This is a genomic window from Lacinutrix gracilariae (assembly GCF_042684485.1).
Classification (GTDB): Bacteria; Bacteroidota; Bacteroidia; order Flavobacteriales; family Flavobacteriaceae; genus Oceanihabitans; species Oceanihabitans gracilariae.
Genome location: NZ_JBHULM010000009.1, coordinates 173,015 through 220,610, shown reverse-complemented (window position 1 = coordinate 220,610; position 47,596 = coordinate 173,015). Strand labels below are relative to the sequence as shown.

Annotated in this window: 48 protein-coding genes and 3 tRNA genes (1 of these 51 only partly in view); 19 read left to right on the top strand and 32 right to left on the bottom strand. The window is 31.0% G+C overall.

Annotated features, from left to right (window positions below; translation table 11 throughout):
- Window positions 1–332 precede the first annotated feature (332 nt).
- From thrS to ACFSSB_RS07190, 5 genes are all read left to right on the top strand, one after another.
- On the top strand, window positions 333–2,267 hold the full coding sequence (gene thrS, locus ACFSSB_RS07210) for a threonine--tRNA ligase (protein WP_379902546.1): 1,935 nt from the start codon (window positions 333–335) through the stop codon (window positions 2,265–2,267).
- Between the two features lie 69 nt (window positions 2,268–2,336).
- Window positions 2,337–2,852, top strand: coding sequence for a translation initiation factor IF-3 (gene infC / locus ACFSSB_RS07205; RefSeq protein ID WP_379902559.1), 516 nt, complete (start codon window positions 2,337–2,339; stop codon window positions 2,850–2,852).
- A gap of 58 nt (window positions 2,853–2,910) precedes the next feature.
- On the top strand, window positions 2,911–3,108 hold the full coding sequence (rpmI, locus tag ACFSSB_RS07200) for a 50S ribosomal protein L35 (RefSeq protein WP_379902543.1): 198 nt from the start codon (window positions 2,911–2,913) through the stop codon (window positions 3,106–3,108).
- Window positions 3,109–3,205: 97 nt separating this feature from the next.
- Window positions 3,206–3,550: a 50S ribosomal protein L20 gene (gene rplT / locus ACFSSB_RS07195; RefSeq protein WP_215965991.1), complete on the top strand. Its 345-nt coding sequence runs from the start codon at window positions 3,206–3,208 to the stop codon at window positions 3,548–3,550.
- A 100-nt stretch (window positions 3,551–3,650) separates the two neighbouring features.
- A complete protein-coding gene (locus ACFSSB_RS07190; protein WP_379902540.1) occupies window positions 3,651–4,454 on the top strand; it encodes an HAD family hydrolase in 804 nt (267 codons plus the stop codon).
- Here ACFSSB_RS07190 and ACFSSB_RS07185 read toward each other — a convergent pair.
- The 13 genes from ACFSSB_RS07185 to tgt all read right to left on the bottom strand — a co-directional run bounded on the left by ACFSSB_RS07185 (window position 4,428) and on the right by tgt (window position 17,725).
- On the bottom strand, window positions 4,428–4,850 hold the full coding sequence (locus ACFSSB_RS07185; protein WP_379902538.1) for a secondary thiamine-phosphate synthase enzyme YjbQ: 423 nt from the start codon (window positions 4,848–4,850) through the stop codon (window positions 4,428–4,430). The two genes, ACFSSB_RS07190 and ACFSSB_RS07185, sit on opposite strands and share 27 nt — an antisense overlap.
- Window positions 4,851–5,132, bottom strand: coding sequence for an EF-hand domain-containing protein (locus ACFSSB_RS07180; RefSeq protein WP_379902536.1), 282 nt, complete (start codon window positions 5,130–5,132; stop codon window positions 4,851–4,853).
- A 258-nt stretch (window positions 5,133–5,390) separates the two neighbouring features.
- The gene (locus tag ACFSSB_RS07175) at window positions 5,391–6,059 is read right to left on the bottom strand and encodes a LytR/AlgR family response regulator transcription factor (protein WP_379902533.1); all 669 of its coding nucleotides are present in this window, start codon (window positions 6,057–6,059) and stop codon (window positions 5,391–5,393) included.
- Window positions 6,052–7,752: a tetratricopeptide repeat-containing sensor histidine kinase gene (locus ACFSSB_RS07170; RefSeq protein WP_379902530.1), complete on the bottom strand. Its 1,701-nt coding sequence runs from the start codon at window positions 7,750–7,752 to the stop codon at window positions 6,052–6,054. Before ACFSSB_RS07170 ends, ACFSSB_RS07175 begins: the two co-directional genes overlap by 8 nt.
- A gap of 2 nt (window positions 7,753–7,754) precedes the next feature.
- Window positions 7,755–9,011 carry an asparagine synthetase B gene (locus tag ACFSSB_RS07165; RefSeq protein WP_379902527.1) on the bottom strand — a complete coding sequence of 419 codons (1,257 nt, stop codon included), beginning with the start codon at window positions 9,009–9,011 and terminating at the stop codon, window positions 7,755–7,757.
- Window positions 9,012–9,063: 52 nt separating this feature from the next.
- Window positions 9,064–9,789 (bottom strand): sulfotransferase-like domain-containing protein, encoded by a 726-nt coding sequence (locus tag ACFSSB_RS07160; RefSeq protein ID WP_379902525.1) that lies wholly within the window; start codon window positions 9,787–9,789, stop codon window positions 9,064–9,066.
- Window positions 9,782–10,699 carry an aminotransferase class IV gene (locus ACFSSB_RS07155; protein ID WP_379902522.1) on the bottom strand — a complete coding sequence of 306 codons (918 nt, stop codon included), beginning with the start codon at window positions 10,697–10,699 and terminating at the stop codon, window positions 9,782–9,784. The genes ACFSSB_RS07160 and ACFSSB_RS07155 overlap by 8 nt, the downstream gene beginning before the upstream one ends.
- A 55-nt stretch (window positions 10,700–10,754) precedes the next feature.
- Window positions 10,755–11,768, bottom strand: a complete 1,014-nt coding sequence (locus ACFSSB_RS07150; RefSeq protein WP_379902519.1) for an AI-2E family transporter — start codon at window positions 11,766–11,768, stop codon at window positions 10,755–10,757.
- Window positions 11,769–11,814: 46 nt separating this feature from the next.
- Window positions 11,815–13,350 (bottom strand): replicative DNA helicase, encoded by a 1,536-nt coding sequence (gene dnaB / locus ACFSSB_RS07145; protein WP_379902516.1) that lies wholly within the window; start codon window positions 13,348–13,350, stop codon window positions 11,815–11,817.
- Between the two features lie 252 nt (window positions 13,351–13,602).
- Window positions 13,603–14,556 carry an acetyl-CoA carboxylase carboxyltransferase subunit alpha gene (locus ACFSSB_RS07140; RefSeq protein WP_379902514.1) on the bottom strand — a complete coding sequence of 318 codons (954 nt, stop codon included), beginning with the start codon at window positions 14,554–14,556 and terminating at the stop codon, window positions 13,603–13,605.
- 54 nt (window positions 14,557–14,610) lie between these two features.
- On the bottom strand, window positions 14,611–15,513 hold the full coding sequence (locus ACFSSB_RS07135; RefSeq protein ID WP_379902512.1) for a DMT family transporter: 903 nt from the start codon (window positions 15,511–15,513) through the stop codon (window positions 14,611–14,613).
- On the bottom strand, window positions 15,500–16,576 hold the full coding sequence (locus ACFSSB_RS07130) for an LptF/LptG family permease (protein ID WP_379902510.1): 1,077 nt from the start codon (window positions 16,574–16,576) through the stop codon (window positions 15,500–15,502). The genes ACFSSB_RS07135 and ACFSSB_RS07130 overlap by 14 nt, the downstream gene beginning before the upstream one ends.
- 18 nt (window positions 16,577–16,594) lie before the next feature.
- Complete coding sequence (tgt, locus tag ACFSSB_RS07125; protein WP_379902507.1) at window positions 16,595–17,725, bottom strand: tRNA guanosine(34) transglycosylase Tgt; 1,131 nt, start codon at window positions 17,723–17,725, stop codon at window positions 16,595–16,597.
- A gap of 190 nt (window positions 17,726–17,915) precedes the next feature.
- Between tgt and ACFSSB_RS07120 the strand changes: the two genes are divergently transcribed.
- Complete coding sequence (locus tag ACFSSB_RS07120) at window positions 17,916–18,500, top strand: outer membrane beta-barrel protein (protein WP_379902505.1); 585 nt, start codon at window positions 17,916–17,918, stop codon at window positions 18,498–18,500.
- A gap of 73 nt (window positions 18,501–18,573) precedes the next feature.
- On the opposite strand, the gene ACFSSB_RS07115 is transcribed toward ACFSSB_RS07120, so the two are convergent.
- On the bottom strand, window positions 18,574–19,629 hold the full coding sequence (locus tag ACFSSB_RS07115) for an FKBP-type peptidyl-prolyl cis-trans isomerase (protein ID WP_379902503.1): 1,056 nt from the start codon (window positions 19,627–19,629) through the stop codon (window positions 18,574–18,576).
- Between the two features lie 168 nt (window positions 19,630–19,797).
- On the opposite strand from ACFSSB_RS07115, the gene ACFSSB_RS07110 reads away from it, so the two are divergent.
- Window positions 19,798–20,172 carry an RNA-binding S4 domain-containing protein gene (locus tag ACFSSB_RS07110; RefSeq protein WP_379902501.1) on the top strand — a complete coding sequence of 125 codons (375 nt, stop codon included), beginning with the start codon at window positions 19,798–19,800 and terminating at the stop codon, window positions 20,170–20,172.
- A 53-nt stretch (window positions 20,173–20,225) separates the two neighbouring features.
- A complete protein-coding gene (locus ACFSSB_RS07105) occupies window positions 20,226–20,729 on the top strand; it encodes a phosphoribosyltransferase family protein (protein ID WP_379902499.1) in 504 nt (167 codons plus the stop codon).
- Here ACFSSB_RS07105 and ACFSSB_RS07100 read toward each other — a convergent pair.
- Window positions 20,721–21,239 (bottom strand): shikimate kinase, encoded by a 519-nt coding sequence (locus ACFSSB_RS07100; RefSeq protein WP_379902497.1) that lies wholly within the window; start codon window positions 21,237–21,239, stop codon window positions 20,721–20,723. The genes ACFSSB_RS07105 and ACFSSB_RS07100 overlap by 9 nt on opposite strands.
- Window positions 21,240–21,380: 141 nt before the next feature.
- Here ACFSSB_RS07100 and ACFSSB_RS07095 point away from each other — a divergent pair.
- From ACFSSB_RS07095 to ACFSSB_RS07085, 3 genes are all read left to right on the top strand, one after another.
- Window positions 21,381–21,453, top strand: a tRNA-Lys gene (locus tag ACFSSB_RS07095).
- A gap of 148 nt (window positions 21,454–21,601) precedes the next feature.
- Window positions 21,602–21,674: transfer RNA gene (locus ACFSSB_RS07090), tRNA-Lys, on the top strand.
- Window positions 21,675–21,731: 57 nt separating this feature from the next.
- A tRNA-Leu gene (locus tag ACFSSB_RS07085) sits at window positions 21,732–21,815 on the top strand.
- 147 nt (window positions 21,816–21,962) lie between these two features.
- On the opposite strand, the gene ACFSSB_RS07080 is transcribed toward ACFSSB_RS07085, so the two are convergent.
- From ACFSSB_RS07080 to ACFSSB_RS07040, 9 genes are all read right to left on the bottom strand, one after another.
- Window positions 21,963–22,523 (bottom strand): TlpA family protein disulfide reductase, encoded by a 561-nt coding sequence (locus ACFSSB_RS07080; protein WP_379902495.1) that lies wholly within the window; start codon window positions 22,521–22,523, stop codon window positions 21,963–21,965.
- A 103-nt stretch (window positions 22,524–22,626) separates the two neighbouring features.
- The gene (locus ACFSSB_RS07075) at window positions 22,627–23,985 is read right to left on the bottom strand and encodes a spondin domain-containing protein (protein ID WP_379902492.1); all 1,359 of its coding nucleotides are present in this window, start codon (window positions 23,983–23,985) and stop codon (window positions 22,627–22,629) included.
- 101 nt (window positions 23,986–24,086) lie between these two features.
- The gene (locus ACFSSB_RS07070; protein ID WP_379902489.1) at window positions 24,087–24,758 is read right to left on the bottom strand and encodes a Crp/Fnr family transcriptional regulator; all 672 of its coding nucleotides are present in this window, start codon (window positions 24,756–24,758) and stop codon (window positions 24,087–24,089) included.
- Window positions 24,759–24,877: 119 nt separating this feature from the next.
- Window positions 24,878–27,148: an aconitate hydratase gene (locus ACFSSB_RS07065; protein WP_379902486.1), complete on the bottom strand. Its 2,271-nt coding sequence runs from the start codon at window positions 27,146–27,148 to the stop codon at window positions 24,878–24,880.
- A 218-nt stretch (window positions 27,149–27,366) separates the two neighbouring features.
- Complete coding sequence (locus ACFSSB_RS07060) at window positions 27,367–30,144, bottom strand: bifunctional aconitate hydratase 2/2-methylisocitrate dehydratase (protein ID WP_379902483.1); 2,778 nt, start codon at window positions 30,142–30,144, stop codon at window positions 27,367–27,369.
- A 421-nt stretch (window positions 30,145–30,565) separates the two neighbouring features.
- Entirely contained in the window at window positions 30,566–31,519 is a 954-nt protein-coding gene (locus ACFSSB_RS07055; RefSeq protein WP_379902480.1) for an AAA family ATPase, read from the bottom strand.
- Between the two features lies 1 nt (window position 31,520).
- Window positions 31,521–32,975, bottom strand: a complete 1,455-nt coding sequence (locus tag ACFSSB_RS07050) for a peptidylprolyl isomerase (RefSeq protein ID WP_379902478.1) — start codon at window positions 32,973–32,975, stop codon at window positions 31,521–31,523.
- A complete protein-coding gene (locus ACFSSB_RS07045) occupies window positions 32,941–33,801 on the bottom strand; it encodes a peptidyl-prolyl cis-trans isomerase (RefSeq protein ID WP_379902476.1) in 861 nt (286 codons plus the stop codon). Before ACFSSB_RS07045 ends, ACFSSB_RS07050 begins: the two co-directional genes overlap by 35 nt.
- Window positions 33,802–35,733, bottom strand: coding sequence for a peptidylprolyl isomerase (locus ACFSSB_RS07040; protein WP_379902473.1), 1,932 nt, complete (start codon window positions 35,731–35,733; stop codon window positions 33,802–33,804). It lies immediately after the preceding gene.
- Between the two features lie 260 nt (window positions 35,734–35,993).
- Here ACFSSB_RS07040 and ACFSSB_RS07035 point away from each other — a divergent pair, with 260 nt between their 5' ends.
- Both ACFSSB_RS07035 and ACFSSB_RS07030 read left to right on the top strand, forming a co-directional pair.
- Window positions 35,994–36,449: an SRPBCC family protein gene (locus tag ACFSSB_RS07035; RefSeq protein ID WP_379902470.1), complete on the top strand. Its 456-nt coding sequence runs from the start codon at window positions 35,994–35,996 to the stop codon at window positions 36,447–36,449.
- Window positions 36,442–36,678: a hypothetical protein gene (locus ACFSSB_RS07030; protein ID WP_379902468.1), complete on the top strand. Its 237-nt coding sequence runs from the start codon at window positions 36,442–36,444 to the stop codon at window positions 36,676–36,678. The genes ACFSSB_RS07035 and ACFSSB_RS07030 overlap by 8 nt, the downstream gene beginning before the upstream one ends.
- Before the next feature lie 54 nt (window positions 36,679–36,732).
- On the opposite strand, the gene ACFSSB_RS07025 is transcribed toward ACFSSB_RS07030, so the two are convergent.
- Complete coding sequence (locus tag ACFSSB_RS07025; RefSeq protein WP_379902466.1) at window positions 36,733–38,010, bottom strand: NAD(P)/FAD-dependent oxidoreductase; 1,278 nt, start codon at window positions 38,008–38,010, stop codon at window positions 36,733–36,735.
- A gap of 131 nt (window positions 38,011–38,141) precedes the next feature.
- Between ACFSSB_RS07025 and ACFSSB_RS07020 the strand changes: the two genes are divergently transcribed.
- Both ACFSSB_RS07020 and ACFSSB_RS07015 read left to right on the top strand, forming a co-directional pair.
- Complete coding sequence (locus ACFSSB_RS07020; RefSeq protein WP_379902463.1) at window positions 38,142–38,636, top strand: RNA polymerase sigma factor; 495 nt, start codon at window positions 38,142–38,144, stop codon at window positions 38,634–38,636.
- A 4-nt stretch (window positions 38,637–38,640) separates the two neighbouring features.
- Window positions 38,641–39,285, top strand: a complete 645-nt coding sequence (locus tag ACFSSB_RS07015; protein ID WP_379902461.1) for a hypothetical protein — start codon at window positions 38,641–38,643, stop codon at window positions 39,283–39,285.
- Between the two features lie 6 nt (window positions 39,286–39,291).
- Here the strand turns inward: ACFSSB_RS07015 and ACFSSB_RS07010 are convergent, their stop codons facing one another.
- Together ACFSSB_RS07010 and ACFSSB_RS07005 are read right to left on the bottom strand one after the other, a co-directional pair.
- Window positions 39,292–40,095 carry a lysophospholipid acyltransferase family protein gene (locus ACFSSB_RS07010; RefSeq protein ID WP_379902457.1) on the bottom strand — a complete coding sequence of 268 codons (804 nt, stop codon included), beginning with the start codon at window positions 40,093–40,095 and terminating at the stop codon, window positions 39,292–39,294.
- Window positions 40,096–40,143: 48 nt separating this feature from the next.
- The gene (locus ACFSSB_RS07005) at window positions 40,144–40,785 is read right to left on the bottom strand and encodes an NUDIX hydrolase (protein WP_348304651.1); all 642 of its coding nucleotides are present in this window, start codon (window positions 40,783–40,785) and stop codon (window positions 40,144–40,146) included.
- Between the two features lie 2 nt (window positions 40,786–40,787).
- Between ACFSSB_RS07005 and ACFSSB_RS07000 the strand changes: the two genes are divergently transcribed.
- The gene (locus tag ACFSSB_RS07000) at window positions 40,788–41,495 is read left to right on the top strand and encodes a peptidylprolyl isomerase (protein ID WP_379902454.1); all 708 of its coding nucleotides are present in this window, start codon (window positions 40,788–40,790) and stop codon (window positions 41,493–41,495) included.
- 140 nt (window positions 41,496–41,635) lie between these two features.
- On the opposite strand, the gene ACFSSB_RS06995 is transcribed toward ACFSSB_RS07000, so the two are convergent.
- Window positions 41,636–42,238 carry a trimeric intracellular cation channel family protein gene (locus ACFSSB_RS06995; RefSeq protein ID WP_379902451.1) on the bottom strand — a complete coding sequence of 201 codons (603 nt, stop codon included), beginning with the start codon at window positions 42,236–42,238 and terminating at the stop codon, window positions 41,636–41,638.
- A 160-nt stretch (window positions 42,239–42,398) separates the two neighbouring features.
- Here ACFSSB_RS06995 and ACFSSB_RS06990 point away from each other — a divergent pair, with 160 nt between their 5' ends.
- Window positions 42,399–42,875, top strand: coding sequence for a DUF2141 domain-containing protein (locus ACFSSB_RS06990; RefSeq protein WP_348304646.1), 477 nt, complete (start codon window positions 42,399–42,401; stop codon window positions 42,873–42,875).
- 100 nt (window positions 42,876–42,975) lie between these two features.
- On the opposite strand, the gene ACFSSB_RS06985 is transcribed toward ACFSSB_RS06990, so the two are convergent.
- The gene (locus tag ACFSSB_RS06985) at window positions 42,976–43,455 is read right to left on the bottom strand and encodes a Dps family protein (RefSeq protein WP_348304644.1); all 480 of its coding nucleotides are present in this window, start codon (window positions 43,453–43,455) and stop codon (window positions 42,976–42,978) included.
- Between the two features lie 103 nt (window positions 43,456–43,558).
- On the opposite strand from ACFSSB_RS06985, the gene ACFSSB_RS06980 reads away from it, so the two are divergent.
- Together ACFSSB_RS06980 and ACFSSB_RS06975 are read left to right on the top strand one after the other, a co-directional pair.
- Complete coding sequence (locus ACFSSB_RS06980) at window positions 43,559–44,518, top strand: hydrogen peroxide-inducible genes activator (RefSeq protein ID WP_348304642.1); 960 nt, start codon at window positions 43,559–43,561, stop codon at window positions 44,516–44,518.
- A 276-nt stretch (window positions 44,519–44,794) separates the two neighbouring features.
- Entirely contained in the window at window positions 44,795–45,394 is a 600-nt protein-coding gene (locus ACFSSB_RS06975) for a cupin domain-containing protein (RefSeq protein ID WP_379902447.1), read from the top strand.
- A 37-nt stretch (window positions 45,395–45,431) separates the two neighbouring features.
- On the opposite strand, the gene ACFSSB_RS06970 is transcribed toward ACFSSB_RS06975, so the two are convergent.
- The 3 genes from ACFSSB_RS06970 to ACFSSB_RS06960 form a co-directional block, all read right to left on the bottom strand.
- Entirely contained in the window at window positions 45,432–45,974 is a 543-nt protein-coding gene (locus ACFSSB_RS06970; protein WP_379902444.1) for a YfiT family bacillithiol transferase, read from the bottom strand.
- Window positions 45,975–46,115: 141 nt separating this feature from the next.
- Complete coding sequence (locus tag ACFSSB_RS06965; protein WP_379902555.1) at window positions 46,116–47,048, bottom strand: peptidylprolyl isomerase; 933 nt, start codon at window positions 47,046–47,048, stop codon at window positions 46,116–46,118.
- Between the two features lie 146 nt (window positions 47,049–47,194).
- Window positions 47,195–47,596: the final stretch of a RecQ family ATP-dependent DNA helicase gene (locus tag ACFSSB_RS06960; RefSeq protein WP_379902442.1), read on the bottom strand. The gene runs 1,800 nt beyond the window's last position; the window shows 402 of its 2,202 coding nt (coding positions 1,801–2,202); the start codon falls outside the window, past its right edge; its stop codon occupies window positions 47,195–47,197.

The following is a 47,596-nucleotide window of genomic DNA, read 5'->3' as shown; positions in this document are numbered from 1 at the left end:
AGCCGTTTAACTTAAAAATGACTACAAAAAGATATAGCGGATAGCCTGACCTTACTTTACCCTTTTGTAAAGTAAGGTAACGCCATTAGTTTTATAAAAAGAAGTTCCAAACTACTCCAAAGCGAACAATCTGGTTTATATATAGTCTTATTATATAGGTATACTTTTAAAATATTAGCATCTCCCCTATTATCTTATTATACTAAATGCTAATTGACATTATACTTATATAGAATCTGTTTGTTTATTTTATTTATGAATTTATACCTATATATATATTGTGAGTGAATTTTTATACTATTATATTTGTCCCTTATAATTAATATTAAAGAATGATACAGATTACTTTGCCAGATGGGAGTGTAAAAGCGTTTGAAGAAAACACTACTCCAATGGATGTTGCTAAAAGTATTAGCGAAGGTTTAGCTAGAAATGTTATTTCGGCTAGTTTTAACGGAACAACTATTGAAACTTCAACGAAGTTAACCACGGATGGGTCTTTAATTTTATATACCTGGAATAACGATGAAGGTAAAACCGCATTTTGGCATTCTAGTGCGCATGTATTAGCACAAGCTTTAGAAGCGCTTTACCCTGGAATTAAACTTACCATTGGTCCTGCTATTGAAAACGGGTATTATTATGATGTAGATTTTGGTGAACATACTGTTTCTGACAAAGATTTTAAATCTATTGAAAATAAAATGATAGAAATTGCTCGTGGTAAACATGAGTTTAAAATGCGCAGCGCAACAAAAGCAGAAGCACTATCTTTATATAAGGACAATGAATACAAAACAGAATTAATAGAAAATCTAGAAGATGGTACTATTACTTTTTGTGATCATGACACCTTTACCGATTTATGTCGTGGAGGACATATACCTAACACAGGTATTATAAAAGCTGTAAAAATATTATCTGTTGCAGGAGCATATTGGAGAGGAGATGAAAAGAACAAACAACTTACACGTATATATGGTACTTCTTTTCCTAAACAAAAAGAGCTTACTGCATATTTAGAGTTATTAGAAGAAGCTAAAAAAAGAGACCATAGAAAACTAGGTAAAGAATTAGAATTATTTACTTTTTCTCAAAGAGTTGGTCAAGGTTTACCTTTATGGTTGCCAAAAGGAGCAGCACTAAGAGAACGTTTAGAAAATTTCTTGAAAAAAGCGCAAAAGAAAGCTGGTTATGAAATGGTGGTTACACCACATATTGGACAGAAAGAACTTTACATGACTTCTGGTCATTATGCTAAATATGGAGAAGACAGTTTTCAGCCAATAACTACACCTAAAGAAGGTGAAGAATTTTTATTAAAACCAATGAACTGTCCTCATCACTGTGAGATTTATAACAGTGGTCAATGGTCTTATAAAGATTTACCGAAACGTTTTGCAGAATTTGGCACCGTATATAGATATGAGCAAAGTGGTGAATTGCATGGTTTAACAAGAGTAAGAGGATTTACTCAAGATGATGCACATATATTTTGTACACCAGATCAATTAGATAAAGAATTTAAAGATGTAATAGATTTAGTATTATATGTCTTTGGATCTTTAGGTTTTGAAGATTTTACAGCACAGGTATCTTTAAGAGATCCTGAGAATCCTGAAAAATATATAGGAAGTGATGAAAACTGGGAGAAAGCAGAAAAGGCTATATTAAACGCAGCCATAGATAAAGGTTTAAACTATGTTGTAGAAACTGGTGAAGCTGCTTTTTATGGTCCTAAGTTAGACTTTATGGTAAAAGATGCTCTTGGTAGACAATGGCAACTAGGTACTATTCAAGTAGATTATAACTTACCAGAGCGTTTTGAATTATCTTATAAAGGTAGTGACAATGAGCTTCATAAACCAGTAATGATTCACAGAGCTCCTTTTGGAAGTATGGAACGTTTTATTGCTATTTTATTAGAGCATACAGCTGGAAATTTCCCGCTTTGGTTGATGCCAGATCAAGTTATTGTGCTATCAATTAGTGAGAAATATGAAAAATACGCGAAAAAAGTTTTAAATTTGCTAGAAAATAACGAAATTCGCGCTTTAGTTGACAATAGAAATGAAACGATGGGGAAGAAAATAAGGGATGCAGAGATGAAAAAAATTCCTTATATGATTATTGTTGGTGAAAATGAAGAGCAAGAAGGTAAAGTTTCTGTAAGAAAACATGGAGGAGAAGACTTAGGCATGATTAGTGTAGAAGCATTCTCAGAAATTGTTGAAACAGAAGTAAACAAGACATTAAAACAATTTTAAAATAATAAGTTTAACTAAAATACAGAAGTCATAGCAATACGTAGAAGAAGATCATCCTCGCCTAGAGTAATAAAAGAGGACCAACACAGAATTAACTCTAAAATTAGAGTCGAAGAAGTTCGACTAGTAGGAGATAATATTGAAGTAGGTGTATATAAAACAAAGCAAGCTTTAGCAATAGCAGACGAACAAGGTTTAGATCTTGTTGAAATCTCACCTAAGGCCATACCACCTGTGTGTAAAGTTATGGACTATAAAAAGTTTCTTTATGAACAAAAGAAACGAGACAAAGCATTAAAATCTAAGGCTACTAAAGTTATTATTAAAGAAATAAGATTTGGTCCACAAACAGATGACCATGATTATGAATTTAAGAAGAAGCATGCCGAAAAGTTTTTAAAAGAAGGAGCTAAGTTAAAAGCATTTGTATTCTTTAAAGGACGTTCTATCATCTTTAAAGAGCAAGGTCAAATATTACTATTAAAACTTGCTCAAGATTTAGAAGAGTTTGGTAAAGTAGAACAAATGCCAAGATTAGAGGGTAAACGTATGACCATGTTTATTGCTCCTAAAAAAGGAAAATAAATGCTAAAACGAGTTTAGCATAAAAATAATAAGCGAAATAATTAAACCTAGGAATAAGATGCCTAAAATGAAAACAAAATCAAGTGCCAAAAAGCGTTTCAAGCTTACAGGTACTGGTAAAATTAAAAGAAAGCACGCGTTTAAAAGTCATATCTTAACAAAGAAAACTAAAAAGCGTAAGCTAGCGTTAACCCATGATACATTAGTACATAAGGCTGACGAGAACAATGTTAAAGTAATGTTACGTTTAAAGTAATATTGTTTTAATAGGTTAAAACAAATTAATAACCCTGGAGTTAGGCTTTATAAAAGTACTTTTAAATAAGTCGCCTACTACAAAAAACAATTAAATTATGCCAAGATCAGTAAATTCAGTAGCGAAAAGAGCCAGAAGAAAAAAGGTTCTTAAGCAAGCAAAAGGTTACTTCGGACGTCGTAAAAACGTTTGGACAGTAGCAAAAAATGCGGTTGACAAAGCGATGCAATACTCGTACAGAGACCGTAGAAATAAAAAGAGAACATTTCGTGCCTTATGGATCACGCGTATTAACGCAGGAGCTAGAGAACACGGATTATCTTATTCTCAATTTATGGGAAAAGTAAAAGCTAATAATATCGAATTAAACCGTAAGGTTTTAGCTGATTTAGCAATGAACAACCCAGATGCTTTTAAAGCAATTGTAGATAAAGTAAAATAAGGCTTTTGCCTAATTAATAACATATTTCGCTTATAAAAAATCCGATTCTTAATTGAATCGGATTTTTTTTTGTTTAATATTGAAACAAATAAAACTACCTATGAAAAACGTAAAAATGGTAATTACAGATATGGATGGTACTTTACTAAACTCTAACCACGAAGTAAGCAACCGATTTTTTGAAATATTTAAAAAACTAAAACAACAAAATATTCAATTTGTAGCAGCAAGTGGTAGACCTTATTATAGCATTACAGAAAAGCTAAAAACCATAAAAGATGAAATTACAATTGTTGCAGAAAATGGTGGTTTAGTGATTAAAAATGAAGAATTACTTCTGTCTAATACTATTAGCACTACCAACCTTTTGCGTTTAATTAAAACAGTAGACACTTTAAAAAATACGTATCCTCTATATTGTACAAAACACAAGGTATATATTAAAAGAGCTTCTGATGAAATGATAAGCATATTTTCTGAATATTATACCAATTACACCATTATAGATGCTATAGAAGAAATTAAAGATGAAGTGATTAAAATTGCTCTTTACCATCCTATAAATTCAGAAGCAAACATCTACCCTTTTGTAAAACATTTAAGCCCTGAATTTAATGTTGTAGTTTCTGGAAATCACTGGGTAGATATATCTGATGCTATTACAAACAAAGGACATGCTATAAAATTTCTTCAAAAATATTATAATGTACGTCCAGAAGAAACCATGGCTTTTGGTGATTACAATAATGATTTTGAAATGTTACAATGTGCTAGCTATAGTTATGCCATGAAAAATGCACATGATGATATTAAGGCCATTGCAAATTACCAGACTAGTACTAATGATAATTTTGGTGTGGAGCGCATTTTAGAACAATTAGTTTCCAAAAGCAGTGAGTATTAAACGTCTTGCTGAAGCATGATTTCTATGTTCGCAAAGATAAATACCTTGCCAAATTCCTATATTTAAGTTTCCGTTAGTAATAGGTATTTGTATAGAAGATCCCATTAATGAAGCTTTAATATGCGCAGGCATATCATCTGGTCCTTCATAAGTATGCTTATAATAAGATTGATTTTCTGGAACCATTGTATTGATATGACTTTCAAAATCTAAACGTACTGTAGGATCTGCATTTTCATTAATAGTTAAACTAGCCGAAGTATGTTTAATAAAAACTTGTAACTGCCCTATTTTTATTGTTGAAATTTCTGGAAATGCATTTAAAACATCAGCTGTTATTATATGAAAACCTCTTGAATAAGGTTTTAACTGTATTTCTTTTTGAAAAAAATTCATTTACTTGTTAGCGTCTGTTGTAATTTCATCTATTGCAAACTTAAATTCTTCCCAATCAATTAAGGAATCTCCATCTTTATCATAGCCTTCAATTAACTTTGAAGCAACAATACCTCTAAGAAATCCACTAATTTCTGCTTGCTTTAACAACGAAACAATTTCTTTTTTTGCTAGTTTACCATTACTATCTTTATCAAAAAAAGCAAAAGCTGCTTCAGGAGATTTAAAATTATTAGTAATAAGTATTTGTATTTTATTTAAAATAATTTCTTTGGTAGCCATAATTCTTGTTTTAGTTAAAAGTAATCATTGCTTAAAAAAAAGACAAATAAAAAAGGCTGCAAAACTGCAACCTTTTAAAAATAAAGTAATCCCCTTAATTATTACTATACTTAAATAAAAACAAAATGTTTACTATTAACCGATTGCTCTTTATCTTATTTCATATAGATGAACAATAGCTTATTTCTATAAAAATAATTATTCTATAAGTATAGTATAGTAATAAGGTTTGAAATGCATTAATAAGTATGTGAATGACTATTTAAAGTGTTTTGAAAAAGATCTTGATAACGGAATTTCAACATCGTTAACAAAAACAGATGTTGCTGTAATACGCTGTATTTTAGACCTATTAACCAGGTAAGACCTATGTGTTTGCACAAAAGACTCGATAGGAAGCTTTTCTGCAATGGTTGTTAATGACTGCCTAATGGTGTATTTTTTTGGAGTAGTTATTATGTTTACATAGTTACCATCTGCAATAATATACTTAATGTTTTTATACTCTAAATTAATAGTATCATAACCATCTTTAAACTGCAATACTTGTTGTTGCTTTTTTTGTATTGCTAGATTTACAGAAGCTATTAAATCTACTTTATTAATTGGTTTGGTTAAATAAGCATCTGGATTTGTTTTTAAGGCTTCACTCATTAAAGCAACATCATGTTGTCCTGTAATAAAAATAACGGTTGCATTTTTATTTTTTAAGGTAGACAATTCAATACCTGCATTTCGCTCATTTATATTAATATCCATTAAAATGATATCTGGTAAAAACGAAGCCATTTCTTTTAAAGCAGTTTCTTTATTCTTTGCAATTTTAATTTTAGAAAAATGTGCTTCTTGAAGTAAATCTGAAAAATACTCTGCAATAATTAGTTCGTCTTCAACAATAAGAATTTTTGTGTTTTGTCTACTACTCATTATTAATTTCTTTTACTAATGAAAATTTAAATCCGTTTGCTGTATTTAATGTATACTGCAAATCCATTTGCCTACAAATTTTATCTACCAGTTTTAGTTTTATTGTTTTATTTACTGCTGCTGTACCATTGTCTGAATATTCAAAAAGGAGCAAATTATCCTTTTGTTTTAATGTAAAACTAATGGTTTTATTTTCTTCAGCATTAAAAGCGTGCTTAATAGAATTAATACACAATTCTGTTAGCAACAATCCTAAGTACATAGCATCATCTGAAGGAATTTTTATAGAAGCAATAGTAAAGTTTGTTTCAATATTATTTTCTTTAAATACTTCAAAAAAACTATTTTTTACATCGCTTAAATAATTATGAGTATCTACTTTTCTTTTATCTTCATTTTTATATAAATGCTTATGTAATGTAGAAATTGCTTCTACCTTTGTTAGTATATTTCTTAAAGGAAAAAGCGCTTGTGAGGTTTCTTTTTTTAATTGATCTGCAATAAGTATGACTACTAATTGTAAATTATTATTAATTCTATGGTTAGCCTCACTCAATAAAAACTCATTTTCTTGTGATAAAGATTGCAGCTGTTTATTGTTTTTTTTAGATTTTTTTAAAAAATAACCAATCAAAACAATCCATGTTATAGCAAATACAAATAAAGCTATAGTAATTGTTAGTTTTGTTTTATTTGCTGAAAGCTCTTTGGTTTTGTTTGCAAGCTCTAGGTTATTAATTTTTATCTGATTCTCTTTTTCGGTAAGCTTGTATTTTTCTTCAAGTTCAAACAAAAATTTATTGTGTTCTTTTTCATAATAAGAATCGGTAAGCTCAAGCCTTGTTTCTAAATATTCAAAAGCTTTATCTATGTTTCCTAGTTTTTTATAGCAATTACGAATATTATCTATAAATAAAATTTCATTAAAAAGGAGTTGGTTTTTATTTGCAAATTCTAATGCATGCACAGATTCACTTAAAGCTTTTTTATACTGTTTATCTTTTATTAATATTCTAGTATAATTTGTATAGGCATCTGCTTGATGCTGTAACATATTATTAAGTTTTGAAAAGTTTATTAACTCTTGAAGTTTTTTTATAGCAAGATGATAGTGATTTTTTTCTTCATAAACACCTGCTATTTCTAGCGAAGAATAAAACACACCATCTTTATCTTTTACTTTTTTTGCTAGTACCAGTGCTTTTTGAGCATAGTACAAGGTAGAATCTGGTATAAAAAAATGTTCTGTAAATAGTGCTGCTTTTCTGCTATAATATTTAGATAAAATGGCATCATCCATTTTATGCTTTTCTATAATTAATTTTGCTTTATCCAGTTGAGCAACAGATTGCTTGAATAAAGTTCGCTTTCTGTAGAACTCAGCCATTTTAACATGGTAAAAAAAATGCAATTTTTTATTGCTTACATTTTTAATAACATCATAGGCTTTTACATAAAAAATATTGGCCTGCTCATAATCTAATTTTAATTTATAGATTTCTGCCAAACCCATTAGAGAGTATACTTCTTGCTCTGTAGTATTAGCGCTTAGTAATTGTTTTTCATAAAATGTTTTGGCTTCTTTTAATTTATTTTCATTAATTAAATTTTCGCCATAGCTTAAAACGCTATCGGTTTGTGAAAAGGATATTTGTGTACAAAAGCATAAAATAAAGTATACAAAATATTTCATCTTTAGGTTTTTTGCTTCTTCTTTTTAGCTGCAGGAAAGAGTACGTTGTTTAAAATAAGTCGGTATCCTGGTGAAGTTGGATGCAAATCTAATTCGGTTTTTGGGTCTCCTACTCTATGCGTATAATCTTCTGGATCATGTCCTCCATAAAAAGTAAAAAAGCCTTTTCCTTTTATACCATGAATATATTTTGCTTCGCCATTGGTTTTATTTTCGCCCATTACTAACACATTACTTTTAATTTCTTCGCGTGTAAAAGATGTGGTTTGTCCCATAAACCCCTTAACTAAAGCAGTATGATTTTGACATAACATGGTTGGTATAGGATCCCATTTTGCAGAATAATCCATAAGTGTAAAATAATCTACAGTTTTCGATATTTTTCTTTTTTGGGTCATATCTATACTAGAAAACTCATATACATTAGGACTTTGTTCTAGAATAAAATCTTTAAAAGCAAAGGTTTTACTATAATCTATTTTGTTTTGATAGTTAGCGTCACTACCATCACCATCAAACATAGGCTCACATATATCTACTCCTTGTGCAGAAAGTGCAATATCAAAACTATCTGTTGCGCTACACATGGCAAACATAAATCCGCCTCCAACTACATAATCTCTAATTTTTAAGGAAACTGCTAACTTTTCTTCAGAAACCTTATCATAACCAAGTTTGGTTGCTAATGCTTCGGCTTCCTTTTTTTCTTCAATATACCAAGCGGCAGTTCTATATGCTCTATAAAACTTACCATATTGACCTGTAAAATCTTCATGGTGTAAATGCAACCAATCATATAATAAAAGTGCATCGTTTAATACTTCTTCATCATAAATGGTTTCATAAGGTATTTCGGCATAACTTAAAACCATAGTTACTGCATCATCCCAAGGTAATTTTCCTTTTGGTGTGTATACTGCAATTTTAGGAGCTTTCTCTAAAACTACTGCATCCATATTTTTACTAGGACTACTTATTTCTTCTAGAATACTTTCGGTTTTAGCATTGGATAAAATTTCAAAAGAAACACCTCTAATCTGGCATTCTTTTTGAATTTCAATAGAATCTGGCAACAAAAAAGATCCTCCTCTATAATTGAGTAGCCATTTTACTTTTAGTTGTTTTTCTAGTGTCCAATACGTAATTCCGTAAGCTTTTAAATGGTTTTTCTGTGTTTCTGCATCCATAGGAATAAGGATGTAGGAAGCAAAGGTTTGCGTTACAAAAAGTATTAGTAAAAGTGTTATTATTTTTTTCATTTGTAGAAAGGTACTCAAAAATTATTCTGTTATAAACGCAATTAGTACAATTTTAACCAATTGCATATTTAAGTAATGCGTTATAATGCGGTATACATTGGTTTAATAATGGTTTTAAATGTTCTGGAAAAGGAGCTGTTTTAGGTTTATAAGTTAAATAACCTGTAGATTTATGAATATTGGCATACCAATATTTTGCCCAAACGCCATCTTCTGGCCTAGCTCCTGCTTGCCAATGTAACATATTATCATCAAAAGGAATACCTATAAAACTACAGAGCTCTGTTAAAACTTTTTTAGGATTTAAAAGCACGCGTTTAGAATCTAAAACGATTGGTTTTATATTATTGGCCTCAAAATATGCTAATAGTTCTGTGTGTTTAGCGTAACCAACATCTTTTAAACTTGGGTTTTCTATAACCTTATCAAAAGACGGAAGCATTTCTACAGGATCACGAGTTAGTATCACGTTATACACATCTTTCATAAAATCTTTATTTAAATGCAATACATGATGGGTCATGTTTTTAAAAAACAAAACTGGCTTTTCTGTATTTGTCATCATGTTTTGTATCACCTTAGTACCATCCTGCTCTAAAGTATTTAAAATATCTTGTGTTCCTGGATGGTATTCTTTTGCATCTGTATTGCTTAGGTAATGTGCATATAAAGGTTCATCAAACACTTTAGTGTCTTGTCTTTGTGCAAAGCTATACATTAAAGTGGTAGATATATTTCTTGGCCCAGACCACAAACAAATACGTTTACTATTAGCCATTTAAAACTGCTTTATCTATTAAATCATGGTATAGGCCACTTAATTTTCTTGTAAAATCTCCAAACGGTTTATCTCCTATTTGTCTTCCATCAATTTTAGTTACAGGAGTTAAACCACCAAAGGTTCCGGTTACAAAAGCTTCGTCTGCACCATAAACATCAAACAATGAAAAGTCTTTTTGATGACAAGGAATATTATTTATTTTACAAGCTTCAATTACTTTTGCACGTGTAATACCATTCATACAATATTGCCCAGTAGAAGTAAATACTTCTTCATCTTTAACAATAAAAAAATTAGTTGCATTACAAGTGGCAACAAAGCCATTAACATCTAACATTAAAGCTTCGTCTGCTCCTGCTTCAATGGCTTGAATTAGGGCTTGAACTTCATGCAACTTACTATGACAATTTAATCTAGGATCTAAATAATCTGGAGAACCACGACGAATGGTACTTGTAAATAAAGTAATTCCTTTTTCTTTACTTTCTGGAGATGCTTTTTTGTATTCTGGTAAAATAACCACATTAGGTCCAGAAATGGTAAGTCTAGGATCTTGAGAAGGTGTTTTTTTAATTCCTCTAGTAATCATTATTCTAACATGCACATCATCATGCATATTATTAAGCTTTAAGGTTTTCCACACTTCTGCTACTAACTCCTCTTTAGTAAACGGAAATTGCATACCAACGGTTGCGGCAGATTGCCACAATCTATCTAAATGATCTTGAAGAAAAACAAGTACACCTTTATGAAGTCTGAGTGCTTCCCAAATACCATCTCCTACAAGATAACCACTATCTAAAACAGAAATTTTAGCATTTTCGCGAGTAAAGAATTCGCCATTAATATAGATTTTAATGTCTTTATTTCTGCTATCTTCAACAGCATTATGTGTACCATGAACCATGAACTTATTATCTTTAAATTAAAAATAGAAAGATAATAAAAAAGGGAGAATTAGTTTAAGAAATTAAATCTGATATTTTTTTAGTATTTGGAAACTGCTCAAATATAATTTTAATAAATACAGTAATAGGAATTGCCATAATAAGCCCTGGAATTCCCCAAAGAAAACCCCAAAACATAAGCATTATTAATACTGTAATAATATTTATAGAAAACGATTTACCCATAAATATTGGTTCTAAAATGGCGCCAAATAATACTTGAACTCCTGTTATTGCAAGCACAAAGAAAAACAAAGTACTTGTAGGTTCTAGCTCTACAAATGCAAAAATAGAAAGAGCTATTACTGCTATAAAAGAACCTACCATCTGCACAAAGTTTATTACAAAAGCGAAAAGTCCCCAGAAAATAGGAAAACTAACATCAAAAAAGTAACAAGCCAAACCTGTACCAACACCTGTTAAAAAACTAACTAAAAACTTGACCTTAATAAAGGTATTTAGTTCTTTTTGTATTTTACCATAGGTACGCAAAGAAGTGTGTTTTTGTTTTAATATTATTTTATTTAAAACGTCCTGCATATTAATAGACTCTGCCAATAAGAGTACTACAAAAAAAGCAGTCATGAGTAGCATGGTTAAAAACTGTCTTAAGAAACCTACAGTAGTACCAATATTTTCTTTTTTAACAAATTGAGATATAAGGCTTTTATCTTTTTCTAGAACTAAACCAAAAGTATTTTCTAAATAGAGCGTAGCATCGTTTATTTTAACTTCTGCTTTATCAAAAAAAGCAGTATCACTAGCCATGATTTGTTTACTAGATAACTTAATAAGCTCTACGCCTACTTTTAAGCCTATACCTATTAATAAAACAACAATAAGAATACTTACAATTTTTGGCACTTTACGTTTGCTTAACCAACGCATTAATGGTAAAAACAACAGTGCAATAAACATAGCAAACACCAACGGAATAAATATAAAAGACAATACTTTTAATAAATAAAACACAATTGGTATTACTATAATAAAAAGTAATATGTTAGTAGTTCTGCGTTCGTTTAACATTGTAGGTTTTCCTTTTTAGTAATTAGATATGCTATTATTTTGTGGTTTAAAATGGCACATCGTTATCATCAAAATCCTCTGGTGCACCAAAAGCATCACTTGGTGATGGAAAATGTTCGGTTTTAAAAGAATCATCATTTTCGGCAGCATTCATTTTAGAATGAAACTCGAAAGGCGAATCAAAATCGTCTAGGTTATCAAACTTACCTAAATGACCAAGGAATTTTAAACGAATATTTTCTAGTCCACCATTTCTATGTTTGGCAATAATAAATTCTGCTTGTCCTTCTGTTGGTGAGCGTTCTTCATCATCCCACTCATCAATTTTATAATATTCTGGTCTATAGATAAAACTCACAATATCGGCATCTTGCTCAATTGCTCCAGATTCACGTAAATCGGATAGTAAAGGTCTTTTACTTCCTCCACGCGTTTCTACAGCACGTGATAATTGCGATAGTGCAATTACTGGCACCATTAATTCTTTTGCTAATGCTTTTAAGTTTCTAGAAATCATCGAGATTTCTTGTTCACGATTTCCACCATGACTAGGTCCTCCTGTCATTAACTGCAAGTAATCAATCATGATTAGTTTAATACCATGTTGAGATGCCAAACGTCTTGCTTTTGCACGTAAATCAAAAATAGAAAGCGATGGTGTATCATCAATAAACAAAGGTGCTTTTTCAAGACTCTTTACTTTCACGTTTAGTTGTTCCCATTCGTGTTTTTCTAGTTTACCTGTTCTTAATTTTTCTGAAGATAAACCTGTTTCACTAGAAATTAAACGTGTTATTAATTGTACCGAAGCCATCTCTAAAGAGAAGAATGCTACTGGTACATTTTGATCTACAGCAATATTTCTAGCCATAGATAAGGTTAAAGCTGTTTTACCCATACCAGGACGAGCAGCAACAATAATTAAATCGGAAGGTTGCCAACCAGAAGTTAATTTATCTAACTTATTAAAACCTGTAGCAATACCACTTAGTCCTTCTTGATTAGATATTTCTTCAATTTTCTTCTTGGCTTGAATTACTAAATCTTGAGCTGTTTCACTCGATTTTTTAATATTTCCTTGGGTTACTTCGTATAACTTAGATTCTGCGCTATCTAATAAATCAAAAACATCTTGTGTTTCATCATAAGCATCTTCAATAATTTCTGAAGAGATTTTTATTAGACTACGTTGAATATACTTTTGCAGAATAATACGAGCATGAAACTCGATATGTGCAGAAGAAGATACTTTTTGCGTAAGTGAAATTAGGTAAAAATCTCCACCTGAAACATCTAGTTTCTGACTTTTCTTTAACTGGCTAGAAACGGTTAACAAGTCAATAGGTTCACTATTTTCAAAGAGTTGAAAAATAGCTTCAAAAATATTTTGATGCGCTTCTTTATAAAATGCTTCAGGACTTAAAATATCAATTACTTCATCCACACCTTTTTTGTCTATCATCATAGCACCAAGTACCACCTCTTCTAATTCAAGAGCCTGCGGAGGAATCTTTCCTTTTTCCAGGTTAATGATGGTACTTTTATCGACTGGATAGCCTTTTATTGGGTTAGGTTGTTTCATTTAATAGATAACATTTTTTTAAGGTTAGCTGTAGTATGTATTACTAAGCTACATCTGTATTTTATAGTTTCGGCTTATTTTAGGTAAGCGAAAGTAAATAATTGTTGAGATAATTACACTTATAAAGATAGTTCAATCTCCACAGGTAGTCAACATTTTAACTGTTAATAAATAAAAAATATTGTTAATAAGCATAAAAAAAACTGAAGCGTAAAACTTCAGATTTTTTTAATCAAGGGGTTTTAGTAAGAACTAGCCTTTATACACACCCATATTTGCATATTTTTCCATACGTTGTTCTACTAAATCTTTTGGTGATAAGTTTTTAAGCTCTTCAAAAGTTTTAAGAATTGCATTACTTACAGTAGAAAACGTTTTATCTCTATCTTGATGTGCACCACCAAGCGGTTCTTTAATAATTTCGTCTACAATTTTAAGTTTCTTCATATCTGTAGCTGTAAGCTTTAAAGCATCTGCTGCTTGTTCTTTAAACTCCCAGCTTCTCCATAAGATAGAAGAACAAGATTCTGGTGAAATTACAGAGTACCATGTATTTTCTAACATTAGTACTTTATCACCTACACCAATACCTAATGCTCCACCAGAAGCACCTTCACCAATAACAATGGTAATGATTGGTACTTTTAGTCTTGTCATTTCAAGAATATTTCTGGCAATAGCTTCTCCTTGTCCGCGTTCTTCTGCTTCTAAACCAGGATATGCTCCAGGAGTGTCTAACAAGGTAACAACAGGAATGCCAAATTTTTCGGCAGATTTCATTAAGCGTAGTGCTTTTCTGTATCCTTCAGGATTTGCCATCCCAAAGTTTCTATATTGTCTTGTTTTAGTATTGTATCCTTTTTGTTGCCCAATAAACATAAAACTTTGGTCGCCAATTTTACCAAGGCCACCAATCATAGCTTTATCATCTTTAAAGGTTCTGTCTCCATGAAGCTCTAAAAAAGATTCACCACAAAGCGCATTAATATAGTCTAAAGTATAAGGTCTATTAGGATGACGTGACAATTGTACACGTTGCCATGGTGTTAAGTTTTTATATATGTCTTTTTTAGTAGCTAAAAGCTTCTTTTCAATTTGCTTACAAGTTTCAGTAACATCAACTTCGCTTTCTGTACCAATAATTTGGCATTTTTGCAATTGATCTTCTAGCTCTTTTATAGGAAGTTCAAATTCTAAATATTCCATTTTTGAATTTAAGTTTTATTAATAGTTAGTGTGCAAAATTACGTATTTTTTTGTTTACTCTTTTATCTTCTTTGCTTTTAAAGCTTTTCTATTTTTTAAAATGCCGTTAAGTAGCACTACTCCAAGAATTAAAGAGGCACCATAATAAAAATTTATTGACATTTTTTCTTTTTCTGGAAAAAGCAAGATTGCTAAAATAATACCATAAATAGGTTCTAAATTATAGGTAAGCACTACAGTGTATGGACTAATATAGCGCATTACGTACACCGAAGCTATAAATGCATAGGCAGTACAAACAGAGGCAAGAATAAACAAGTATATATAGTCTGTAGTTGGTAATTGAAAAAAGGAAACGGAGAATCCATCATAAAAAACCAAAAGAAATATAGTTATAAAAGCTACTCCGCTAATAAACTCGTAAAAAGAAATACTAGTTGCCGAATATTTTTCTAGAAATTTTCCGTTTAAAACGGCGAATAAAGAGGATAAAAAAGCCGAAGTTATTCCTAAAATAATTCCGTTTATATACTTTATTTCACTTTGTGTTATTATAAACACACCTATAATTACAATACCACCAAAGAGTATTTCGTACCAAATAATTTTTCGTTTATAAATTATAGGTTCTAATAGAGATGCAAAAAATGCTCCTGTTGAAAACATGGCTAATGTAATAGATACGTTAGAAACATCTATGGCTCCAAAAAAAGTAATCCAATGCAAAGCAATAACAACTCCTGCTAGAGATAGTTTTGCAATTGCGCTTACAGAAAGTTTAATTTTAGTTTTAGAAATGGCTACATACACACCTACTAAAATAGTTGCCATTAGCATTCTAAACCAAACTAAAGGTACTGCGTTTATGGTAATTAACTCGCCAAGTATTGCTGTAAAACCTGCAATAAACACTAAAACATGTAAGTGCAGATAATTTTTAAGCTTATCGTTTAGCATGATAAAGTAAGTATAAGGCCAATATACCAAATAGTATATTAGGAAACCAAACTGCTAATATTGGTGAAAAGTCAGATTGTGATGCCATAACCCCAAAAATCTTATCAAAAAAGACAAAAACCATTGCTATACAAATACCAAAAGCAAGGTTAACACCCATTCCTCCACGACGTTTAATAGAAGAAACAGCTACTGCTATTATGGTTAGTATAAATACCGAAACTGGTAAACTCCATTTTCTGTATTTTACTAATTTATAACGACCAATGTTTGAGGAGCCTCTTTGTTCTTCTTTAGCAATAAACTTTGTTAAATCGCCATAGGTTAGTGTTTCTGCAATATATTCTACAGGAGTAAGATCTTCTAGATCAAAAGAAAACAGGGTGTCTTTTCTTCTTTCTTTTACTATAATATCATCATGTTCACCAATGGTACGTTTTACATATCGAATTAATCTATAAGTAGAATCTTTTTCTATATAACGAATGTTTTGTGCTTCCATTTTATAGATCATTTTATCGTTTTCAAAATGCTCTAACGTAAAGTTATGCCCTAGTTTATCTTTTATATTAAAACTACTTACATAAATATAATCATTATCATTTATCTGCCTATACACGTTTCTTGTATCTGCAGCGCTTTTACCTTTTTTAAAGTATTTATAATCAAAATCATTAAAGCCTTTACTTGCTTCTGGCGCTAAATAGAGTCCTAAAACAAGAGCAAATACAGCAACAATAGATGCACCAATTAAGTAGGGTCTTAAAAATCTAGTAAAGGAAACTCCTGAACTTAAAAAGGCTACTATTTCTGTATTGTTAGCTAATTTTGATGTAAAAAAGATTACCGATAAAAATAAAAACAACGGAAAAAGTAGATGTGCAAAGTAAACGGTAAAGTCTACAAAATAGAGTAACACTTCGCCTAGAGGCACATCGTTTTCAAGAATTTTTCCGATTTTTTCAGCTAAGTGTACTGTTATTCCAATAGGAATAAAGAGTAACAACATCATGAAAAATGTAGACAAATAGCGTTTTAATATGTACCAATCAAGTATTTTCAACGTTCTTATTGTTGTTTATTATAGACGTTTATCCATTTGTTTTACCATTCTATCTTTCCAGGTTCTAAAATCTCCTGCTAAGATATGTTTTCTAGCCTCGCGAACCAACCATAAATAAAATCCTAAATTATGAATAGTAGCTATTTGTTTTCCTAGTAATTCATTTACTGTAAACAAGTGTCTTAAATATGCTTTACTGTATTCAGTATCTACAAAAGTGATAGCCATATCATCAATAGCAGAAAAATCATTTTCCCACTTTTTATTTTTAATATTTATGGTACCATGTGCAGTAAATAACATACCGTTTCTAGCATTACGCGTTGGCATAACACAGTCAAACATATCAATACCTAGAGCAATATTTTCTAGAATATTTATAGGTGTACCAACACCCATTAAATAACGTGGTTTATCTTCTGGTAAAATTTCTGTTACCACCTCTGTCATTGCATACATTTCTTCTGCTGGTTCTCCTACAGAAAGTCCTCCAATAGCATTTCCTTCTGCTCCAGCGTTTGCTATATATTCTGCAGATTGACGTCTTAAATCTTTATAAGTACTCCCTTGTACTATAGGGAAAAAGGTTTGGCTATAATCATACTTAAAAGGTGTTTTCTCTAAATGTTTAATACATCTATTTAACCAACGATGCGTCATATGCATCGAGCGTTTTGCGTAGTTATAATCGCAAGGGTAAGGTGTACACTCATCAAAAGCCATAATGATATCTGCACCAATGCTACGTTGAATTTCCATTACATTTTCTGGTGTAAACATGTGCATACTACCATCTATATGTGATTTAAACTTAACCCCTTCTTCTTTAATTTTTCTATTAGCAGAAAGAGAATATACTTGATAACCACCAGAATCTGTTAATATATTTCTATCCCAATTCATGAACTTATGCAAACCACCTGCTTGTTCTAAAATGGTAGTTTTAGGTCTTAAAAACAAATGATAGGTGTTTCCTAAAATAATATCTGGATTAATATCATTTTTTAATTCGCGTTGGTGTACTCCTTTTACAGAAGCTACTGTACCAACAGGCATAAATATAGGAGTTTCTATTACACCATGATCTGTAGTCATTACTCCTGCTCTTGCACTACTTTGTGCGTCTTTTGCTTTTAATTCAAATTTCATTTAAATACATTAAGAAGTGGCAAATATAATTAACTAAATAAGATACCTTCTTAAACATTTAATAAAATTATACTTTATACTAGTATTTACTGCTATATTAATTAAAGATTAATGTAGGAGAATCTTTTGCAAAAGAAAATAATTACTTTGTATCTTCGTTTTAATAAGAAATCACTAAAAACGAATTATTATGAAAAAAATCTTTATTACAAGTTTATTATTTTTTGGTTTCCTTTTTAATATACAAGGACAAAATAGTAACGGATTTGGTTTAAAAGCTGGTATTAACTACAATGCTAACGGGAAATATTTTGAATCTATAAACGCTAATTCTGAAAATCCGGATAGAAATGTTGGTTTTCATATTGGTGCTTTTGGTAAGGTTGGAGATAAAATATTTTTTAAACCAGAAATAGTATATACCAAAACTAAAAGTGATTATGATAGTGATGATTTTACTATGCAAAAATTAGATGCACCACTTTTGGTAGGTGTTAAGTTTTTAAATTATTTTAATGCTTTTGGAGGACCATCTTTACAATACATTTTAGATACCGAATTTGATGGTGTTGCTATTAGCGAAGTAGAAAAAGATTTTACTGTAGGTCTTAATTTTGGGTTTGGAGTAAGCTTTAACACTATTGGAATAGATTTAAGATACGAAAGAGGTTTTACTGAAAACGAAGCTACTTTTGTTAGTAATAATGGTTTAAATGTTAGTAGAATTGACACTAGACCAGACCAATTAATTTTAAGCCTTTCTATTTTATTATAACCGTAAACCACCACATAAAAAAAGCCACTTTCCTTAAAAGAAAAGTGGCTTTTTTTTATACTTACCTTATATATTATTCTGGATACGTAGCATCTAAATAATCTGGAATACCATTACCATTAGAGTCTGGTGCTATAAACGTGTAAAGTGTATAGTTAGCGTTAGCATTACTATAATCTATTTCTATCATAACTTCTCCGTCTACTGCATTAGCATCAAAATAAGCCTGCGCTTCTTCTTTAGTAGTAAAGTCTGCCATACCTTCTTCTGGATATGATTTTAATTCAATTTCATCGGCAGTGTTTATACCATCACCATCATCATCAGAATCAAAAAAGTTTGGAGCATCATCTTCATTAGTATCATCATCATAAACATCTAAATCTTCATCAAGATCTTCTAAAAACGAAGGAATACCATCACCATCATGATCTAATAAAGCACGATCAAATAAATTAAATTTAAAAATTAAAGGTGTATAATTACTAACATCTTCTAATACTTGTGCAAAATACCCAATACCTGAAGGTATAAAAGCGGCACCAATACCATGATTATGGTATAAATCGGTACCATCACCATTAGGAGTAAAACTAGTTGCTGTTTTAAATTCTAATAAAGCTTCTCTAAAACCAGTAACTACTCCTCCACTTAATACTTGTGTTAACTCAAAGTCTTGTAAATTAGAAACGCTATCAAAAATAACACCACCAGTACTACTACCTTCATACGTTACATAAACTCTATCTATAAAATGTACATCTTGACCTAGACCTTGTCTTACTTCTATATAATACATTTTATAAAACAAGCCTTCTTCTAATGGGTCTTCTACCATTTTAAACTTAAGTTCAGGTCTGTCTATAATAGCTGTTTTAGTTGGATCTTCAGAAAGTGCTGTAAAAACAATTTCAAAATCATCATTAGCTACACTATAAGGATTTGTAAAATCAAAATCTTCGTAGTTATAAAAATGTGTTTCTAAAAAAGTTTCAATTTCTTCTAAATCTTCAGCATAAACCTCCGTTCGGTCTCTTAAATCAGCAGTTGTAATGTCATCATCTGGAGTACAAGATGCTATAACTATTATTAATGCAAATGCAACTATTGCTATTTTTCTTAATTTCATTTTAATATTTTTAATTTCCTTAGTAATAAATACAATAACCTTTTAAGTAGTTTGTTAATAAACAAAACGGTTAGCTTATTTCATTATTACTATTTTTTTGCTTGCAAGATACAATTTTAAACTAATTTTGCACAAGAAGATTAACGTAGTTTTTTTATATTAAATTATATGCGAATTGATAAATTTTTATGGTGTGTTAGATATTTTAAAACGAGAAGTATTGCTACTACAGCTTGTAAAAAAGGGCACATTAAGGTGAATGGAGATACTGTAAAACCAAGTCGTGAGGTTTACCCAACAGATACCATAGAGGTTAGAAAAAACCAAATAAACTATAAACTAAAGGTAAATGATATACCACCAAATCGAGTTGGAGCAAAATTGGTAGATATATACCGAACAGATATTACACCAAAAGAAGCTTTTGAAGCACAAGAACTTTTAAAATACTCTAAGGATTATTATAGAAAAAAAGGAACTGGAAGACCTACAAAAAAAGACAGAAGAGATCTAGAGGATTATAATGAAGAAAATCAAGATTAAAATTATTACATTTATTTAAACTAATTTATCTTTGAAAAAAAACAACTATAACTATGGTTAGCAAAAAAAATAGCATACTATCACACGAAGAAATACAGCACAAAATCAAACGAATTGCATATCAAATTTATGAGAGCAATGTAAATGAAGAGGAAGTTATTTTAGCTGGAATAGATAGTAATGGCTATATTTTAGCTAAAAAACTAAAAACCGTATTATCTAAAATATCTACTATTAACCCAATACTTTGTAAAGTTATTATAGATAAAAAGAACCCTTTAAGCAAAATTAACACATCAATACCTGCTACAGAATACACAAACAAGTCAGTAGTACTTATAGATGATGTATTAAATAGTGGTACTACACTAGTTTATGGTGTTAAACACTTTTTAGATGTACCTTTAAAACAGTTTAAAACCGCTGTATTAGTTAATAGAAACCATAAAAAATATCCTGTTAAGGCAGATTTTAAAGGTATTTCTCTTTCTACCTCCTTACATGAACATATTGATGTAGTATTAGAAGGGACTAATTGTGAAGCTTTTTTAAAATAATTGCATTAAAACAGACTCTATAACTTCGTTTTCTTTTTTATTAGCATTTACAGTACATGCTGCTTTAGAGTAAAAAGGTATTCTTTCAAAAAGATGTTTACCTACAAACTCTGTAAGTTCTTCTTTTGTTTTAAGATGTGCTATAATTGGTCTTTTAGCTGTTTCATTTAAAACTCTTTCTACTAAATTAGGAATACTAACTTGTAAATACACCGTTTTAATATTTGGTTTGTTTAGTAGCAAACTCATATTATTACCATAACAAGGCGTACCACCACCCAAACTAATTACCGTATTACTATTAGTAGCAATTGCTTTTTTTAAATAAAGATGCTCTATTTTTCTAAAATAGATCTCCCCTTTGCTTAAAAAGATCTCTTTAATTGTGGCTTTCTCTTCTTTTTCTATAAAATCATCCAGATCTAAGAACTCAAAATCTAAAATTTTGGCTAATTTTTGCCCTAAATAAGATTTTCCAGAAGCCATATACCCTATTAAAATTATTTTCATTTTTGCGCTACTTATTGAGTATTAAAAACATACATTACTAGTTGGCAAAAAAACGAAAAAAAAATAAAAAAAATTAAAAAAAAGCATTGTTTTATTAATAAAACCTTCTATATTTGCACCCTCGTTACAGCGAAACAAATTGACCTGGTAGCTCAGTTGGTAGAGCATCTCCCTTTTAAGGAGAGGGTCCTGGGTTCGAGCCCCAGCCCGGTCACTAAAAAGTTAAGCAAAAGCTTAGCTTTTTTTTTGAAGCTTTTTTTTTTAATTTAAGCCTAAAGCAAAATTGATTAAAAGCTATTAAGCAAAAAGTTGTTTTATTAATAAAACTTACTATATTTGCACCCTCGTAATAACGAAACATTGACCTGGTAGCTCAGTTGGTAGAGCATCTCCCTTTTAAGGAGAGGGTCCTGGGTTCGAGCCCCAGCCCGGTCACTAAAAAAAGTTAAGCATCTGCTTAACTTTTTTTGTTTATATTGCTTTTTAAATTTTGCGCACGTGGCGGAATTGGTAGACGCGCCAGCTTGAGGGGTTGGTGAACATTAGTTCGTGGAAGTTCGAATCTTCTCGTGCGCACAAAACAAAAACCAATAAATACACTTCACCTATCTTAGGAAGAATTTAGAATAAACTAAAATCACCTTAACAGCCACAAAGCATTTACTTAATAATTTATTAAGGGTATAATAAAGATTACTTCTTTTTTGCCATACCTATCTCTTTCTATTTTAACAAATCATCAAGTGTTTCTCTCACTTTTTGACTATTCCAATTTGCAGCACCTTCTTTATCAATAATAATTTTTCCTTCTTTATTTATTAATAATGTTCTAGGAATACTAGACACTTCAAATTCTGGAGCATTTTCTAAAGGGGTAAATACGTTAAACGAATACTTATGTTGCGCTAAAAAAGTGTTTATTACCTTATTCTTTTCATTAGAAACAAATAAAAACACCACCTTATCTTTATAATCCTCATGCAACTTCTCTAGATTAGGCATTTCTGCAATACAAGGAGGACACCAAGTAGCCCAAAAATTTATTAAAACTACTTTTCCTTTATAATCTTTAAAATTTACCGTGTTTCCTTTTATATCTTGTAATTGCCAACTGTTATAGTGTATCTCCCTGCTATCATCTTCCGTGTTAACCGAAGGACTAATGAGAGCCAAACCTTTATGTAAAGCTATTTGTATTGGTTTTCTTGTTTGCGGTATAATTAGCAATAAAAGAATAACAACAAAAACAATGTTAGAAATTCTACCTTTTTTAGATTTCGTCATAATACGTATTTAATAAAAAGATGAAGCACATTATTATTTTACAATAATGTGCTTCAAATTTAATAACAAAACTCTAGAAAGCTTTACACTTTTAATGCTATTATTAATTAGCAGAAATAGTAACTTTAATCACAGTGTCTACAGATGGGTAAGTAAATCCGTCATTAACATTACTTAAAAGTTGAACGGCATTATTTTCATCCAATCCTGTATCTGCACCTGACTGATTGGTTACTGTATTTGGACCTATTGCTGGTTCTTCATTTACTTCTGTTCCTGCATCCCAAAAGTAAATCTCATCGGTAACATCTCCACTTATTGCATTTCCATTAGTATCAAAAAGAGCAATTCCTTGATCTGATGTTCCTATAAATACATCATTAGTTGCTGCTAACATATTTACAAAAGACAAATTGTCTCCTACTTCAGCATCAAAAGTAAATTGGTAAGAAGAACCTGGTAAAATTGGACCTGGATTATTACTTCCTACTGGAGTATTCATAATTGCACCATCCATAACTCCAGATAAGTTTAAAATATTTGCTCCTAAAATAGCGGTATTTCCATCTTCAGCAATAGCCTCAATACCATCACCATAATCAACAACTCCTTCTGTAAATAAAGGGTTTGTTCCTTCTGTATTTACTACCCAAACACCTGGTGAAGCAGGATAAGTAACACCTGTATTAGCAGCTGTATAAGTTCCTAAATTTGTAACATCACCATCTTCTGCTATGTTTTCAATTCCTTGACCTAAATCTGGTTCTCCTTCAGTAAACAAAGGGTTATCTCCTCCATGTACCACATAAACACCTGGCGAAAGTGGAGCTACTCTTGTCCCCATACTAGTGCTTAATTCTGCTCCAGCAAGATCTTCAATACTAATTAAAAACTGTGTTCCTGATTGGTGTGTTACAGATACACTAATGATTTCATTTACTGGAGGAAACGCAAAAGTTTCTCCGTTTGTAACAGCACTCATTAATAAAACGTTTCCGTTTTCATCTACTCCAGTATTTGGACCAGATTGATTAGTTACTGTATTTGGTCCTACTGCAGGTTCTTCATTTACTTCTGTACCTGCATCCCATAAATACACTTGATCTGTTACATCTGCTGTAATTGGATTACCATTTTCGTCATATAAAGCAATACCTTCATTTCCTGGTGCAAAAAACGCGTCATTAGTAGCTGCTAACATGGTTACAAAAGACAGACTTTGGCTTTGTCCAGCATCTACTGTAAATTCATATCGCTTTCCTGGTGTTGCAGGTCCAGGACTAGAATCGCCTACTGGTGTATTAAAAATACCTGATTTTAAAAATGTGTTTAAAGGTGCTACATTTTCAATAGTAACCGTAAAGGAACCATTAGTAGTAGTGTTTGATGTGTTGTCATCATCATTTGAGCACGATACACCTACAAGTCCTAATAGCGCTGCTCCAAAAATTAACTTTTTCATAATTTATTTTTTTTTATTTGTTTTATTTCTTGGTGTAAAATTATTCTATACCTAGGACTTGTTTTGTTAGCTATCTAACACAAATGAAAAAAAATAAAATTTTATGCAGATTTTTTTATTATTCGAATTTCTTTACCATAAAAATCAAGGTAATTTTCGTCTTTAAGTTCGTTTAAAAGAATATTTAAAGTTGGTCTTGAAGTACCTATTAAGGAAGCTATATCTTTTTGAGTATATGGATGTTTAATAACGTGATCTCCTGTTTTATCGCAGTTATAGCCATATTCATCACATAATTCGTTTAAAAATTCTTTTAATCGTGTTTTAGTATCTTTAAATAAAAGAAGCTGAAGTCTTCTTTCTAATTTTTGAAATTTAAAACCTATAAACTTATATATTTTAAAACTTAAGGTTTGATTGTTACGCATTAAATCATGCATGGTATCTACACCAATAGGACAAATGGAAGTTACATTATCTACAGATTGCGCAAATTCTTTTCTGGTTATTTGACCTAAAATAGCTTTTTCACCAAATAATTCGCCTTTAGTTAAAATTGCTTTTACTACTTCTTCTCCATCTTCGTTGTAGTAACCAATTTTCACTTTACCTTTTTCTATTAAATACACTTTATTAGCAGAATCCTCTTCAAAATAAATATAGTCCTTCTTTTTATATGCATCAAAATCATGCTCCTTTTTATAAGCTTTGAATTTATGAGGACAAAGTACTTTAAACAGATTTACATCATCTAAAAACCAAAGTGAATTCATAAGTGTTTCTTTTTTAATATTTAAATAATTGTCGTTTTTTGTTAAAAAACTTACTAATAATCAAAAAAAAACTCCTGAATAAATTCAGGAGTTTTTAATTTATTTATTGCAATATAGACTTAAGAATTATTTTCTTTCTTAATTAAATTTAAAGCAGATCCTTCATTATACCAATCTATTTGAGGTTGGTTATATGTATGGTTTAACTTAATAACATCTTTAGTTCCATCTGCATGAACCACTTCTAATGTTAATTGTTTATCTGGTGCAAATTCATTTAAATCAATAAAGTTAAAAGTATCGTCTTCTTGAATTAAATCGTAATCGTTTTCATTAGCAAAAGTTAAACCTAACATTCCTTGTTTTTTAAGGTTTGTTTCGTGAATTCTTGCAAAAGACTTCACAATAACAGCAGCAACACCTAAGTGTCTTGGCTCCATAGCAGCATGCTCACGAGAAGAACCTTCTCCATAATTATGATCTCCTACAACAACTGTTTTTACTCCAGCTGCTTTATATGCTCTTGCTGCATCAGGCACACCTTCAAACTCTCCTGTTAATTGATTTTTAACAAAGTTTGTTTTCTTACCAAATGCATTAACTGCTCCAATTAAACAGTTATTAGAAATATTATCTAAATGTCCTCTAAAACGTAACCAAGGTCCAGCCATAGAAATATGGTCTGTAGTACATTTACCAAATGCTTTAATTAATAGTTTAGCGCCATAAATTTCATTTCCTAAGGGTTCAAATGGTGTTAGCAACTGTAAACGTTCTGATGTTGGGCTTACAGTAACTTCTACATTACTTCCATCTGCAACTGGCTCTACATAACCTGCATCTTCTACAGCAAACCCTTTTGGAGGTAACTCCCAACCTGTAGGCTCATCAAACATTACTTCTTGACCATCTTCATTAATTAGCTTATCTGTCATTGGGTTAAAATCTAACCTACCAGCAATAGCTATTGCTGCAGTTAATTCTGGTGAAGCTACAAAAGCATGTGTATTTGGGTTACCATCGGCACGTTTAGCAAAGTTTCTATTAAAAGAATGTACAATACTGTTTTTTGGTGCATTTTTAGGATCACTATATCTTGCCCATTGCCCAATACATGGTCCGCAAGCATTGGTAAATATTTTAGCATCTAATTTTTCAAAGATTCCTAAAATTCCATCTCTATCTGCAGTATAACGTACTTGTTCTGATCCTGGATTAATACCAAGCTCGGCTTTCATTTTTAAGCCCTTGTCTAAAGCTTGTTGTGCAATAGAAGAAGCTCTGGATAAATCTTCATAAGAAGAATTGGTACAAGAACCTATTAAACCCCATTCTACTTTTATTGGCCAATCGTTAGCTTTTGCTTTCTCTCCCATATCTTTACCTGCAGACGTAGATAAATCTGGAGTAAAAGGACCGTTTAATAAAGGCCCTAATTTAGATAAGTCAATTTCAATAACTTGATCAAAATATTGTTCTGGATTTGCATACACTTCTGCATCACCTGTTAAATATTCTTTTACTTGGTTTGCAGCATCAGCAACATCTGCTCTATCTGTGGCACGTAAATAGCGTTCCATAGAATCATCATATCCAAATGTAGAAGTGGTAGCACCTATTTCTGCTCCCATATTACAAATAGTTCCTTTACCTGTACAAGATAAAGAAGTAGCTCCTGGCCCAAAATATTCTACAATTGCACCAGTACCTCCTTTTGCCGAAACAATACCTGCAACTTTTAATATTACATCTTTAGGCGCTGTCCAACCCGAAATTTTTCCGGTTAACTTCACTCCTATTAGTTTAGGAAATTTAAGTTCCCAAGGCATTCCTGCCATTACATCTACTGCATCTGCTCCTCCTACACCAATAGCAACCATTCCTAGTCCTCCTGCATTTACTGTATGCGAATCTGTACCAATCATCATTCCGCCAGGAAATGCATAATTTTCTAATACTACTTGATGTATAATTCCTGCTCCTGGTTTCCAGAAACCAATACCATATTTATTAGATACAGATGCTAAAAATTCAAATACCTCACTACTTACAGAATTGGCATGTTTTAAATCTGTTGCCGCTCCATCTTTTGCTTGTATTAAGTGATCACAATGTACTGTAGTTGGCACTGCAACTTTTGGTTTTCCTGCTTGCATAAATTGCAATAAGGCCATTTGCGCTGTTGCATCTTGACAAGCAATACGGTCTGGAGCAAAGTCTACATAATCTTTACCTCTAGTAAATGCTTTTGTCGGGCTTCCATCCCAAAGATGATTATATAAGATTTTTTCAGAAAGTGTTAAGGGCTTACCAACAACTTCACGTGCTTTATCAACACGTTCTGCCATTTGCGCATAAACCTTTTTTATCATATCAATGTCGAATGCCATAGTATTTATATTTTTTTGGATTATTTGTACTAATATACAAAATGTAGAATGACTATAAAAGTGTAAATAACATATATATAATGATAGTGAAATAAGTTTTTTCTATGCTATAATGTCTTAAAATGAGAATGTTTTTTTATATACCTATTTTTTAATTTAGAAACAAAAAAAAAGCCTGAATCTAAGACTCAGGCTTTTTTATATATAAAGATATTATATTATCTAACTAATTGTTTTTGCGAAGGCTTAAACTTGGTTAAAACAATACCATCTACTGCAGCTTCATATTCAGCTAAAGTAGGAGTTCTTCCTAAAATGGTAGATAATACTACCACTGGAGTAGAAGATAATAAAGATTCTCCTTTTTTCTCTCCATCATCTTTTACAACTCTTCCTTGGAATAAACGTGTAGAAGTTGCCATTACAGTATCTCCTGGTTCTGCTTTTTCTTGGTTACCCATACATAAATTACAACCTGGACGCTCTAAGTATAACATGTTTTCATACTTAGTACGCGCTAAACCTTTTGGTGCGCTATCGTCAAATTCGAAACCAGAGTATTTTTGTAACACTTCCCAATCTCCTTCTTCTTTTAACTCATCTACAATATTGTAAGTTGGAGGTGCAACTACTAAAGGTGCTTTAAATTCCACTTTTCCATTTTGAGCTTCAATGTTTTTCAACATTTGAGCTAATATTTTCATATCTCCTTTATGCACCATACAAGATCCTACGAAACCTAAATCTACTTTTTTAGTTCCTCCGTAGTAAGATAATGGTCTAATGTTATCATGTGTATAACGTTTAGAAACATCTTCATTATTTACATCTGGATCTGCAATCATTGGCTCAGCAATTTCATCTAAATCAATAATAACTTCGGCGTGATATTTAGCGTTAGCATCTGGTCTTAAAGCTGGTTTAATTCCTGTTTTAAGCTCAGTAATTCTTGTATTTGCTTTATCAACAAGTCCTTTAAGCACTTGTTTCTCGTTATCCATACCTTTATCAATCATGATTTGGATACGACCTTTTGCTATTTCTAATGATTCGATAAGCGTATCATCTTCAGAAATACAGATAGAAGCCTTAGCTTTCATCTCTGCTGTCCAATCTGTGAATGTAAAAGCTTCATCTGAAGTAAGTGTTCCGATATGAACTTCAATTACTCTACCTTGGAATACATTTTCACCACCAAACTGCTTTAACATTTGTTGTTGTGTTGCATGCACCACATCACGGAAATCCATATACGATTTCATTTCTCCTTTAAACGTTACTTTTACAGACTGTGGAATTGGCATAGAAGCCTCACCTGTAGCAAGCGCTAAAGCAACGGTTCCTGAATCTGCTCCAAAAGCAACACCTTTAGACATACGTGTGTGTGAATCTCCTCCAATAATGATATCCCAATCACCAACAGTAATATCATTAAGTACTTTATGAATAACATCTGTCATTGGGAAATATTTCCCTTTAGGATCACGACCAGTAATTAAACCAAAGTCGTTCATAAAACGCATTAATCTTGGTATGTTGGCTTTAGATTTATCATCCCAAACAGATGCTGTATGACAACCTGATTGGTATGCTCCATCTACAATTGGAGAAATTACTGTTGCAGCCATCATCTCTAATTCTTGAGAAGTCATTAAACCTGTAGTATCTTGTGAACCTACAATATTTACTTCTACACGAACATCTGATCCTGCGTGTAATGTTTTACCTGGAGTAGTACCAACTGCATTTTTATTGAATATTTTTTCAACAGCAGTTAATCCTTGACCTTCAATAGAAATTTCTTTTGATGGTGCATAAACTGGCACTACATCTACACCTAATACTTTAGAAGCAAAGGTTTGTAATTTTTTACCAAAAACAACAGCGTAAGAACCTCCTGCTTTCATAAACTCCATTTTTTGTGGTGTAAATGCTGCAGATATATCTTTTAATTCTGTGTCTCCGTTATATAATTTTTTCTCTTTAGTGTTTATTGTAAGTACAGTTCCTGTTGCAACAGAATATACTTCTTTTAAAACTGGTTCACCATCTTCATCTACAATAGTGTTTCCGTTTTCGTCTTTTTGTTGCACCCAGTTTTTAAGGTCTAAACCAATACCTCCTGTTACACCAACTGTAGTTAAGAAAATTGGAGAAATACCGTTTGTTCCAGCAATTACTGGAGCAATATTAATAAATGGCACGTATGGGCTAGCTTTAATACCTGTCCATAATGCTACGTTATTTACACCAGACATTCTTGAAGAACCAACTCCCATAGTACCTTTTTCAGCAATTAACATCACTCTTTTATCAGGATGTTGTGCTTGTAAAGCTTTTAATTCGGCTTGTTGTTCTTTGTTGTGCTCAAATAAACACTGCCCATGTAATTCTCTATCAGAACGTGAGTGTGCGTCACCACCTGGAGATAATAAATCTGTTGAAATATCACCTACTCCAGCAATAAATGTAACTACTTTTATTTCTTCATCAATTTCTGGTAGCTTAGTAAAAAACTCTGCCTTTGCATAACTTTCTAAAAGTTCTTTAGCAATAGCATTACCTGCTTTATAAGCTGCTTCTAAACGAGAAGTATCTGCGTCATATAAAAACACCTGTGTTTTAAGAACTTCTGCTGCTTCTTTTGCAATAGCTGCATCATTACCTAAGGCTAAATCTAATAACACTTCAATAGAAGGTCCTCCCTTCATGTGCGATAATTGTTCAAAAGCAAAAGCAGGAGTAATTTCTGCAACTACAGATTCTCCTAAAATAATTTCTTTTAAGAATGCCGCTTTTACACCAGCAGCACTTGTGGTACCAGGTAAAACATTATAGATAAAAAAGTTTAGAGAATCTTCTCTGTACTGATTATCTGAATCTTTAATTTGCGCAATGATTTCGCTTAGTAATTCTGCACCATCAATTGGTTTTGGATGAAGACCTTGAAGTTTACGTTCTTCAATCTCCTTAATGTAATCGTTATACATGTTCATATAATAGAATAATTCTTTTCAATCTTAATAAAATGCAATTTCATATTCAGAAAACGTAAGAGAATTTCGAACTTCTTTGAATGCTTCATCAACGTTTTCAATTACATTGATGACAAATCCCATATATTTAAGATTTAGGGTTTATTTTTTATTAAATATCATGCGAAATTACGAAATTTAGGAGAGTTTAAAAAATATATAAAGATATGCAGGAATGATTAAATATAATTTAACGATTTCGCATTTTAAGTGTTTATTTTTAAGAATACGAAAATTTTATATACTCGAAAATAGTAAAATAACAAAACATAACTACTTTAAGAGGTGTAGTTAGAAGTAAAAAAGGACTAATTTCTATTAAAACTATAACGATTTAGTAAAAAAAAATCTTTTTAATGTAAAAAGGTGCTAGAATAGCTTTTTAAAATAAGGAGGTAATGATTTGTTCTTCGGAAACGCCTTCTGCTTCTGCTTTATAATTTTTTATTATTCTGTGGCGTAAAATACTAATTGCTACTGCTTGAACATCTTCTATATCTGGAGAGAATTTTCCTTGAATTACAGCATGTGTTTTTGCTGCCAGAATTAAATTTTGTGATGCTCTTGGTCCTGCTCCCCAATCTATGTAGCTTTTTACTAGATCTGCAGCTGTTTCACTATTAGGTCTTGTTTTAGCTACCATTTTTACAGCGTACTCTATTACATTATCTGCAACTGGAATACGACGTATAAGTTGTTGAAAATCTATAATTTCTTGAGCTGTAAACAATGCGTTTACAGTAGCATTTAGATCTGTTGTGGTTGCTTTTACAACCTGTACCTCTTCTTGAAAGGATGGATAATCTAAATGAATGGCAAACATAAACCTATCTAATTGTGCTTCTGGCAATGGGTAAGTTCCTTCTTGCTCAATTGGGTTTTGTGTTGCTAAAACAAAATAAGGTAAGCTTAATTTATAATGATGACCAGAAACTGTTACTGCTCTTTCTTGCATAGCTTCTAAAAGAGCAGCCTGTGTTTTTGGTGGTGTTCTATTAATTTCGTCTGCTAAAATAATATTAGAAAATATAGGCCCTTTTATAAATTTAAAGTTCCTGTGCTCGTCTAATATTTCACTACCTAATATATCACTAGGCATTAAGTCTGGTGTAAACTGTATACGTTTAAAATCTAATCCTAAGGCTTGTGCTATAGTGTTTACCATTAGCGTTTTTGCCAAACCTGGCACACCTATTAAAAGGGCATGACCTCCAGAAAATATAGAGATAAGGATTTGATTTACTACTTCATCTTGTCCTACAATAACCTTAGCAATTTCTTGCTTTAAGTTTTTATATTTATTTACAAATTGATTTACAGCTGCTACGTCAGACATATTACTTTTTTAACCAGTTACTAGAAAAATCACAATCTCTATGCTCTCCATTAACTTTAATATAGGTATCCTTAATTTTTTCGTCTTGCCATTTTTCAATAGCTTTAAAACGTTTTTCGGTTAGAGCCAATTCTTTAATTTTTAAATAATCACGTGAGTAATCTGCTTCATGCTCATCTACTCTATCTGTTACACGTAATATTTTAAATTTCACTTTTCCTGTTCGGTCTTGATCGGTTTGAATCAAGCTAATTTCACCTTCTTTTAAATCTTGAATTTGTGTATACAATTCTGTATCCATTTTAGTTAATTCAAAATTATAATCTTGAGTTGCTGGATTGATTAAGAAACCACCTTCACTACTTGTTTCTTTTTCATCACTGTATTTTCTTGCAGCATCTTCAAAAGTAATTTCACCATCTACTATTTGCTTACGTACTTCTTCTAATTGCGTTTTTGCTTCAGCAACTGCATCTTCTGATACTTGAGGAATTAGTAATATGTGACGAACATCAAATTCTTGTCCTCTAATTTTTTCTAATTGAATAATATGGTATCCAAAATCGGTTTTAAACGGTTCAGAAATTTCTCCTTCTTGTAATGAAAAAGCAACATCTCTAAATTCTTTCACCATTAAAGGTCTTTCTCTATTTAATGTATACAAACCACCTTTTGGAATAGATGCTTTATCATCTGTATATAATACTACTTTAGAACGAAAACTTGCTCCGTTTTCTAATACATCTGCTCTAAACTCTTTTAGTCTGTTAATTACTTTTTGCGTTTCTTCTGGTGCTACTTTAGGTTCTATTACAATTTGAGATACTTTAAGTTCTGTACCAAAAGTTGGTCTTTCGTCTGCAGGAATTTTATTAAAAAAGATTCTTACTTCTTCTGGTGTTACTTCTACTTCATCAATAATACTGCTTTGCATACGTTTTGCTAGCTCATTACTTCTATTGATTTCATACATTTCATCTCTAAAGCTTTTTTCGTCTTCTTTTTTATAGAAGTCTAAAAGCTCTTGCATATCTCCTCCTGTTTGCGTTAAGAATTGTTGTATTTGGTAATCTACATTAGATCTAATTTCTGCATCAGAAACTTCAACACTATCTTGTATTGCATGGTGTGCGTACAGTTTATTTTCTAGAAGAGAACCAAATAATTGACATCTAGGAATATCTTCTGTAGATACTCCTTGAGCTTTCATTTGTAAAATAGTTTTATCTATATCAGACTCTAAAATAATATAATCACCAACAACTGCAGCTACACCATCTACTTTGGTAGCATTGTTTGGCTTTAATGTTTTAACACTATCTGTTGGTTGTTCTTTTACCTGATCTTCAATAATCTCTTGTGCATTTAATACATTAGAGATTAATACTGCTATACTTAATATAAATAGGTGTTTCAATGTATTAGTAGATTTCAAATTTTTTGTTTGTAATTGCATCTTTTGTAATATCCTTTTCTAGTTCTCTTGTTTTTTCTAATTTCCTTTTGTTGATAACAATTTGGTCTATTGTTGTTTTTACATATTCTAAAGGAGCTGTACTATTTTGCAATAGTACGTCATTAATTTGCATCAAATATAAACCTAATGAATCTTTGAGTTGTATAAAATTAGATTTTTTTAACAGTTGCTCTTTATTATCTGTATTAATTACTGGTATTTTCTTAACTATTTGGTTCCATTTTATCCATATAGAATCATTTAAAGAGTAAGATTTAAATTGAATAGATATAGAATCTAGATACTTTTTATCTTTAGCATCAAACCTTTTAAATTTTTTAGCGATTTCTTTAGCGTTCTCTTCTTGCATTTTAGGATCTAGATTGATGTATCTAAATTTAATCAACTCTTCATTTAATTTAAAAGCTTCTTTGTTTTCTTGGTAAAAAGCTTCGGCTTCTTCTTGAGAAACTATAGTGTCTAAATCTCTATTTACTAATGCTTCTAAATAAGCTTTAGCATACAAATCGTTTTTATATTGCTCTACTAACCTATTGTATTGCTCTAGTTTAGTTTCATTTAAGTTTAGCTTTGCTCCTTGTACTAATAATTGCTGTGTTGCCCAACTTTTAATATAATTATTGATTAAAATAGTACTGTCTTGCTTAGAAGCTTCTGAAGAAATTAAATCTTGTATATCTTCATGATACAAATAAGTATCGTTTACTCTTGCTACAGGTGTTTTGCTATCGGTTTCTTTAAAAAAATTACAGGAAACCAATAGTAAAGCAAATGCAAAAACGAATATATAAGATGTTATTTTCAATTAATTATTTAATTTAGATTTTACGCTATTTAATACTTCTTGGTTAATTTTTACTTGGTATTTATTTTCTAAGTCTATTAGCCATTTTTTTTCTTTTGCATCTTGAAAATCACTAGCTACTTTACCTTTAGCTTCTTCATAAGTTTTATAGGTTTTTGGTAACACGTTATTTACTTGTGCTACTACATAAGCATCATTATGCTTATATATTTCTGAAACCCCTTCTTGAAATAGAAAATCATCTGGTAATACTTGATGTTCTCCATCCATGATACCTTTAGTAAACAATACATTTACTTGATCTTTTGTGTTTACAATGCTTTTTATTTGGTCTATTGTTTTTCCTTTTTTAAGCAACTTGGCAACCTTACTGATATCTTTCTTTTTAGCAGAAGAAGCCACAACAGCATCTACGCGTTCTTTAAAAAAGTAGTTTTCTTTATTGTTGTTATAATACTCTTGAACTGCAAGTGTATCTTTTATAGCAGCTTTCCATATTTCATTTTCCATTAAATCAAACAACAATAATCCATCACGATACTCACTAAGTATATTTGCAAAATCTGGATTTTCAAATTCTAAATGCGCTTCTTGATACGCTAACAATTGCTTTTCTAAAAATGTTTGGTAGGCTTTGGTAACAATTTCATTAAAAGGTAATTTATTAGCGTTTCTGCGTTGGTTTTTAATTAAAAAATTAGCAAAATCTTGGTATGTAAATTGCTGATCTTCAATTTTCACAAAAGCTTTTTCTGGTTTAAAACCTTCTGGTGTGTGCCATTTACTAATATAATACGTTGCGTTTAAAATAGATGTAAAATAGTTTAAATCTTCATCTACATTAGTAATTGCATAACGTTGTTTTAGCTCATTTATTCTAGAGTTGCTAATTAGTTTTGATCTACTATCACGTAAAACCTTAGCTTCTAGTGATGCTTTCATATCTTCAAAAGGAGCAGTTTCTATTTTATGAATAAGTTTCACAATATGCCAACCAAAGTTAGATTTAAATGGTTTGGTATAATCGCCTTCGTTTTCAATAGCAAAAGCCTGGTCTTCAAATTCTTTTGAACGCAACTCTCCGCTAGAAAAAGGAGATAATTTCCCTCCTTTATTTGCAGTACTTTTATCTTCAGAAAAATGTTTTGCTAAAGATTCAAAATCTTCGCCTTGTTCTATTTTTTTATAAATATCTTGAATTCTACTTTCTGCATCTGCTTGGTTAAGGTTTACCATGATATGCGCAATTTCTCTTTTTCCTCTAGATTTACGTTTATCTTTAACATAAACGATATGGTAACCAAATTGCGTTTTAAAAGGCATAGAAACAGTACCTATCTCTGTATTGAAAGCAACCGTTTCAAAAGGATAAACCATTTTAAAACCAGAAAAATATCCTAAGTCTTCTGCGTATACTTCTTTACCATCATGCACCTCTTTTTGTACTGTTGTAAAACCTTCTTTAAGTACACGTTCTCTTAATTCAACCAATTTATTATATACTTTTAAAGTATCACTTGGGTTGGCGTTTTCATCTAATCGAATTAAAATATGGCTAGCGTCTACCTCATTAGAAATACGCTCATACGCTTCTTCTACTAAGGCATCTGTAACTTTATTGTCTGACAAATAGTTTTTGGCTAATTGACTTCTATAATTACTTAGCTCTCTTTTATATTTAGGCACAGTATCTAAACCTAATGTTTTTGCTTCTTTTAATTTAAGTTTATAACCTACAAAAAGTTTTAAATAAGCATCAATATCTTTTTGCGACTCGTCTTTTACGAGGTCTAAATTTTTATTAAAAACGCGTATAAATTCTGAAGCGTATACAGGATCTTCATCTACTGTAAAAAGTACTTCTTTACTATTATTTTGAGCAGACAGTTTTAGTGAAACCACTAAAAAGAAAAGAATGGTAAATAATCTCATAGTTTAGATAAATATATAATGTATAGGTTCTTGCAAAAATAGAAATATAAACCTATATAGCAAGTTGTATTAACAAAGCATTAAGTAAGAAATAAAATAAAGTTTTACAGTTAGTAAACTAGAATAAAAATATTTACAAATGCTTGCTACAGTTTATTTAGAACACAAATTGTAATTACACTAGTATTAACTAATGTATTTTATTTTAAAAAAGCCTAAAAAAAACTATATTTATAGCATATTAATTCATTTTTATTCTAATGATTTATACCACAGAAATAGTAGTACACATAGCTATAGACGATTTTTTAAAAAAACTAGAAAATGCAGACAATATGAAGCATTGGCAAAAACACCTAACTAGTTTTGAGCATATTTCTGGTGATCCAGGAACTGTTGGTAGTAAAATGCAACTAAATTATACCGTTGACAAACGTAAAGTAGAACTTATTGAAACCATAACGCATACTAATTTACCTCATGAAATTTATAAGAGTTATGAAACGGAAGGAATGTATAACTACCAAAAAAATCATTTTTACACTACTCCTGAAGGCTACACTAAATGGATTGTTGAAAACGAATTTTCACCAACCAATATAGTATATAAAATAATGGTTTTATTAATGCCGAAAGCCTTTAAGAAACAATCTAAAAAATATTTATTAGACTTTAAAAACTTTGCCGAAAACGGTACATCTATACAACATGCGTAAACTAAAACTAATCTGGGATTTTAGAGGTCCTGCTGCTGAAAAAACAGCACAACATCATGAAATTCATTTAAATGAATATATACAAAGCCAACCTTTAAATGTAGATTTAGTAGGTCATCAAATTATGAATGAAATGCATGCTATTGCCTTTATGGTTATAGAGGAAGCAGATAAAATAACATTTAGAGATGCCTTAAAACCACATCGTGGTGAATGGGTTGAAAACTAATTACAATCTAAATCCTGTTTTTTACCTTAAAATTAAAAAAGACTTACTACACCATTAGTTCAACCTTTTAAAAGGTCTAATAATTAGTCTTGCGGCTTTATCAAAGTTTATATAATTATACGTCCAATTAAAGAAAACAATAATTCTATTTCTAAAACCTACCAATGCCATAAGGTGAATAAACATCCATACAAACCAAGCAAAAAATCCTGCAAACTTAAAATGTTTTAAGTCTACAACTGCTTTATTTCTTCCAACAGTAGCCATAGAACCTTTGTCTTTATACACAAACTTTTTAAGGGATTTACCTTCTATTAAACGTATTAAATTTTTACCAAGAAGTTCTCCTTGTTGTATTGCTGGTTGTGCTACTTGAGGATGTCCATTAGGATAGTCTTTTGTTTTCATTAAAGCAATATCTCCTAATGCAAAAATAGAATCATAAGCTTCTATTTGGTTGTATTCATTAACCAAATAACGATTACTACGCTCTGCTACAACTGTTGCTTTTAAACCATTAACCGGATTTCCGGTTACTCCTGCTGCCCAAATAAGGGTTTCAGACTCTAAGGTTAATTCAGAATTGGTTTGCACTGTTTTTCCGTCATAATCCTTTACAAAAGTATTACAATGTACTTGCACACCAAGATCTACTAAAAATTTCTCTGCTTTAGCAGAAGCATGCTCACTCATAGGTGGTAATAGCCTTGCATTACCTTCTAACAAATGAATTTGCATATCACTAGGATTTAAATCTTTGTAATCTCTTGGCAGTATATTATTTTTAAGTTCTGCAATTGCTCCTGCCAACTCTACTCCTGTTGGTCCTCCTCCTACAATTACAAAATTTAAATAAGCTTTTCTTTCATTTAAGGTATCAGAAATAGCCGCTTTTTCTAGATTTTGAAGCATTAAACTTCTAATATCTAAAGCTTGCGGAATACTTTTCATAGCCATACTATATTTTTCAACAGCTGGATTACCAAAAAAATTTGTTTTGGTTCCTGTAGCTATTACCAAATAGTCATACCTTAAATCGCCAATATTTGTTTTAATAGATTTTGTTTCCGGAAAAATTTGTTCCACTTCTGCCAACCTAAAAAAAGCATTGTCATTTTTTTTAATAATTTTTCTAAGTGGATAGGCAATAGAATCTGGTTCTAATCCTGCACTAGACACTTGATATAATAAGGGTTGAAAAGTGTGATAATTGTGTTTGTCTAACAAAACAACTTGTACCGCTTTGTTTTTTAAGGTTTTAGCAAGCTTAACTCCAGCAAAACCACCTCCAATAATAACAATTCTAGGTATTTTTGATTCGGGAATATTCATAAATGAAGTGTAAAAAAAATGTAATTCAAAGTTACTAAAATACCTTAGTAAATACTATTTTTAAAGAAACATATAACATATGTGTAACATTTTTAAATTTACACTACTAATAGAGTAACTAAACCACCAATTTGAATAAAGAGTTAGAACATAGTTTTGTAGAACAACTTGAAAAACATCAAAACATTGTACATAAAGTTTGTAGGCTTTACACCAACAATCAAGATGCGCATAATGATTTGTTTCAAGAAATAACCATACAGCTTTGGCGTGCCTTCCCTAAATTTAGAGGAGACGCTAAGTTTAGTACATGGATGTATCGTGTTGGATTAAACACAGCCATAACCCTTTACAGAAAAAGCAAACGTAGAGTTAATACACAAGACTTTGATGCTATACAATTTAAAATAAAAGCAGATGAATATGATGACACTGAAGAAGAACAGTTAAAGCTACTATACAAAGCAGTACACCAATTAAACGATATTGAAAAAGCCTTAGTTTTTTTATACTTAGAAGATAAAAACTACAAAGAGATTAGCGAAACAATGGGAATTAGCGAAGTGAATGCAAGAGTGAAAATGAACAGAGTGAAAAAAAAATTAAGAACCATTTTAAATCCGTAAAACTATGGATGAATTAGAATTATTAAAAAAAGACTGGAAGAAAGAGGATGCATCTCGCTATCCTAAACTTACCTATAACGAAATTTATAAAATGATATTGAAGAAATCTTCTTCTATTGTTAAATGGATTTTTATTATTAGCATATTAGAGTTTGTATTATGGTCTGCCATATCTTTTGGATTAAAAGATGCAGAGTACAATAAGCGTTTTGACTCTTATCATGCAGAAAACATTATAACTCCTTTTATAGTTCTTGGCTATATCGTATTGGCATACTTTTTTTATAGATTCTTTATGAACTACAAAAACATTTCTGCTACAGACAATGCAAAAGTACTCATGGAAAACATATTAAAAACTAGAAGAACTGTAAAACAGTATGTTGGTTTCAACCTAATATATTTAGCCCTTTCGTCTTTTATTATTTTAGGAATTCAATTTAATAGAGACGAAGAAATGCTTGGTTATATTGAAAACGCTTCGGCAAACGGAGAATTACTAAAGTTTTACGCAGTCACTATTTTAGTAACAGTTGCAGCTATTGCTATTCTTATTGCAATTATTCTAGGCTTTTATTACTTAATTTATGGTATTTTATTAAAACGCCTTAATAGCAATTATAAAGAATTAAAGAAACTAGAACTGTAGTAGTTCTTAAGTAGTCCACTTTCGTTTTTTATTAAGCTCTTCTTGTAAAGCAAGTTCTTTTTGAGGTATTACCTTTAAAAAAGAAGGATGTTGCTCTATGGCATACTCTATCTTTTCTACTATACTTGCAATACTTTCGTTATCGTAATCAATATCAAGAGGTTGTTTTATTTCAAAACTCTGTAGAATATTTTTCTTTTTAATACGCAATCCTTTTTTATCAAAACTACGTCTAAAACCATCAATAACAATAGGTACAACAACAGGTTTGTATCTTTTAATTATATGCGCAGTTCCTTTTCTAATGGGTTTAAAAGGTGTGGTTGTTCCTTGTGGAAATGTAATTACCCAACCATCATCTAAGGCCTTACTGATATTAGAAATATCACTCATTTTAACCTGTCTGTTAATATCCTCTCCTTTAGATCTCCAAGTACGTTCAATACTAATAGATCCTACATAAGCTAATATTTTTGGTAACAAACCAGCGTTCATGGTTTCTTTTGCTGCTACGTAGTATATGTTTAATTTCGGGTTCCATAGGTACCCAATGTTTTTTATAGAATCGTCTCTATTACTTAAACTAGCATTAAACACATGAAACATTGCAACTACATCTGCAAAATAGGTTTGATGGTTAGAAATAAATAAAACATTAGTATCTGGTAGATTTTTAATAATATCAGAACCTTCAATTTGTAGTTCGTTAAAACCACGAAATCTTCTATGTGTTAATGCGCCTAAAATGCGAATCAACCATTTTTTAACAAAAAGAATATGACCAAAAGGATTTTTTTTAAACAATCCCATAAATAAATTTTATATCAGTTAGACAACAAAAGTAATAAAACATAAGCGTTACAAGGCTAGTTTTAACAAGTCTTTTATTTCACTTAACATCATGGCTGTTGCTCCCCAAACTACATAATCATTAAGTTTAAAAGCAGGAACCACAACATCACGCTTGTAAGAAGTTGAAACCAACTCAGTTATAACGCGCTTCTCTTCTAAAAAATGCGATAAAGATACCTCAATAATATCTTCTACTTCACTTTCTTGTTTAATAAAACTAGGTGTGCTATTACTATAACCTATAAAGGGTTGCACAAAAAAATTACTTGGCGGAATATATACTTGTGTTAAGGTTTTAAGTACTTTAATATCTTGCATAGGCACACCAACCTCTTCTTCGGTTTCGCGTAAAGCAGTATGTTTTAAAGAAGAGTCTTGTGCTTCTACTTTTCCGCCAGGAAATCCTACTTGAGCAGAATGCACTCCTTTGTAGGTTTTTCTTAATATTAAAACAAATTTTGTTTTTTGTGCTGCATCTGGATAAAACAATGCTAAAACAGCAGATTGCTTCGCGTTTTTTATCTCCTCTTGTCGCTTTTGTAAAAGCGATTCCCTAAAAGGAGGCGACATTTTAAACTGTGATGCTTCGGCTGGAAGCTCTAGATTGTTTATTTTTGATGTTACTTTTAAAAACTCATTAAAATTCATCTATGCGATTTGTATTATTATGCTTAATTCCTCTTCTTTTTCTGAATTGTGAAGATAAAAAAACAGAACCTAAGAAGACTTCAAAAATAGTTCAAAATACTTCAGAAGAAAAAAAAGAAGCTAAAAAAGATTCTGTAATACAACCTGAAAGAGAATACCCTTTTCTTACAGATGATAATGCTATGGAATTCTTTTTAGAGTATGAAAAACATAATAAAGAAAACAAAGTAAGAATTACCACAGATTTTGGAGAAATTGATATTTTACTTTTTAACGAAACCAAATTTCATCGCGCTAACTTTATCTTTTTAACCAAACAAAGCTATTTTGACAATACACAGTTTTACAGAATTGTAAATAATTTTATCATTCAAGGTGGTAATACAGATGATGCTAAAGTAAAACGCAAAAGAAAAAAAATTGGTAAATACCTATTACCAAAAGATACCAAGAGAGGATTTAAACACCATAGAGGCGCTGTAAGTATGCCAAGTGGAGCTATTAAAAACCCTTACAAATTAGCTTCGCCTTATCAATTTTTTATTGTTCAAAAAAAGGATGGTGCATACCATTTAGATGGTGATTACACCATTTTTGGTAAAGTAATTCGTGGTATGGATGTGGTAGATGAAATAGCCAAACAAGAAACAGATAATGCCGAATGGCCTTTGCATAATGTTTACATTAAAAAGGTAGAAATTATTGAGTAATTGTTAGTTGTTAGTTGTTAGTTGTTAGTTGTTAGAAACATCTATTTTTTAACACCAACTACAAAAAACATTTACCAATTACTTAAACTGCACACTGTTTACTGCTCACTGCTCACTCACTGACCACTGACCACTGCTCACTACTCCTTATACAAACCAGGTAAACTAATTTTAAACTTTACTGCAATTAATCGCGTAAGTATAACCACTACACCTGCAATTATAAACACAAAATTACTATCTATAGGTAGCTTGCGCACTAAAAAATAAGTAAGACCTCCTAATATACATGCCGTTGCATAAATTTCTTTTCTAAAAATCACAGGTATTTCATTACACAAAATATCTCTAATAACACCACCAAAACAAGCAGATATAGTACCAAGAGCAATACAAATTATAGGGTCTAATCCTGCTAAAAGCCCTTTTTCTATACCTACAACAGTATACAATCCAATACCAATAGTATCAAATAAAAATAAAGAAGTACGTAAATAATTAATCTTAGATCTAAAAAGTATGGTTAATAGTGTAGTAATTAATATTACATAGGTAAAGGTCATATTGGTCATCCAACTAACAGGAGTTTGCCCAATAAGTATATCTCTTAAAGTTCCTCCTCCTACTGCTGTTACAAAAGCAATAATTAAAACACCAAAAGCATCCATTCTTTTATTCATAGCTATTAAAACGCCAGAAATAGCAAAAGCAATGGTACCTAATATATCAATGATATAAAACATAAAATTTTAATTAAAAATTACACCTTTAAACGCTGCAAATGTATAGTATTAAAGTTTTAAATTACAATTCAGTCATTAATTACTACAATTGGGTATAAGCATTTTGGTAACCCTTTTCATTATAACCATCTTTACACTGTAATTAATAAAACCATAAGCAATGAAAACTTTACAAAAAAACCACAAACCACAGCTTTTAAACCAAAACACAATAGTTAAATCTTTTGCTTTACTACTTGTTTGTATCTTATCTTCTTTTGTTGGCCAAGCACAAACCGAAACCAAAGGTCATGCTATAACAGTAACCGTTAAAAACATAAAAAACACCAACGGAAACGTTATTTTATCATTACATAATGCTTCTACTTTTATGAAAAGTAAAGGATTAGAAAGTAGTGCTACCAAAATAAACGGAGACAGCGTAACTTTTACTTTTAAAAATGTAATTCCTGGGGAATACGCCATAATGGGAGTACATGACGAAAACAGCAACAACCAAATGGATTTTGAATTAAACGGAATGCCTAAAGAAAGCTATGGCATGTCTAACAACCCAATTCTTTACGGACCACCAACTTTTGATGCTGCTAAATTTGAAATCAAAAAAGAAGACGTAAATATTACCATTCGTTTTTAACAGCACATAAAAAGCTATTAAAATCAAAAGCCACGTAAAACATTTGTTTACGCGGCTTTCTTCTCGCTATTAATCAGTTATTTAGGGAATAACTTTACGGTTAGACGGTTTCATTCAGCCAAGCTTTCATCATCCATACAGTTTTTTCTTGTTCTGCAATAAAATCGCTCATCATAGAGTTGGTACCTTCATCATTTGCATCACCTGCTTTTTGCAAAATAGCACGCTCTATTTGTAGTAATTCAGATAAAGAATCTACAATTAATTGTACAGCCTTAGTATCTTCAGATATGTTTTTACCTACAGGCACTTTTGCAAGTTCACTATAGTCTGCAAAGGTATGTAAAGGGGTTTCTCCTAGAGTTAAAATACGTTCTGCAATTTCATCTACTTTCATATTAGCATCTGTATATAATTCTTCAAATTTTATATGAAGATTAAAAAATGCTTTCCCTTTAATATTCCAATGAATACCTCTTAAATTTTGATAATACGTTTGAAAATTAGCCAATAATCCGTTTAAATCTTGTGCTAATTCTTTTGTGATTTTGGAATCTAATCCTATACTATTTAGTGTCATAATTATTGCTTTTTGTTATACTACAAAGTTATTCAATATTTAACCGTTTTATACATAAGTTTTATTGATAGTTTTTATATTTTTATAGTCTAAATTGATATAGATGACAATTACACAATTATACTACGTATTGGCTGTTGCCGAAAATCAGAATTTCACAAAAGCTGCAGAAAAATGTTTTGTTACACAGCCTACTTTAAGTATGCAAATACAAAAATTAGAAGACGAGTTAGACATTCTTATTTTTGACCGAAGCAAAAAGCCTATTGAACTTACAGATGTTGGTAAAAAAATTGTTAATCAAGCTAAAAATATTGTTAATGAGTCTTATAGAATTAAAGATATTGTAGACCAACAAAAAGGATTTATTGGTGGCGAATTTAAACTAGGAATAATACCTACTGTAATGCCAACACTGCTTCCTATGTTTTTAAAAACATTCATTAAAAAATATCCAAAAGTAAAACTTATAATAGAAGAGTTAACCACAGACGAAATTATCTCTAGAATTAATGAAGGCCATCTAGATGCTGCTATTGCTGCAACGCCTTTATTAAATGAAAACATTAAAGAACGTGTACTGTATTTTGAACCCTTTGTTGCATACATACCTAAAAACCATAGGTTACATGCTACAACTAAAATAAATACTAGCGATTTAGAAATTGACGACATGCTTTTATTAGAAGATGGACACTGTTTTAGAGATGGTGTAATTAACTTATGTAAAGTATTAAAAGACCATACAGATCACTCTTTTCAACTAGAAAGCGGTAGTATAGAAACCTTAATAAAACTATCTAATGAAGGTTTAGGCATGACCTTATTACCATATTTACACACCTTAGACATGTCTGAAAAAAACAAGGAAAACCTTCATCATTTTACAGAGCCTTCTCCTGCAAGAGAAGTGAGTATTATTTACCATAAAAGCGAACTTAAAATGCAAATTATTGAAGCTTTACAAGATGTTATTTCTGGTATTATTAGAGGTGCTATTGCTTTTCAAAATGTAGAAATTATTAGTCCTTTACCTAAAAAACAAAGCGTATTAAGTAACTAGTTAACTACAATAACCAGCAACCTTTTACAAACCATATTATTTATTTTCTTGAGTTTTTGTGCTACTGAAAAAAACAAACCAAATTTAAGTAGACACTACCAACACTAACCTTTACTTAAAACCAAGCAGGCAGCTGTATTTGTATATTTTACTGAAAAACAGTAACTTACAAATTAAAATTCTATATAAACTTTAAATACAAGACCTAAAAAGGCTTTGTTAATTAAAGTTTACTACTATATAGAAAAGTGTAATAACCAAGAAAAACCAACTATTATGGACCGAAAAAAGTTTATAAAATCGACTGCATTAGGTTTAGGAGCTCTATCTTTTGCTCCTATGGTAAATGCCTGTAAAACGGAATCTAAAAATGAAAATTTAGACCAATTAGCACAAGTAGAAACGATAAAAAGTAAAGAAGTTGAACAAATTGTGGAACGTATAGATCCTAAAATTGTTAAAAACAAAGAAGGGCAACTTTTAAATGTTCTTGGCGACAACCAAAATATTAAATTAACAGGTAAAGACACCAACGGACAATTCACTTTAATAGAGCAAAATAACAAACCAGGAGTTGGTATTCCTCCTCATGTTCATGAAAATGAAGATGAAGTATTTCAAGTAATTGAAGGTCAGGTTGAAATGCGTATAGGAGAAGAAACAACCACTTTACATGCTGGAGATTTAATTTTTTGCCCAAAGGGAATTCCGCATTCATGGAAAGTTGTTGGCGAACAAGACACTAGAGCAATGCTAAGTATTTTTCCTGCAGGACTTGAAAACATGTTTGAAGAACTAGCACAACTACCTGTTGGTCCTCCAGATTTTGAAAAAGTGACAAAAATTTGTGGCAAGTACAACCTAAAGTTTGTGTAATAAAGTAACACACCAACAATAGATTATTTTTAACCTACTACAACCAATCTTTACGTTTTAAAAGATTTTCTATATGCGCAAAATGGTGTAGGCTATGCCATGCATAAATACCAATATTCTTTTTTAAAACTACGGGATCATTATGTTCTGGATGTATAAAAGACTTGTTTAAATCTGTTATATCTAAACCTTTTAGTAAATATACCAACTTAATATGTGTGGCTTTTAAATGGAGTAAAGACATTGCAATTGGTGCTGTTTTTGCATCTTCTAGTGCTGCCCAATGCTGTTCATAATAGTACTTAATAACAGGTGAGTCTTCTGTTAAAGCCCATTTAAAACGTATATAACTATGCAAATGACTATCTGAAAGATGGTGTATCACCTGTCTAACAGTCCAACCTTCTGTTCTATATGGTGTATCTAGTTGTTTATCATTTAATCCTGTAACCAGTTTTTCTAAACGATCAGGAAAGTGCTCTAGTACAAAAATCCATGTATTTATATCTTGTTGTGTTACTTCTTCAGGACATTCAAACTGCCCTATAGGATATTTTAATTGCTCAAGAGTATCTTTCATAAAAAACAAGTTTTAAACTGCTAACCAAAATGGTAATACAATTAAAACCCTAAGATATATATTTCTTAAGAATGTATACACATAAAAAACGCCTCATTAAAAATGAAGCGTTTTTTTTGTATAAATATATTTTAATAGTGCTTATTTCACATCCATTAACTCTACATCAAAAATTAATGTAGCGTCTGGTGGAATTACTCCTCCTGCACCTCTGCTTCCGTAACCTAAGTGACTAGGAATAACAAAACGAGCTTTATCTCCAATTTTTAATAATTGAACACCTTCATCCCAACCTGAGATTACTTGTCCAACTCCTAAAGGAAATTCAATTGGTTCTTTTCTTTTATAAGAAGAATCAAAAACGGTTCCGTCTGCTAATTGTCCTTTATAGTGTACAGAAACTGTTTTTCCTTTTTCAGCTTTTGCTCCAGTACCTTCTTGAAGTATTTGGTAACGTAAACCACTATCTGTTTTATTAAATCCTGCTGCAATTTTATCTAAAGCTGCTTCTTGTGCTGCTTTTTCTACTGCTAAACGTTTTTCACGAGAACCTTCAAAAGTTCTAAATGCTTCAACAGCATTAAAACCTTCTGCATCTGCACCTACTCTTACTATTTCTAAAGTAGTAATTTCATCGCCTTGTGCAATAGCATCAACTACATCTTGTCCTTCTACAACTTTACCAAAAACAGTATGATTATTATCTAACCAAGGTGTTTCTACGTGAGTTATAAAAAACTGACTTCCGTTTGTTCCTGGTCCTGCATTTGCCATAGATAAAATTCCTGGTGCATCATGCTTTAATTCTGGATGAAACTCATCATCAAATTTATAACCAGGATTTCCTGTTCCTGTACCTTGAGGACATCCTCCTTGTATCATAAAATCAGGAATTACTCTATGAAATTTTAAACCATCATAATAAGGAGTTCCTTGTGGCTTTACTTCGTTTTCTAAGTTTCCTTCTGCTAAAGCAACAAAGTTACCTACAGTTCCTGGAGTTTTCTGGTATTCTAAAGCTACTAATATTTCGCCTTTTGTAGTATTAAATTTTGCGTATAAACCGTCTTGCATTGTCATAATTTTTAATGAATTGCAAAGATAGCGAATGATTTTAGATTAACGAATTACGAGTTTATTTTTTTAACCTTATTAAAAGATTAACAAATAAAACACTACCTACTACCTACTACCTACTACCTACTAAACTTAGTTGTTCACTAATTAGCCACTTCACTAATAAACTTAATTCTATACAAACGCAGTTCTTCATCATCATAATCTCCATCAAACTCTTCAATAGCAACATCTATTTTATCGGTTTCCGATTCCATAAAATACTCATGAATTTCCTCTTGTTGGTCTTCGTCTAAAATATCATTAATCCAATAATCAATATTCAATTTGGTTCCAGAAAACACAATAGCTTCCATTTCTTTAATAAAAGAAGCCATTTCCATTCCTTTAGCCTCTGCAATATCACTTAATGGCAACTTTCTATCTACGTTTTGAATAATATAAAGTTTTAATGCCGAATTACTTCCTGTAGATTTAACCACCATATCATCTGGTCTAATAATATCGTTTTCTTCTACATATTTAGAAATAAGTGCTACAAAATC

Bases quoted from the DNA above. Each gene is read 5' to 3' on its own strand.
- thrS (WP_379902546.1), top strand. From the start codon at position 333: ATGATACAGATTACTTTGCCAGATGGGAGTGTAAAAGCGTTTGAAGAA.
- rpmI (WP_379902543.1), top strand. From the start codon at position 2,911: ATGCCTAAAATGAAAACAAAATCAAGTGCCAAAAAGCGTTTCAAGCTT.
- rplT (WP_215965991.1), top strand. From the start codon at position 3,206: ATGCCAAGATCAGTAAATTCAGTAGCGAAAAGAGCCAGAAGAAAAAAG.
- ACFSSB_RS07190 (WP_379902540.1), top strand. From the start codon at position 3,651: ATGAAAAACGTAAAAATGGTAATTACAGATATGGATGGTACTTTACTA.
- ACFSSB_RS07185 (WP_379902538.1), bottom strand. From the start codon at position 4,850: ATGAATTTTTTTCAAAAAGAAATACAGTTAAAACCTTATTCAAGAGGT.
- ACFSSB_RS07180 (WP_379902536.1), bottom strand. From the start codon at position 5,132: ATGGCTACCAAAGAAATTATTTTAAATAAAATACAAATACTTATTACT.
- ACFSSB_RS07175 (WP_379902533.1), bottom strand. From the start codon at position 6,059: ATGAGTAGTAGACAAAACACAAAAATTCTTATTGTTGAAGACGAACTA.
- ACFSSB_RS07170 (WP_379902530.1), bottom strand. From the start codon at position 7,752: ATGAAATATTTTGTATACTTTATTTTATGCTTTTGTACACAAATATCC.
- ACFSSB_RS07165 (WP_379902527.1), bottom strand. From the start codon at position 9,011: ATGAAAAAAATAATAACACTTTTACTAATACTTTTTGTAACGCAAACC.
- ACFSSB_RS07160 (WP_379902525.1), bottom strand. From the start codon at position 9,789: ATGGCTAATAGTAAACGTATTTGTTTGTGGTCTGGGCCAAGAAATATA.
- ACFSSB_RS07155 (WP_379902522.1), bottom strand. From the start codon at position 10,699: ATGGTTCATGGTACACATAATGCTGTTGAAGATAGCAGAAATAAAGAC.
- ACFSSB_RS07150 (WP_379902519.1), bottom strand. From the start codon at position 11,768: ATGTTAAACGAACGCAGAACTACTAACATATTACTTTTTATTATAGTA.
- dnaB (WP_379902516.1), bottom strand. From the start codon at position 13,350: ATGAAACAACCTAACCCAATAAAAGGCTATCCAGTCGATAAAAGTACC.
- ACFSSB_RS07140 (WP_379902514.1), bottom strand. From the start codon at position 14,556: ATGGAATATTTAGAATTTGAACTTCCTATAAAAGAGCTAGAAGATCAA.
- ACFSSB_RS07135 (WP_379902512.1), bottom strand. From the start codon at position 15,513: ATGCTAAACGATAAGCTTAAAAATTATCTGCACTTACATGTTTTAGTG.
- tgt (WP_379902507.1), bottom strand. From the start codon at position 17,725: ATGAAATTTGAATTAAAAGCAAAAGACGCACAAAGTAGTGCAAGAGCA.
- ACFSSB_RS07120 (WP_379902505.1), top strand. From the start codon at position 17,916: ATGAAAAAAATCTTTATTACAAGTTTATTATTTTTTGGTTTCCTTTTT.
- ACFSSB_RS07115 (WP_379902503.1), bottom strand. From the start codon at position 19,629: ATGAAATTAAGAAAAATAGCAATAGTTGCATTTGCATTAATAATAGTT.
- ACFSSB_RS07110 (WP_379902501.1), top strand. From the start codon at position 19,798: ATGCGAATTGATAAATTTTTATGGTGTGTTAGATATTTTAAAACGAGA.
- ACFSSB_RS07105 (WP_379902499.1), top strand. From the start codon at position 20,226: ATGGTTAGCAAAAAAAATAGCATACTATCACACGAAGAAATACAGCAC.
- ACFSSB_RS07100 (WP_379902497.1), bottom strand. From the start codon at position 21,239: ATGAAAATAATTTTAATAGGGTATATGGCTTCTGGAAAATCTTATTTA.
- ACFSSB_RS07080 (WP_379902495.1), bottom strand. From the start codon at position 22,523: ATGACGAAATCTAAAAAAGGTAGAATTTCTAACATTGTTTTTGTTGTT.
- ACFSSB_RS07075 (WP_379902492.1), bottom strand. From the start codon at position 23,985: ATGAAAAAGTTAATTTTTGGAGCAGCGCTATTAGGACTTGTAGGTGTA.
- ACFSSB_RS07070 (WP_379902489.1), bottom strand. From the start codon at position 24,758: ATGAATTCACTTTGGTTTTTAGATGATGTAAATCTGTTTAAAGTACTT.
- ACFSSB_RS07065 (WP_379902486.1), bottom strand. From the start codon at position 27,148: ATGGCATTCGACATTGATATGATAAAAAAGGTTTATGCGCAAATGGCA.
- ACFSSB_RS07060 (WP_379902483.1), bottom strand. From the start codon at position 30,144: ATGAACATGTATAACGATTACATTAAGGAGATTGAAGAACGTAAACTT.
- ACFSSB_RS07055 (WP_379902480.1), bottom strand. From the start codon at position 31,519: ATGTCTGACGTAGCAGCTGTAAATCAATTTGTAAATAAATATAAAAAC.
- ACFSSB_RS07050 (WP_379902478.1), bottom strand. From the start codon at position 32,975: ATGCAATTACAAACAAAAAATTTGAAATCTACTAATACATTGAAACAC.
- ACFSSB_RS07040 (WP_379902473.1), bottom strand. From the start codon at position 35,733: ATGAGATTATTTACCATTCTTTTCTTTTTAGTGGTTTCACTAAAACTG.
- ACFSSB_RS07035 (WP_379902470.1), top strand. From the start codon at position 35,994: ATGATTTATACCACAGAAATAGTAGTACACATAGCTATAGACGATTTT.
- ACFSSB_RS07030 (WP_379902468.1), top strand. From the start codon at position 36,442: ATGCGTAAACTAAAACTAATCTGGGATTTTAGAGGTCCTGCTGCTGAA.
- ACFSSB_RS07025 (WP_379902466.1), bottom strand. From the start codon at position 38,010: ATGAATATTCCCGAATCAAAAATACCTAGAATTGTTATTATTGGAGGT.
- ACFSSB_RS07015 (WP_379902461.1), top strand. From the start codon at position 38,641: ATGGATGAATTAGAATTATTAAAAAAAGACTGGAAGAAAGAGGATGCA.
- ACFSSB_RS07010 (WP_379902457.1), bottom strand. From the start codon at position 40,095: ATGGGATTGTTTAAAAAAAATCCTTTTGGTCATATTCTTTTTGTTAAA.
- ACFSSB_RS07005 (WP_348304651.1), bottom strand. From the start codon at position 40,785: ATGAATTTTAATGAGTTTTTAAAAGTAACATCAAAAATAAACAATCTA.
- ACFSSB_RS07000 (WP_379902454.1), top strand. From the start codon at position 40,788: ATGCGATTTGTATTATTATGCTTAATTCCTCTTCTTTTTCTGAATTGT.
- ACFSSB_RS06995 (WP_379902451.1), bottom strand. From the start codon at position 42,238: ATGTTTTATATCATTGATATATTAGGTACCATTGCTTTTGCTATTTCT.
- ACFSSB_RS06990 (WP_348304646.1), top strand. From the start codon at position 42,399: ATGAAAACTTTACAAAAAAACCACAAACCACAGCTTTTAAACCAAAAC.
- ACFSSB_RS06985 (WP_348304644.1), bottom strand. From the start codon at position 43,455: ATGACACTAAATAGTATAGGATTAGATTCCAAAATCACAAAAGAATTA.
- ACFSSB_RS06980 (WP_348304642.1), top strand. From the start codon at position 43,559: ATGACAATTACACAATTATACTACGTATTGGCTGTTGCCGAAAATCAG.
- ACFSSB_RS06975 (WP_379902447.1), top strand. From the start codon at position 44,795: ATGGACCGAAAAAAGTTTATAAAATCGACTGCATTAGGTTTAGGAGCT.
- ACFSSB_RS06970 (WP_379902444.1), bottom strand. From the start codon at position 45,974: ATGAAAGATACTCTTGAGCAATTAAAATATCCTATAGGGCAGTTTGAA.
- ACFSSB_RS06965 (WP_379902555.1), bottom strand. From the start codon at position 47,048: ATGCAAGACGGTTTATACGCAAAATTTAATACTACAAAAGGCGAAATA.